Below are 56,344 nucleotides of genomic sequence, written 5' to 3' on the forward strand. Positions count from 1 at the left end.
GTGCCGGGGACCGGCGCGGGGGTGGGGGCCGTGCCGAAGTTGACGGCGCACACCAGGTCGCCGCGTTCGAAGGCCAGGACGCCGGGCGAGGCGTCCAGCCAGCGCAGGGTTCCCTCGCCCAGCTGGGGCAGGGTGCCGCGCAGTTGGAGGCCGTCGCGGTACAGGTGCCAGAAGGAGCGGGTGTCGGCGAGGGCGCGGTCGGTGGCGTACTCGGCGAAGTACTCCGGCTGCGGCAGCCACGGCTTGGCGCTCTCCACGCCCGGGGTGAAGCCGAACGGCGAGGCCTGGCCCGACCAGGGCAGCGGGACCCGGCAGCCGTCGCGGATCCGGGCCCGGCTGCCGGTGCGGCGGAAGATCGGGTCGGTGAGCACGTCGTCGGGCAGGTCCACGACCTCCGGCAGCCCCAGCTCCTCGCCCTGATAGATGTACGCGGCACCGGGCAGGGCCAGCAGGAGCAGCGCGGCGGCTCGGGCACGGGCGGCGCCGAGGCCGCTGCCCTCGGTGGCGGGTTCGCCGTAGCGGGTGACGGTGCGGACCTGGTCGTGGTTGTTGAGGACCCAGGTGACGGTGGAGCCGGTCCCGGCGATGTCCTGCATGGCCTCCGAGATGACCTTCCGGAAGGCATCCGCGTCCCAGGAGGCGCTCAGCAGGTCGAAGAAGAAGGCCTGGTGCAGTTCGTCGGAGCGGACGTACTGCGCGTGCTCGCGGGCGGTCGGCACGGACACCTCGCCGACGAGGAGGCGTTCGCCGCCGTCGCGCTCGGTGTACTCCTCGCATATGGAGCGCCAGCGGCGCCACACGTCGTGCACCTCGGGCTGGTTCCAGGCGAGCGGGTTGACCGAGTCGCGGGTGCGGGCGTCGGCCTCCGGGTCGTCGGAGTCGGGCAGCTCGGGGTGCTTGTAGAGGCCGGCGGCGACGTCGATGCGGAAGCCGTCGACGCCCCGGTCCAGCCAGAAGCGCAGCACCCGGTCGAACTCGGCCGCGACCTCCGGCTCGCGCCAGTTCCAGTCGGGCTGCTCGGGTGTGAACATGTGCAGGTACCACTGGCCGGGGCGTCCGTCCGCCTCGGTCACCCGGCTCCACGCCGGCCCGCCGAACATGGCGTGCCAGTTGTTGGGCGGCTCGGAGCCGTCGGGGCCGCGGCCGTCGGCGAAGTGGAAGCGGGCCCGGGCCGGGCTGCCGGGAGCCGCTGCGAGCGCCTCACGGAACCAGGGGTGCTCGCTGGAGCAGTGGTTCGGGACGATGTCGAGCAGCACCTTGATGCCCAGCCGGCGCGCGGCCCCGACCAGCTGGTCGAACTCGTCGAGGTCACCGAAGAGCGGGTCGACGTCGCAGTAGTCGGCCACGTCGTAGCCGTGGTCGTGCTGCGGCGAGGGATAGAAGGGGCTCAGCCAGATCCCGTCGACGCCGAGCTTCTTGAGGTACGGCAGTCCGGCCCGGACGCCGGCGAGGTCGCCGATGCCGTCGCCGGTGCTGTCGAGGAAGCTGCGGACGTACACCTGATAGATCACTGCGTCACGCCACCAGTGGTGCCTGTTCAACCCATCGACCTGTCTCTGAGGAGGGCAGCGGTTATGCATGCATGTTAAGTAGGCGTGTCGAGAGGGTGTCAATGAAATGGCAGAAGCTACCGAGCGGTTGAGGTGGCTGAATCCGGACATACCGGTGCGATAGTCAGTGATTCGAGACGTCCGCGTTACCTAACAAGTAAGTAGGAGCTCGATGGGCGAGCGACGCGGGGGCGGCTAGCGGCGCGAGATGGCGGCGAGCTCGCGCGCCAGCCGGCGCATGGCGGCGGCGGGCGTCTGGTGCCCGGCCATCGCGTCGTGCACGACCGCCTGCACGACGAGGCTGACCTGGTCGTAGCGCGGGCTCTTGGGGCGCGGCTCGGCCGCGAGGACGCTCGTCCGCAGCGTCGGCAGGTAGGGGAACCTGCGGATGAGCGCGGGGTCCTGGTAGAGATCGGCCCGCACGGGCGGCAGCGCGCCGCGGGTGAGTACCTGGCGCTGGACGCGCTCACTGGTGAGGTACGCGATCAGGCGGGCCGCCGAGTCCGGGTGCCGCGCGTGCGCGCTGACGGCCAGGTTGGAGCCGCCGAGGACGCTGGTCCCCGGACCGTCGGGCCCGGGCAGGGGGACCGCGCCGACCTTCCCGGCGATCTTCGAACCGGGGGCGGAGGCGCCGACGTAGGCGTAGGGCCAGTTCCGCAGGAAGAGCAGCCGGCCGTCCTGGAAGGCCTGTTTGGACTCTTCTTCCTTGTAGGTCAGCGCTTCCCTGGGGATCCAGCCGTCGCGCACTCCGCGCGCCAGGAATCCGATGCCCTCGCGAGCCGCCGCCGAATCGACGGTGACGCGCTCGCCCTCGTCGCCGAGGATCGAGCCGCCCGCCGAGTAGACGGCCTCGGCGGCGTTCACCGTGAGGCCCTCGTAGGGCAGGAACTGTCCGGCGTAGCCGTCGAGGCCGTGCTTCGGAGCGATGGTCCTCGCGTACCGCTCCAGCTCCGCCCAGGTGCGCGGCGGCGCCACGCCCTCCTCGGCCAGGACGTCCTTGCGGTACAGGAGCAGGCCGGCGTTGGTGACGTACGGGACGGCGTAGAGCTGCCCGTCGTAGGTCGCCGTGTCCACGACCGGCTGGAGGAAGGTCTGCAGGGGGAAACGGTCCCGGGGCAGCGGTCTGATCCAGCCCGCCGCCGCGAACTCCGAGGTCCAGTTGACGTCGATGTTGAGCACGTCGAACCGGCTGCGGTCGCCGTCGCGCAGGTCGGTGACCATCTGGGCCTGGGTCTCGTCGGCCGAGTCCGGCAGCTCGACGAGGGTGACCTTCTCGCCGGGGTGAGTACGATTCCAGCCTTCGAGCAGGGGGCCGAGGTAGCCGGTGAGGTCTCCGGCGGTGGCCAGGGTGAGGGGGCCGCGGTCGCTCCCGGAGGGCTCGCCCGCCCGGGCTCCGGCGGCGACGTAGCCGGTCAGGACCACGACGAGAACGAGGAGGCCCCTACCCGCGGCATGGATCCACCGCATAGGTTCCTCCCTGTACACCGGCGCTGGGCACCCTTGCCCGGAATCAGAGGCCATGTATACCTGTTAGGTATGGGCGATACTAGGGCCTGGAGCACATTGGACCAGACAGGAGGACTGCACGCGTGCGCCTGCCCCTCCTGGCTCTCCTCGCCCGCGGACCCGCCCACGGCTACGAGCTCAAGCAGGACCTTGAGCAACTGCTGGGCTCCGCGTACCCTCAGCCGAACGTCGGCCAGATCTATGTGACCCTCGGCCGCCTCGAGAAGTCGGGACTGATCGAGGGCGAGGACGTAACGCAGTCCAGCCGGCCCAACAAAAAGGTCTACCACCTCACCGACGCCGGGCGGGAGGCGCTGCGCGCCTGGTTCGAGGAGCCCGAGGACGAGCCGCGGGTACGGGACGAGTTCTTCATGAAGCTGGCGCTCGCTCCGCAGACCGGCCTCGCCGAGCAGATCACGCTGATCAACCAGCAGCGGCGCCAGTACCTGAACACCATGCGGCAGATGTCGAAGCTGGCCGCCGCCGAAGACCGCGACAACCGCATCGCCCATCTGCTGATCGAGGGCGCGATGCTGCACCTGCAGGCCGACCTCGACTGGCTGGAACGGTGCCAGGAAGAGCTGGAGGAGCTGGAGTGAGCGACAACCGTCCCGCTCCTGTGCTGCGCGCCGAGGGGCTGGTGAAGACCCACCACGGCGAGGGTGCCCCGGCGCACGCCGTGCGCGGGGTCGACCTGTGCGTACGGCAGGGCGAGTTCGTGGCGATCACCGGCCCGTCCGGCGCCGGCAAGTCGACGCTGCTGCATCTGCTCGGCGGGCTCCAGCGGCCCGACGCGGGCCACCTGTGGCTCGACGGCGAGTCCACCGACACATACAGCGAGGCCCGGTGGGCGGTGGAGCGCAGGAAGCGGATCGGGATCGTCTTCCAGTTCTTCAACCTCGTCTCCAACCTGTCCGTCGCCGACAACGTGGAGCTGCCCGCCCTGCTCGCCGGGACCCCGCCCAAGCAGGCGCGCGCCGAGCGCGAGGCGCTGCTGGCCGAGCTGGGACTGACGGGCAAGGAACGCAGCATGCCGGGCGAGCTGTCCGGCGGCGAGCAGCAGCGCGTCGCGCTGGCCCGGGCCCTGGTCAACCACCCGCCGCTGCTGCTGGCCGACGAGCCGGCCGGCAGCCTCGACAGCAAGGGCACCCGCGAGGTGATGCGGCTGCTGTCCCGCTTCCACCAGCGCGGCCAGACGATCGTGCTGGTCACGCACGACGCCCGGCTGGCCAGCGCCGCGGACCGGGTGATCAGCTTCTTCGACGGCCGGATCGCCGACGACGCGGCACTCGACGGCGGTACCACCCCGCCGCGCCGGGCCGGCATATCCGGTGTGCTGGAACTCAAGGACTGACATGCGGGTCCACGACCACCGCCCGGCGTCCGGGCCGAGGGGCTGAGGCCCGTGCGAGCCACCCTGCGCTGGGCGCACTCCGATCTGCGCACGCACCGCGGCGAGGCCCTGTTCCTCGTCCTGGCCACCGCGGGCATCGTGGCCTCGCTGCTGCTGGCCACGGCCCTGTTCGGCTACGCGACCAACCCCTGGCAGCGTGTGTTCACGCAGTCGCACGGCGCCCACGTGTGGCTGCACACCGACAAGGCGGCCGACACCGGGAAGCTGGCCGATCTGGCCGGCGTGGACTCCGTCACCGGGCCCTACCCGACCGCCGCCGCCACCGTCTCCGCACGCGGCAGCCGCGCCGCCGTGGAGCTGCGCGGCACCCCGGAACGGCCCTCCGGCGACCGTCCGCCGATCGTCTCCGGTCACTGGCTGGACCCCTCGACCCCGAACGGCGTGGTCCTGGAGAGCCGCCTCGCCCGCGCCCTGCTGACCGAGCCCGGCGACACCCTCACCGTGCCCGGCACCGCCCGCGAGCTGACCGTCGTGGGCCTCGCCGACAGCGCCGAGCCGCGCTACCGGCCCGGTGAGCAGCCGGGCCTGGTGTGGGCACTGCCGTCGGCGGTGCCGGACCCCGGCGGCCAGGTGATCGGGCTGCGGCTGACGGATCCGGGCGACACCTCCTACGTCATCCAGCGCGCCGTGACCGTACTGGGCTCCGGGGCGATCGGCGAGGTCTCCACCTGGCAGCAGGCACGCGCCGAGGCGCAGGGCGACAACCGGCTGCTCGGCCAGGTACTGGGCCTGTTCGGGCTGGGCGCGCTGGTCGCGGCCGGGTTCGCCGTGCACGGGGCGATCGGCACCCGCATCCGCGGCCACCTGCGGGACCTCTCCGTCCTGAAGGCCATCGGCTTCACCCCCGGCCAGGTGGTCCGGATCTTCCTGCTCCAGCACCTCGCCTACGCCCTGCTCGGTGCCCTGGCCGCCGCCGGTCTCGCCGAGGCCCTGGGAAGCCGGATCCCGGGGCGGCTCGGCGACGCGGTCGGGGTGTGGCAGGGGCTGCCCGGGCACACCGTGGCGCTGCTCGTGGTCCCGGCCGCCGCGGTGCTGTTCATCGGCGCGACCACCGGGCTCGCCGCCTGGCGGGCCGGACGCGTGCCGCCGGTGCCGGTGCCGCGCCCCGCCGCGCCCTCGGGCGGACGGCTGTCCGGCGTGGCGCGCCGGGCCCTCGGCGTGCGGATGCCGCCCGCGCTGGTGCTGGGCTGGCACAAGGCATTCACCCGCCGCCCCCGGTCCCTGGCCACCGTCGCCCGCCTCACGCTGCCGCTGCTGCTGATCGTCGTGGCGATGAGCGCCTGGACCACCCTCGACCGCTTCCACAGCGAGCCCGAGCGGATCGGCCTGCCCACCACGCTCAGCGTCCGCGCCGGCGACTCCGGCCTGAGCGAACAGCAGACCCGTTCCCTCCTGGAACGCGACCCCGAGGTCGCCGCCGCCTATCCCGGCGTCGAGACGGCGGCCCTGGGAGCGAGCCAGACGGCGACGATCGCGCTGCGCGGCCTCGGCACCCACCAGGACCCCTACCCGTACACCCTCGCCGAGGGCCGCCCCGCCGGCGGCGCCGACGAGGCCGTGGCCGGGCAGGGGTTCCTCGACCTGCTGAACGTGCGCGTCGGCGACTGGGTCCGGATGACCGTCGGCGACCAGCCGCAGGTCCTGCACATCGTGGGCCGCAGCATCGAGCCGGAGAACGCCGGCCGGGTCATCTCGACGTCCCTGGACACCCTCCGCGAGAACGACCCGGATCTCCGCCCGACGGTCTACGAACTCCGTCTGGCCCCCGGCGCGGACCCGCGCGAGGTCGCCGACCGGCTCGCGAAGGCCGGCAGCGGCCATCTCGACGTGCACACGGTGACCAACCCGGCCGACGGGCTCTCGCCGCTGCGCGCGGTCGTCGCCGGGCTGATCGCCGTGCTCGCCCTCATCGGGCTCATCGAGCTGCTGACCGCGATCGGCGGCACCGTCCGCGAGAGCGAGCGGGACCTGCTGGCCCTGAAGGCCATCGGGCTGTCCCCACGGCAGATCACGGCGATCACCGTCACGGCCACCGGCCTCACGGCCTTGGCGGCCGTCCTCGCCGCCACCGCCCTGGGCCTGCCGCTCGCCCGGTGGCTGATCGACGCCCAGGGCCGGTCCAGCGGCATCGGCGCGGGTATCGCCACGGGCCCTTCCGCGATCCTGATGGTGCTGCTCGGGGCGGCAGCGGTGCTCTGCGCCGCCGCGCTGGCCGCCGTCCCCGCGGCCCGGGCGGCCCGAAGGCGCCTCGCGGACACCCTGAGCGCGGTGGCCTGACGCCGGTACCGCCCGGAGGTCAGCCTCCGTACGGGTACTGCGGGTTGTACGGCGGCTGCGGGTGCGGGGCGTAGGGGTGCTGGCCACTCGGCGCGTAGGGATGACCGTACGGGTTCCCCTGCGGCAGGGGGTACAGCGATCCCGCCGGGGGCATCGGCGGGACCGGCCCGGGCACGGGAGGGTGAGTCGCGGGATGGGCGTTCAGCCGGATTCCGTACCGCCGCTTCAACCGCCGCATCTCCAGCAGCGCGATGGCGGTGACCGTCACCGGCGCGCCCAGGATGAAGACGATGCCGAGGGTGAGGCTGAGCCCGTGCAGATCACCGGTCACCAGGTCCGGGACGGCCACCAGCCAGCTGGTCACCATGGCGAGCAGCGGCGGCAGACAGCGGTGGACGGCGGCCGTGCCGAAGAAGTTGCCCGAAACCCGCACGGCTCCGGCGGCAGTGAAGGCCAGCAGCCACAGCATCGTCATGCCGAACCCGATGATCACGGCGACGTTCGCGGACGCGTTCACCGTGCGCACCAGCAGCAGCACGGCGGCCACGCAGCCGACGAACAGCACCAGCAGCGCGAGGGACCTGAGCAGCGGCGTCCGCAGCTGCCGCACCGTGCCGCCACGCCGCCACACCCAGAGCATCGCCCCGACGGTGAGCGGGGTGAGGAAGAGCAGGACGACCGAGGCCGTCATCGCGTTCTCCAGCAGCTCCGTGAGGTCGAAACCGCCCTCGACGAAGGTGTAGACACCGAGCGAGGTGACCGCCCCGGCGATGACACGGGCCCGCTTCAGTCGCTCCACTGACGGGTCGAGCGGCTGCGGGATCCAGGCGGGGTGGAACACCGCCCGCGCCACGTCCTGAGGCTTGAGCAGGGACCGGCCCGTCAGCGTGCCGCCGGTCCAACTTCCGCGTGTGCGTGCCACTTTGCGCTCCCCCGAGCACTCGCCGTGATGATCGCCCGGGAGTCTACGGGAAGCGGACGGCGCGCTGCCGCCCGCCTCCCTCGGCGCCCGTCCGACGCCCGTCCGGCGCCCGTGACTACCGGCCGCGCAGCTCCCGGTACGTGGCGACCAGCGCCTTGGTGGAGGCGTCCAGGCCCTCCACCTCGGCGCCCTCGGTCAGCGCGGGCTCGACGCGCCTGGCGAGCACCTTGCCGAGCTCGACGCCCCACTGGTCGAAGGAGTCGATGTTCCACACCGCGCCCTGCACGAACACCTTGTGCTCGTAGAGGGCGACCAGCTGACCGAGGACGGAGGGCGTCAGCTCGGGCGCGAGGATCGTGGTCGTCGGGTGGTTGCCCTGGAACGTCTTGTGCGGCACCAGTTCCTCGGGCACGCCCTCGGCCCGCACCTCCTCGGGCGTCTTGCCGAACGCGAGCGCCTGCGTCTGCGCGAAGAAGTTGGCCATCAGCAGGTCGTGCTGCGCCTTCAGTTCGTCGCTCAGCTCGGCGACCGGCCGCGCGAAGCCGATGAAGTCCGCCGGGATGAGTTTGGTGCCCTGGTGGATCAACTGGTAGTAGGCGTGCTGCCCGTTGGTGCCCGGCGTGCCCCACACCACCGGCCCGGTCTGCCACTCCACCGGCTTACCTTCGCGGTCCACCGACTTGCCGTTGGACTCCATGTCGAGCTGCTGGAGGTAGGCGGTGAACTTGGACAGGTAGTGGCTGTAGGGCAGCACCGCATGCGACTGGGCGTCGTGGAAGTTGCCGTACCAGATGCCCAGCAGGCCCAGCAGCAGCGGCACGTTGGACTCGGCGGGCGCGGTCCTGAAGTGCTCGTCGACGATGCGGAAACCGTCGAGCATCTCCCGGAAGCGGTCCGGGCCGATGGCGATCATCAGGGACAGGCCGATCGCGGAGTCGTACGAGTAGCGGCCGCCGACCCAGTCCCAGAACTCGAACATGTTGTCGACGTCGATGCCGAAGTCGGCGACCTTCTCCGCGTTCGTCGACAGCGCGACGAAATGCTTGGCGACCGCCGCCTCTCCCCCACTCTCGACTTCGCTCGAGCGGGAGGTGCCCCCAGCGAGGGCGTCCAGCAGCCAGGAACGCGCGGACGTGGCGTTGGTGACCGTCTCGATGGTGGTGAAGGTCTTGGAGGCGATGACGAACAGCGTCTCCGCCGGGTCCAGGTCCCGGACCGCCTCGTGCAGGTCGGCGCCGTCCACGTTCGACACGAAACGCACCGTCAGCGAGCGGTCGGTGAAGGCCCGCAGGGCTTCGTACGCCATCGCGGGGCCGAGGTCGGAGCCGCCGATGCCGACGTTGACGATGTTCCGGATCCGCTTGCCGGTGTGGCCGGTCCACTCGCCCGAACGCACCCGGTCCGCGAAGGCGGCCATCTTGTCGAGCACGGCGTGCACGTCCGGCACCACGTTCTCACCGTCGACCTCGATCACCGCGTCCCGCGGGGCGCGCAGCGCGGTGTGCAGCACGGCCCGGTCCTCGGTGGTGTTGATCTTCTCGCCGCGGAACATGGCGTCCCGGAGCCCGAAGACGTCGGTGGCGGCGGCCAGTTCGCGCAGCAGCCGCAGAGTGTCGTCGGTGACGAGGTGCTTGGAGTAGTCGACGTACAGGTCGCCGACCCGGAGGGTGTACGCGGAGCCGCGGCCGGAGTCGGCGGCGAACAGCTCGCGCAGCCGGACTTCACCCAGCTCCTCACGGTGCTTGGCCAGTGCCGTCCACTCGGGCGTCTGATTGAGCCTGGTACGGCCGTCTGCGTTCATCTGGGACTTCAGCCTTCTTCCTTGCCTGCCTGTGCTGCTGCGTAGCTGCCCCGCTGCCGGTCCAACCTAATTGATCAGCGGTTGCCGTGGGCTGTCGTGGCGCCGTCGTCCGGTGCAACAACAGGTACGTCCGATCGGCGCGCGGGTATCAGCGCGGTGACGGACAAGAGGAAGAAGGCGGCCGCGAGCAGCGCCGGGGTGTTCTCCCCCCAGGCGCCTGCGACGGCTCCGCCCAGCAGCGCGCCCAGGGGTGCGCCCGCGACCGCGAGCGTCCGGAACGCGGAGCTCACGCGGCCCAGCAGCTCGGCGGGGCTGCGCTGCTGCATCAGCGTCGTGGTGTTGACGTTCCACACCATCCCCATGAACCCGAAGAGGGCCAGGGCGGCCACCAGCGCGACCATGCTGTGCACCGAGCCCATGACGAGGAGGGCGCCCGTCTGCGCCGTCCCGGCGACGAGCACCAGGCGCATCCGTCCGAAGCGGGCGACCAGCCGACCGCCCACCGCTCCCCCGGCCAGGCTGCCGACCGTGTACGCGGTCGTCGCGACCGCGTATCCGGTGTTGCCCGCATCGAGCCTGCCGGTCACCAGGATCACGAGGGTGGCGATGAGGGCGCCCATGCCGATGTTGCACAGGGCGGTGGCGGTGCACAGTCCGCGCAGGGCCTTGTCGCGGGTCAGGACGCGCAGTCCCTCGGCGATCTCCCGTCGCAGGGTGCTGCCCGCCGGCCGCGGCTCACGGTCCGGCACCGCGGCCGGCAGTGTGGCGATGAGCGCGGCTGCCACCAGGAAGGTCACCGCGTCCGCCGCGAACGGCATCGCCACCCCGGCAGCCAGCAGCAACGGCACGACCGGTCCGCCCAGCAGGCCGCCGGCGATGCGCTGGCCGGTCAGCAGCCGGGCGTTGGCACTGCCCAGCGCGTCCCGGTCGACCAGGGAGGGCAGCAGCGCGGTGGCCGCGTTGTCGAAGAGCGTCTGGAGGGTGGTCAGCACGAAGGCCAGCACGATCAGCAGGGCGATCGAGGCGTGGCCGAGGGCGACGGCCACCGCGAAGGCGGCGACCAGCAGCCCGCGCAGGGCGTCCACCATCCACATGGCCCGCCGCTGGTCGACCCGGTCGGCGACGGCCCCGCCGAGCAGGCCGAAGACGATCCACGGCAGATAACCGCAGGCCGTGACGGAGGCGATGAGCAGCGGATCGTCGGTCAGTGTGACGGCCAGCAGGGGCAGTGCCGCCGTCCGCAGGGCGTCACCGAAGCTGGACAGGACGGCGGCGCTCCACAACCGCCCGAACCCCCCGCGCCACGCGGGCGCGCGGACACTCCCCACCCCGACCGTCGCCACCGCTCCCCCTCATGGTTCGTCCGATGCACAAACCGTAGAGGGCACCACTGACAATCGGTCCGCGAGAGCAGTTCCGGCCGGGCACCTGTGGGTGCCCGGCCGGTCTCGACTTCTAGATCTCGCCCCGCAGTTTGGCGAGCGCCTCGGCGAGGATCGCCTCGCCGTCCGCGTCGCTGCGCCGCTCGCGCACGTACGCCAGGTGCGTCTTGTAGGGCTCGGTGCGCGGCGGGTCCGGGGGGTTGTCCCGGTCCTGGCCTGCCGGAAAGCCGCAGCGGGGACAGTCCCAGGTATCGGGCACCTGCGCGTCGCTGGCGAAGCTCGGCTGGGTCTCGTGTCCGTTGGAGCACCAGAAGGAGATGCGCAGCCGCGGCGCGGACTCGCCGCGCTCGGCCTCGCCCATCGGCCCCGCCCCGACCCGGCTTCCCCGGATCGCGTTGCCACTTGCCACGGTCGTAACTCCCTGCGTGATGGTGCCGCGAAGCGATTCGGCGTTCCGCTTCGCTGCGAGCGCCTCAGTCTACGTAAGGCCCAACGCGCGTCCAGTGATTGGAGTTACAACCCTCACACCTAGACGCAAGCCCCATGATAGGCCGCGCTCAGCTGCGCGTACCGAACATGGGGCCTTACGTACGAGTTCCGTGCGGATTGCGGCCCGGTCAGTTGTTCACCTTCATCAGAATGCCGAGCACGACAATGCACGCGAACCACGCCAGACCGATCACGACGGTGATCCGGTCGAGGTTGCGCTCGGCGACCGAGGAGCCGCCGACGGAGGACTGCATGCCGCCGCCGAACATGTCGGAGAGGCCGCCGCCCTTCCCCTTGTGCATCAGCACCAGCAGCATCAGCAGCAGGCTGAAGACGATCAGGGCGATCGAGAACCCCAAAACCACGGCTGGACCAACTTCCTCGGATTCGGATGGACGACGCGGGGCCCAGCACAGAGCTGGACCCCGCAAGGGTACGACGGATCGCCGCTAGCGCATACTCACTGGTCGCGGAAGCGCACGATCTTGACGAACTCGTCGGCGTCCAGCGAGGCGCCGCCGACCAGGGCGCCGTCGATGTCGGCCTGGGCCATGATCTCCGCGACGTTGCCCGCCTTGACCGAGCCGCCGTACTGGATGCGGACCTTCTCGGCCAGGTCCTGCGAGTACAGCTCGGCGATCTTGCCGCGGATCGCCGCGCAGACCTCCTGGGCGTCCTCGGCGCCGCAGACCTTGCCGGTGCCGATGGCCCAGACGGGCTCGTAGGCGATCACGACGGTCTCGGCATGCTCGGCGGGAAGGTCCTTCAGACCGCCCTCGACCTGGGCGAGGGTGTGGGAGACGTGGTTGCCCGCCTCGCGGACCTCCAGTTCCTCGCCGACGCACAGGATCGGGGTCAGGCCGTGCTTGTAGGCGGCCTTGACCTTGGCGTTCACCAGCTCGTCGGTCTCGGCGTGGTACTGCCGGCGCTCGCTGTGGCCGACGGCGACGTACGTGCACTTCAGCTTGGCCAGCATGGAGCCGGAGATCTCACCGGTGTAGGCACCGCTGTCGTGCGCCGAGACGTCCTGGGCGCCGTACTTGATCTTGAGCTTGTCGCCGTCGACCAGGGTCTGCACGGAGCGCAGGGCGGTGAAGGGCGGCAGGACGGCGACCTCGACGGCCTCGTAGTCCTTGTCGGCCAGGGCGAAGGCGAGCTTCTGGACGTGCGCGATGGCCTCGAGGTGGTTGAGGTTCATCTTCCAGTTGCCCGCCATCAGCGGCGTGCGCGTGCTCATAAAGGGTCAGTCCTCCAGTGCGGCGAGGCCGGGGAGCGTCTTGCCCTCGAGGTATTCGAGGGAGGCGCCACCACCGGTCGAGATGTGGCCGAATGCGTTCTCGTCGAAGCCCAGGATGCGGACGGCCGCGGCGGAGTCGCCACCGCCGACCACCGTGAAGGCCTGGGAGTCGAGGAGGGCCTGGGCGACCGCCTTGGTGCCCTCGGCGAAATCGGGGTGCTCGAAGACGCCCATGGGGCCGTTCCAGAAGACGGTGGCGGCGTCGACGATCTTCGATGCGTACAGCTTGCGGGACTCCGGGCCGATGTCCAGGCCCATCTGCCCGGCCGGCATGGCGTCCGCGGCTACGGTGCTGGGACGGGCAGGGGCCTTGGTCTTGAGGTCCGGGAACTCCGGCGCGACCACGACGTCCACCGGCAGGACCAGCTCGACGCCGTTCTTCTCGGCGCGCTCGATGTACTCCCGGACGACCGGGAGCTGGTCCTCCTGGACCAGGGACGAGCCGATCTCGTGGCCCTTGGCCTTGAGGAAGGTGAAGACCATGCCGCCGCCGATGAGCAGCCGGTCGGCTTTGCCGAGCAGCTGGTCGATGACGGCGAGCTTGTCGGACACCTTGGCGCCGCCCAGGACGACGGCGTAGGGCCGCTTGACGTCGTCGGTGAGCTTCTTCAGGACGCCGACCTCGGTGGCGATGAGGTAACCGGCGTAGTGCGGCAGGCGGGCCGGGAGGTCGAAGACCGAGGCGTGCTTGCGGTGCACGGCGCCGAAGCCGTCGCCGACGTAGACGTCCGCGAGGGCGGCGAGCTGGTCGGCGAAGGCGCCGCGCTCGGCGTCGTCCTTGCTCGTCTCGCCGGCGTTGAAGCGCAGGTTCTCCACGACCGCGACCTGGCCGTCGGCGAGGCCGGCGACGGTGGTCCGGGCGGAGTCGCCGACCGTGTCGGTCGCGAAGGCCACGTCCGACCCGAGGAGTTCACCGAGCCGCGCGGCGGCCGGGGCGAGGGAGAAGGCCGGGTCCGGGGCGCCCTTGGGGCGGCCCAGGTGGGAGGCGACGACGACCCGGGCGCCCGCGTCGGCGAGAGCCTTGACCGTGGGCAGCACGGCGCGGATACGGCCGTCGTCGGTGATGCGCGTGCCGTCCAGCGGCACGTTCAGATCGGCGCGGACGAAGACCCGCTTGCCCGCGACCCCTTCGGTGAGGAGTTCGTCGATCGTCTTCATGAAGGGACTCCTGAAAGAGCTCGTGATCGCTCGTAAGCGCTCGTGATCGAACAGCTCTGATCTGTACGTGAGTCAGGGCTCGGACGGCGCGTCCTCGCGCCGCCCGAGCCCTGCTCTCACATGGACGTGCCTGCTGGGTTGATCAGAGCTGGTTGCCGACGAAGACCGTAAGGTCCACGAGGCGGTTGGAGTAGCCCCACTCGTTGTCGTACCAGCCGATGACCTTCACGCTCTTGCCTTCCTGGACCATGGTCAGGGAGGAGTCGAAGGTGCAGGACGCCGGGGCGTTCACGATGTCGGAGGAGACGATCGGGTCCTCGGTGTACTCGAGGATGCCCTTGAGCTCGCCCTCCGCGGCCTTCTGGAAGGCGGCGTTGACCTCTTCCTTGGTGACCTCGCGGGACAGCTCGAGAACCAGGTCGGTGACCGAGCCGGTCGGGACCGGGACGCGCATGGCGATGCCGTCCAGCTTGCCCTTGAGCTGCGGCAGGACCAGCGCGGTGGCCTTGGCGGCACCCGTGGTGGTCGGAATGATGTTCTCGGCGGCGGCACGCGCGCGACGCAGGTCCTTGTGCGGGAAGTCCAGGATGCGCTGGTCGTTGGTGTACGCGTGCACCGTCGTCATCAGGCCCTTGACGATGCCGAAGTTCTCGTCGAGGACCTTCGCCATCGGCGCCACACAGTTGGTGGTGCAGGAGGCGTTGGAGATGACGTGGTGGTTCGCCGGGTCGTACTTGTCCTGATTGACGCCCATCACGATGGTGACGTCCTCGTCCTTGGCCGGAGCCGAGATGAGGACCTTCTTCGCGCCACCGGCGATGTGCTTCTCGGCGTCGGCCTTCTTGGTGAAGATGCCGGTCGACTCGATGACGATGTCGACGCCCAGCTCGCCCCACGGAATGTCGGCGGGGTTGCGCTCGGCCAGGACCTTGATCGTCTTGCCGTCGACGGTGATCGTGTCGGCGGTGTGGGTGACCTCCTGCTTGAGGCGGCCCAGGATCGTGTCGTACTTCAGCAGGTGAGCGGTGGTCGCGGTGTCACCCAGGTCGTTGACAGCCACGATCTCGATGTCTGCACCCTGCTCCAGGAGCGCGCGGAAGTAGTTACGACCGATGCGGCCGAAGCCGTTGATGCCTACGCGGATCGTCACGAACCGATCTCCTCGTTGGTACGCCGGCCATGAAGTGCCGGCGAGCTCTGTTTGGGATGTCCCCGACCGCCTACGACCCTACCTCCCTGGAGCTCCGGTGGTGACATCCAGATGCCCCATACACGGCAGGGCGGTCCGTACCCGCCAGTAGGGGTACGGACCGCCCACCGCCGAGAGCAGGGTCACTCGAACTGGCTACCCATGGTGTGTCCCGTTGACCTGGGACATCACCCGTCGAGGGAGGCGAGCGCCTTCCTCATCAGTGCCGTCCGGGCGGCAGGTGTGGTGACGTGCTCCAGGCCGAAGCCCAGCAGCACGGTGTCGTCCGTGGTGACCGCGCCGTACGTCTGGAACAGGGCGCCGGTGCGGGCCCAGTCCTTGAGGACGGCCGGGCTGCCCTCGGGCGGTCCGGCGACCTTCCAGGCGCCGAGCGAGGTCTCGAACCCCTCGGTCTCCTTGGCCGTGCCGCCCACGACGAGCGAGGCGTCGTCGGCGAGGACGCCGTGCCCGCCGCTGCCCGGGTCGGTGACGTAGCTGATCGAGATCTCGACCGTCTTGCCGGCGTAGGCGCTCAGGTCGAAGTCGACCTGCTGCCAGCCGTTGGAAGAGCCGGTGAGGCTGTTCCACGTGCCGGTGGTGCCGGTCGCGGTGCAGCCGTCGTCCGCCACGGTCAGGTAGTGCTTCAGCCAGGGATGTTCGTTGACGTAGAACCCGCCCTCGCACTCCGTCGGCACCGCGCTCTTGGTGGCGCCGCCCGCTTCGGGAAGGGTCGTCCAGTCGTCGGCGCCCGTGGTGCGGGCCTCGACGATGGCGTGGTCGTAACCGGCCTCGGTGTCCCAGAGCAGCTGGGTGCGCAGGGCCGGCCTCTCGGCCGCGGGGGTACCCGTGAGGTCCACGGTGCGGGTGAGGCGCTTGTAGGCGTCGTCGGTGTGGACGGCGGCGGCCATCGCGGAGCCCGCGAACGGGCCGTACGGATTGACCGTGCCGGCGAACTGCCCGGCGCCCTTGCTCGCGAACTGCGGGAACTCGCCGGTCCCCAGTTCGTCGGAGGTGACGCTGTAGGTGCCGGCCTTGTCCAGCGGGTTGCCGGGGGCCGCGCCCAGCGGGCCGGTGACGCCGCCCAGCTCGCCGGAGCCGGTGAAGCCGGTGGCCCCGGGGGTGGCGGTGCGGGTGTACGCGCCCAGGTAGTACTGGCTGAAGTCGTTCGACAGCGCGCCGCCGCCGAGATCGACGTTGCCGCCGGCCTGCTCGCCGGCCTCGATCAGCCGGCCGCCCTCGTTGAGGAAGGCCCGCAGCTGGAGCTGGGTGGCGACGCCCGGGACGCTCGCGCCCGTGTAGTGGACGACGGTGTCGAAGTGGCTCAGCACGCCGAGCGCGTCCGGCGCGCCCTGCTGGGCGACGTCCCAGACGATCGCCTTGCGGCCGCTCGCCTTGAGCGCGTCCACGTAGGTCTGCGCCTGCGTGGCGGCCGCGCCCTCCTCGGCGACGACGAGGGTGTTCGCCCGGGGCCGCTCGGCGACGGTGTAGGTGAAGCGCTGGCTGGAGAGCTTCTTGCCGTTCTTCGCCTCGCCGGTGAACCACACCTCGACCTTGTCGCCCGGCTCGCCGTCCTTGACCTTCGCCCGGTACTCGTCGAAGTAGAGGTTGTCCTCGCCGCCGTAGGTCTCGCCGCCCTTCCAGGGCTTGAGCGCCATGTCCAGGGTGCGGCCGCCGTTGACGCGGTACTTGAGCTCCTTGTCGCGCACCGACTTCCGGGCGACGACGGAGACCTCCTGGTCGGCGCCGCGGGAGTACGACGTGCCGAACGCGGCCGGGGTGAAGTCGGCGGCGCTCAGGCCGACCGACGAGGACGGCCGGTCGGGGTGTGCGGCGGACTCGGCGACGGAGAGCGCGAACGGGACGTTCTTGGCGAACTCCTGCTGGATCAGCTTCTCGTCGTCCGGGAAGGTGAATACCGACTGGCAGTCGGACGCCTTCCACTCGTCGTTCGGGTCGAGGTCCGAGGCGGTCTGGCAGGTCGACATCTCGGGGGTGAACATCGCCAGGCCGTTGACGTTCGCCGCGTGACCGTCGGCCTCACCGTTGGTGGTGTACAGCTCGGAGGAGAGTTGCGGGTGGTAGCCCGGGATCGCGGAGTTCTCCGGCGTGCCGGCGAGCGCCTCGTACAGGACGTCGTCGGGAGTGTGCGTGGCCACCTGCCAGCCGACCCCGTAGAGGAGGAGTTCGGCGGCGGAGTGGTAGTTGATGCCGTACGTGAAGCCGATCCGCTTCTGGAAGGCGTCCAGGGCCTGGGTCTCCGGCTCGGAGTTCGGGCCCGCGCCGCGGTAGGTCTGGCTGGTGGGGTTGGGGGACGAGCCCTCGTCGTCGTAGCCCCACTTGTAGGCGAAGTTGCGGTTGAGGTCGACGCCGTCGCCGGTGGTGATGGTGCCGTCGCCGTTGACGTCCCGCAGGTTCTTGCGCCACTGGCGGTTGGCGGGGTCGGCGAAGGTGAAGTCGTAGCCGTCGGGGTTGGCCGACAGCAGGAACCACAGTTCGGTGGAGTCGACGACCTTCTTGACGCGTCGGTCCTTCTTGTAGTTGTCCAGGTAGTGGTGCATCAGGCGCCGGGTCATCTCCGGCGTGATCCACTCGCGCGCGTGCTGGTTGGACATGTAGAGGACGGAGGGCCTGGAGCCGTCCTTCGTCCTCTTCGCGCCCTTGGTGAGCTTCAGCGCGAGGATGTCCTGGCCCTTGACGGTCTTTCCGATGGAGACGACCTTGGTGAGGTCCGGGTTCTCCTGGGCGGTGCGCAGGAGTTCCTCCCGCAGGCCCCCCTTGCCGCTGTACGGGCGGAACACGCCCTCGGCGGCGTCCTCGACGCGGGCCTCGGCCCGGGTGGACAGTTCGTGCTCGGTGAGGCCGACGCCCTGCTTCTCCAGCTTCTTCGCCTGCTGGTCCGTCAGGTAGACCTCGACGGTGGCGGTGCCCTTCTCGGGCACCCGCTCGCTCAGTTCGTGGCCGTCCTGGCCGGCCGCCAGCAGCAGGGGTACCTGCTTCTGGGTGACCTCGGCGCGGAAGACCTTGACTTCGTCCGGGTCGGACGGGGTGGAACTCCCCGGTTGTGCCTGGGCGATGGGTGCGAAGCTCGCTCCGCCGATCAGGAGCGCGCCGACAGCGAGGATCGATCTCGCTCTTCGTCTCATGAACCCCCCTTGCGTGGGTCCGCCACAGCAGCGAACAGATGCCAGGCTCATGACAGACCATGATCGAGTCAAGGGTGCCTCAGCGACACGCAAAAGCCGGTGCCTGTCACCCAAGTGGGCGCCGGCACCGGCTTCTTGACGTCGTGTGGGATCAGCCGACCAGATTGTCGGCCAGTTCGTCGCTGAGGTTGGCTTCCGTGCCCGGGATGCCGAGGTCGGAGGCGCGCTTGTCGGCCATGGCCAGCAGGCGACGGATCCGGCCGGCGACCGCGTCCTTGGTCAGCGGCGGGTCGGCGAGCGCGCCCAGCTCCTCCAGGGAGGCCTGCTTGTGCTCCATGCGCAGCCGGCCGGCCGCGGCGAGGTGCTCGGGCACGTCGTCGGCGAGGATCTCCAGGGCGCGCTGCACCCGGGCACCGGCGGCGACGGCCGCGCGGGCCGAGCGGCGCAGGTTGGCGTCGTCGAAGTTGGCGAGCCGGTTGGCCGTGGCGCGCACCTCGCGGCGCATCCGGCGCTCCTCCCAGGCAAGCACCGACTCGTGCGCGCCGAGGCGGGTCAGCAGGGCACCGATCGCGTCACCGTCGCGGACGACGACCCGGTCCACGCCGCGCACCTCGCGGGCCTTCGCGGCGATCGACAGCCGGCGGGCGGCGCCGACCAGGGCGAGCGCCGCCTCGGGGCCCGGGCAGGTCACCTCCAGGGAGGAGGAGCGGCCGGGCTCGGTGAGCGAGCCGTGCGCCAGGAACGCGCCACGCCAGGCGGCCTCGGCGTCGCAGGTGGCCCCCGAGACCACCTGCGGGGGCAGGCCGCGGATCGGGCGGCCCCGCCCGTCGACCAGGCCGGTCTGGCGGGCGAGCTGGTCGCCGCCCGCCACCACGCGCACCACGTAGCGCGAGCCTCTTCGCAGCCCGCCCGGAGCCATCACGATCAGCTCGGAGCTGTGGCCGAAGATCTCCAGGATGTCCCGCTTGAGACGGCGGGCCGCCATCGCGGTGTCCAGCTCCGCCTCGATCACGATCCGACCGCTCACCAGGTGAAGGCCGCCGGCGAACCGCAGAATGGCGGAGACCTCCGCCTTTCTGCAGCAGGTCCGGGTGACGGGGAGCCGGGAGATCTCATCCTTCACCGCTGCCGTCATCGCCATGGGCCGATCCTTCCATGCATCCGAAAAATACGGTCGTACGCGGCGGCCAACAGCTCCGGGTCGTGCCTCGGGGTTCCGTCGGGTCTGGCCACCGGCGCCAGCTCGACCGCGGCCCCGAACCGCTTGGCGGCATCGGTCAGGGAGTCACGGTCGGGCACGGCGGCCTCGTCGGCCAGCACCACGTCCAGGGCGAGTTTAGGGGCGTGTCGTCCCAAAACCTCCAAATGACGCTGCGGGGAGAAGCCCTCGGTTTCTCCGGGCTGCGGCGCGAGGTTCAGGGAGAGTACCCGGCGGGCCTTCGTCTGCGTGAGTGCGTCCAGCAGCTCGGGCACCAGCAGGTGCGGGATGACCGAGGAGAACCAGGATCCGGGGCCGAGGACCACCCAGTCCGCGTCCAGGACGGCCTCGACCGCCTCGGGCACGGCCGGCGGGTCGTTCGGCACGAGGTGCACGGACTGCACCTCACCCGGGGTGAGGGCGACGGTCGCCTGGCCGCGGACCGTGCCGACCTCCTCCGGGCGCTCCGGGTCGTGCCCCTTGACCAGGGCCTGCAGCTCCAGCGGCACGGCGGACATGGGCAGCACGCGGCCCTGGGCGCCGAGCAGGCGTCCGACCAGGTCGAGGGCCTGCACGTGGTCGCCGAGCTGCTCCCAGAGGGCGACGATCAGCAGGTTGCCGACCGCGTGTTCGTGCAGATCGCCCTGGGACTGGAAGCGGTGCTGGATGACCCGGGCCCAGGTCTGGCCCCAGTCGTCGTCACCGCACAGGGCGGCCAGCGCCTTGCGCAGGTCGCCGGGCGGCAGCACGCCCAGCTCGTCGCGCAGCCGGCCGCTGGAGCCGCCGTCGTCGGCCACGGTGACGACGGCGGTGAGGTCGCCGGTGATCCGGCGCAGCGCGGCGAGCGAGGCGGACAGGCCCATGCCGCCGCCGAGGGCGACGACCTTGGGCTGGGTCCCCCGGCGGCGCGGCTTGCCGCCCCGGGCCTCGGCGGGCCGGCCACCCTTGCCGCCGGACGCGCCCTTCCCGCCGTTGCCTTCGGGCACCACCCGGCGCAGCCGGCTCAGCCGCGGTGTACGTGGTGTCATTCGCGTCCCATGTCCCGGTGTACGACCACCGTCTCCACGCCCTCGGCGGCGAGCCGGACGGCGAGCTTCTCCGACATGGCGACCGAGCGGTGCTTGCCGCCCGTGCAGCCCACGGCGATGGTCACGTAGCGCTTGCCCTCGCGGCGGTAGCCGGTTGCGACGAGCTGGAGGAGCTCCGTGTAGCGGTCCAGGAACTCCTTGGCGCCGGGCTGGTTGAAGACGTACCCGGACACCTCGTCGTTGAGGCCGGTGTACGGGCGCAGCTCCGGGACCCAGTGCGGGTTCGGCAGGAAGCGGCAGTCGACGACGAGGTCGGCGTCGACCGGCAGGCCGTACTTGTAGCCGAACGACATGACCGTGGCCCGCAGCTCCGGCTCCTCCTCGCCGGCGAACTGGGCGTCCATCTTGGCGCGCAGCTCGTGCACGTTGAGGCTGGAGGTGTCGATCACCAGGTCGGCGTCGCCGCGCAGCTCGCGCAGCAGCTCGCGCTCGGCGGCGATGCCGTCGACGATACGGCCGTCGCCCTGCAGGGGGTGCGGGCGGCGCACCGACTCGAAGCGGCGGACCAGGGCCTCGTCGGAGGACTCCAGGAAGACGATCCGCCGTGTGACGTTCTTCGCCTCCAGGTCGGCGAGGGACTCGCGGAGGTTGTCGAAGAAGCGGCGGCCGCGGACGTCGACGACGACGGCGATCCGCGCCACATTGCCCTGGGAGCGGGCGCCGAGCTCCACCATGGTGGGGATCAGCGCGGGCGGCAGGTTGTCCACGACGAACCAGCCGAGGTCCTCCAGGCACTTCGCGGCCGTCGAGCGGCCCGCCCCGGACATGCCGGAGATGATCACCAGCTCGGGGATGGCCGCGTCCGGGACCTGGGCCTTGTCGTTGGGCGTGCCCGTACTCACCTGTGCTCCGTCTCCGGCTTGCTCTTGTTGCCCGTGGTGCTCGTTCACATTCATGTCTCCTGCCCCCGTCGTTCGTCCGGGGTGCCCGTTGCCACGGGCTCCCCACTGGAACCCATGGTGCCCGGTTCCTCTTCCATGATCTCTCCAGTCGCCGTGTTGACGGCGGGTGCGGCCGGGGCCGAGCGGGCGAGGGCCACCGCGATCGTCTCGGCCGTCTTGCGGCCTATGCCGGGGACCTCGCAGATCTGGTCGATCGTGGCGGATCGCAGTTTCTTCAACGAACCGAAGTGCTTCAGAAGTGCCTGCTTGCGCGTCTCCCCGAGGCCGGGGACGTCGTCCAGGGGGCTGGAGCGGAAGCGCTTGGACCGCTTCGCGCGCTGGTAGGTGATCGCGAACCTGTGGGCCTCGTCACGGACGCGCTGGAGCAGGTACAGGCCTTCGCTGGTGCGGGGCAGGATCACCGGGTCGTCGTCGCCGGGCAGCCAGACCTCTTCCAGGCGCTTGGCGAGGCCGCACACGGCGATGTCGTCGATGCCCAGCTCGTCCAGGGCGCGCCGGGCGGCCGCGACCTGCGGGGCGCCGCCGTCGACGACCACGAGCTGGGGCGGGTAGGCGAACTTCTTGGGACGGCCGTCGTCCTCGGTGGGGCCGGTCGCGACGATCTCGCCGTTCCTGTCCATCTCGGGGGTCTCGGCGCTCTCGGGGGTCTCGGCGTCCTCGCCGTCGGTCCACTCCCCCGTCTTCTCCTTCTCGGCGAGATAGCGGCGGAAGCGGCGGGTGATCACCTCGTGCATGGAGCGGACGTCGTCCTGCCCGGCGAAACCCTTGATCTGGAAGCGGCGGTACTCGCTCTTGCGGGCGAGGCCGTCCTCGAAGACGACCATGGAGGCCACGACGTCGTCACCCTGGAGGTGGGAGATGTCGTAGCACTCGACCCTGAGCGGGGCGCTGTCCAGGTCGAGGGCGTCGGCGATCTCCTCCAGTGCGCGCGAGCGCGTGGTCAGGTCGGAGGCGCGCTTGGTCTTGTGCAGCACGAGCGCCTGCTGGGCGTTGCGCTCCACGGTCTCCATGAGGGCCTTCTTGTCGCCGCGCTGCGGGATGCGCAGGGAGACGCCGGAGCCGCGCCGCCCGGCGAGCCACTCCTGGACCGGCTCGACGGGATCGGGCAGGGCCGGGACCAGGACCTCCTTGGGGACGGCGTCGCCCGTCTCCTCCCCGTACAGCTGCTGCAGGGCGTGCTCGACGAGAGCGCCGGTGGTGATCTCCTCCACCTTGTCGGTGACCCAGCCGCGCTGGCCCCGGACGCGTCCGCCGCGCACGTGGAAGATCTGGACGGCCGCCTCCAGCTCGTCCTCGGCGACCGCGATCAGGTCGGCGTCGGTCGCGTCGGCGAGCACGACCGCGTTCTTCTCCATGGCCTTCTTCAGGGCCCCGATGTCGTCGCGCAGCCGGGCCGCCCGCTCGTACTCCATCTCGTCGGCCGCTTCCGCCATCTGCTTCTCCAGACGGCGGATGTAGGTGTTCGTCCGGCCGGTCATGAAGTCGCAGAATTCCTCGGCCAGTTCGCGGTGCTCCTCGGCGGAGACCCGGTCCACGCAGGGGGCCGAGCACTTGCCGATGTAGCCGAGGAGGCAGGGGCGGCCGGTACGGGCCGCGTTCTTGAACACGCCGGCCGAGCAGGTGCGCACCGGGAAGACGCGCAGCAGCAGGTCGACGGTGTCGCGGATCGCCCACGCGTGCGCGTACGGCCCGAAGTAGCGGACGCCCTTCTTCTTGTGACCGCGCATCACCTGCACGCGTGGGTACTCCTCGTTCATCGTCACCGCGAGATACGGGTAGCTCTTGTCGTCGCGGTACTTGACGTTGAACCGGGGGTCGTACTCCTTGATCCACGAGTACTCCAGCTGGAGTGCCTCGACCTCCGTGGACACCACCGTCCACTCCACGGACGCCGCCGTGGTGACCATGGAGCGGGTGCGCGGGTGCAGGCCCGCCAGGTCCTGGAAGTAGTTCGCCAGGCGCTGGCGCAGGCTTTTCGCCTTTCCGACGTAGATCACCCGGCGGTGCTCGTCACGGAACCTGTAGACCCCCGGCGAGTCGGGGATCTCACCCGGTTTGGGGCGGTAGCTGGAGGGGTCGGCCATGTCTCACACCCTACTGGCGAGCACCGACAGTCCGGCGCGGCCGCGGGACACGATCACGGCCCGGCCGGGAGGCAGTTTCCAACGGCATGTCCCGCCCCGGGGTTACGGCCCCCCGGGAGCGGGAATGTGGCTCACCCACGGGACATGGCGACGTCCGGCGGGCGGGGCCCGTCCCGGGTGCAGGCACAGGTTGTCGGTGCGGACCGTCGTTCCCGCTGGGGGCGGGCGGGCCACGGGTCGGAGGGCTGCGCACATGAAGCGGATGCGGATCGAGAAAACCCGGCGGGCGGTTCGTGCCCGCAGGTACACGGACGAGCCGTTGGCGCTGCGCGACGCCCTGGACCCGCGCGATCCCGACATCGCGCGGGCCAAGCGCCTGGCCCTGAGGGATCAGGGCGGAAGCGACCGCTCCTAGAAGCACACGTCGACTGCGAACGCCCGGGGCGTGCGCCCCGGGCGTTCGCATGTCCGGACGGAACCGGCCGGGATGCGCGTACGTCACTGTCCGGCATCAGGTGTTGTCGGGACCAGGTCAACACGCTTCAATGCGGGGGAACTCGGGGCCTTGAACGACGGCGTACGGATGTGAAGAGCTGCCCTGTGTCTCTTCGACGGCCCCGCGCGAACGGTCTGACCAGCCGTTGCCGACTCAGAGAGAGGCCCCTGCATGCCGCACGCCACACAGCACGCGGACGTCGCCACCGCGGAACTGGACTCGGCCCTGCGAGGCGGCCCCTTCCACGTCGCCCTGCGGGCCGCGATCGCCGCCCGCGGACTGCCCCTGCAGCGCGTGCAGCACCATCTGTCCCGCCACGGCGTGAAGGTCGGCGTCACGAGCCTGAGTTACTGGCAGCAGGGGGCCCGGCGTCCGCAGCGCCCCGAGTCGCTGCGGGCCGTGCGCGCGCTGGAGGAGATCCTGGAGCTTCCGGAGGAGTCGCTGATCCGGCTGCTCGCCGAGTCCGGGGAGAGCCCGTCCGGGCTGCGGTCCGCCGCCCGCTCCTACCGCTCCCTCGTCGAGGCCTCCGGGGTCCTGGACCAGCTGCTGGCCGAGCTGGACTGCCCGCCGGACGGGGGCCTGCACACCCTCGCCCACCACGAACGGCTGCGGATCGGCGCGCGGCGCGAGCTGGCCGAGCGCGAGTCGCACCACATCGTGCGCGCCCACCGGGACGGCATCGACCGCTTCGTGGCCGTCCACCACGGCGACCGGGGAGCCACGCCGGAGCTGATGCGGGTGCACGCCCTGGAGAACTGCCGTACCGGACGCGTCCGTTGGCACCGCGACACGGGAGTGCTCGCGGCCGAGCTGCTCTTCGACACCCGCCTGCGCGCCGGGGACACCTTCCTGTTCCGCTACGGCGTCGAGGACGGCACGGCGGGTGCGTCGCGCGAGTACGTGCGGGGCTTCGACTCCCCCGGCGGCCAGTACGCCCTCCAGGTGCGCTTCGACGCGGCGGCCGTGCCGGTGCGCTGCCATCGCTTCGCCCAGCACTCTGCGGCGGCGCCACGCAGCGGCTGCCAGGACCTTGCGCTGAGCGGACGGCACCGGTCGGTGCATCTGGTCGAGCCGCGGCTGCGGGCGGGGTTCCTGGGGATCGGCTGGGACTGGGAGTAGGGACTCGCCGGGCGGCGGCACGCCGGGCCGCCGCTCACGGCAGACGTAAACGTTTGCGCAATCGTTTACGTCCGCCACGGGATGCGATACGTTCCCGCCTGAACCTGATCGAGGAGGCGGGAGCGGCATGGCGACCATGGCCGACGTCGCGCGGAGCGCCGGTGTCTCCGTGGCGACGGTCTCGCATGTGCTGAACGGCACCCGGCCGGTGCTGCCGCACACCCGCCAGGCGGTCCTGGACGCCGTGGAGGAGCTCGGCTACACCACGAACACGCTGGCCCGTTCCCTGGTGACGGCCCGCACCCGTTCCATCGGGCTGGCGGTGTCGGCGATCAGCAACCCGTACTTCACGGAGATCCTGCAGGGCGTGGAGGCCGCCGCGCTGGAGGCCGGCTACAGCCTGCTGATCGCCGATCCGCACGACGACCCGGGGCACGAGCGCAAGGTCGTCCAGCTGCTGCACGAGCGCCGGGTGGACGGCATGATCGTCGCGCCCTCCGCCGATCCGCGCGAGCTACTCGCCTACCTGGAGCGGCACGACGTGCCGGCCGTGTTCCTGGACCGGCTGGTGGACGCGCCGGGGGCGGACGGCGGTCCGCGTTTCGACCAGGTGTGCGCCGACAACGCCGAACCGATGTCCCGGCTGGTCACCCATCTCGCCGGGCTCGGTCACCGGCGGATCGGGCTGGTGGCGGGACGGCCGGGGCTCAGCACCACGAGCGAGCGGATCACCGGCTACCGCAGCGGCCTGGCCTTCGCCGGGCTGGCCTACGACGAGCGGCTGCTGGTGCACGGCGACTCGGAGTCGGCCGGCGCCGAGCAGGCCACCGAGGCCCTGCTGTCGCTGGGTGTGCCGCCCACCGCGCTCGTCACCGGCAACAACGCCACGACCATCGGAGTGCTGCGCGCCCTGACCGCACACGGCCTGTCCGTGCCGGGCGACATCGCGCTGTGCTGCTTCGACGACTTCGCGTGGGCGGATCTGTTCTCGCCCCGGCTCACCGCGATCGCGCAGCCCGGCAGGGACATCGGCGCGCGGGCCGTCCGCGTGCTCCTTGAGCGCCTCGCCGAGCCGGACCGGGCCGCCCAAACCGTTCGTCTGCCCTGCACCTTCGTCCACCGCGCATCGTGCGGTTGCCCCAGCCCGTCCGAGGAAGGAACCCCGTCGTGATCGTCGTCGCCGGTGAGGCACTGATCGACCTGGTACCGCAGGGCACGGGTGCCCTGGGAGCGCTGCAGCCGGCGCTCGGCGGCGGCCCGTTCAACACGGCCGTGGCGCTGGGCCGCCTCGGCTCCCCCGCGGCCTTCTGCTCGCGGGTGTCGGCGGACGCCTTCGGGGAGGCCCTGCTGGACCGGCTGCGGGAGACCGGGGTCGACGTGACCTCGGTGCAGCGCGGCCCCGAGCCCACGACCCTCGCCGTCGCCACGGTCGGCGCGGACGGCTCGGCGGCGTACTCCTTCTACGTCGACGGGACGGCGGACCGGCTGTTCGCGGCGCCCTCCGCGCTGCCGTCCGGTACCCGGGCGATCTCCTTCGGTACCTGCTCGCTGGTGCTGGAGCCGGGGGCGAGCGCGTACGAGGAGCTGATGCGCCGGGCGGCCGCGCAGGGCCTGTTCACCGCGCTGGACCCGAACATCAGGGCCGGCCTGATCCCGGACGCGGACGCCTACCGGGCGCGGTTCAAGAGCTGGCTGCCGTCGGTGTCGCTGCTGAAACTGTCCGAGGAGGACGCCGCGTGGCTGGGCGGCACGCCCCGGGAGTGGCTGTCGGCCGGTCCGGCGGCGGTCGTGATCACCCGGGGCGGCGACGGGCTGACCGCCTTCACCGCCGACGGCGGCGAGTACGCGGTGCCGGGCGAACGCGTCGAGGTCGTGGACACGATCGGTGCGGGCGACACGGTCAACGCGGCCCTGCTGCACGGGCTCGCGGCACGCGACGCCCTCGGCACTCGCGCGCTCGCCGAACTGGGGTCCGCGGGCTGGACGGAACTGCTGGGCTTCGCGGCCCGCGCGGCGGCGGTGACCTGCTCGCGGGCCGGCGCGGAGCCGCCGTACGCGCACGAGCTGAAGGGCTGACACCGGCGGGGTCCCGTGGTGGGCCGGGGGTGCTTCAGCCGGTCTCCCCCAGCGTGACCGCCCGCAGTGCGCCCGGGCGGCGGCCGTGGAGGCGGTCCAGGGCGGCGGCCGTGGCCTCGTCCGCGGGCAGATGGACGACGAGCTGCTGCCCCTCGTCGGGGAGCGCGAGCGTCTCGTGCAGGAGCCGCAGGGAACCGGCCTCGGGGTGCTCGATGTGCTGGGATCCCGTCCGCCGCGGTGTCATGGCCAGGTCGGCGAAACGGTCGGCGAAGTCCGCGCCCGCCGTCACCGTGAGTTCGTCGGCCAGCTCGGCGAGGTAGGGGTCCCTCAGAGGGACCCCGTGCCGGAGCCGGGCGACGAGGTCGTCCGCCACCCGGTCCCAGTCACGGTAGGCGCTGCGTGCCCGTTCGTCGGTGAACAGGTACCGGAGGAGGTTGGGGCGCTCGTCGTCGAGCAGGCCGAGGGGGCGGACCAGCCGCTCGTACCCGGCCGTGTGGGCGAGGACGTCACCGATCCAGTTGACCACCAGGGCGGGAGCCGGCTCCAGATGGTCCAGCACCGCCCGTACGGTGGGGCGCGCCGAGTGGCTGAGCGAGGGGGCCGCGGCGCAGACCAGCGGATCGCCGCCGTCCGCCTCCTTGGTGAGGCGGCGCAGCAGGATCCGGTCGTTGAGGGAGAGGTTGAGGGCGTCTGCGAGAGCGCCGAGCACCTGGGCGGAGGGGTTGCGGTCGCGGCCCTGTTCCAGCCTGGTGAGGTACTCGACGCTGACGCCGGCGAGCGTGGCCAGCTCGGCACGCCTCAGGCCCGGGGTGCGGCGCCGGGGGCCCGCGGGCAGACCCGCCTCGGCCGGGGTGACGGCTTCACGCCAGGTGCGCAGATACGTGCCCAACTCGTTGTCGCTCACCCGCCGAACGTACAGCGCCCCCGGGTGCGGAGGGTGGCCCCGTCACTACCAGGCTCCGGCCGGTCTCCCTGCCGCGCCGCGCGGACGTGAAGGTGGAGGGCATGACGAATGACACCGCTCTCACCGCCCTGCCGCTGGCCGCCGGTCAGTGGGCCCTCGACCCGTTCCACTCCTCCGTCAACTTCACCGTCCGGCACCTGGGCATCTCCAAGGTGCGGGGCCGCTTCGAGCGGCTGGAGGCCGGACTGTCCGTCGGGGAGCGGCTCGAGGACGTGCGGGTCTCCGCGACCGTCGACCTGGCCTCGATCGACACTGGTAACACCGACCGGGACGCGCACGTCCGCGCCTCCGACCTGCTCGATGTGGAGAAGCGTCCGACGATGACGTACCGCTCGACGCGCGTGTCGGGCGAGGGCGAGGACTGGGCGATGGAGGGCGAGCTGACGATCGGCGACGTGACCCGCCCGGTGACCTTCGCCGTGGAGTTCGGCGGGCTCGTCGACGTGCCCATGGACGGCAGCCGGCACGCCGGGTTCGAGGCGACGGGCGAGATCCGGCGCAGCGACTTCGGGCTGAACTTCGCCCCCGGTGTGCTCGGCGACGTGATCAAGATCCAGCTCGACATGCAGTTCGTGGAGCCGAAGGCCGCCTGACCGCATACGAAAACGCGCCGTGCCCCCACAGGCCGTGGCCTGTGGGGGCACGGCGCGTTCGGCAGCAGGGACCTACCTCAGCCCTTGCTGGTCCGGGTCGTCTTCTTCGCGGCGGCCTTGGTGGTCTTGGTCGCCGTCTTCTTGGCGGCCGTGCTGTCGACCGTCTTGGTGGCGGTCTTGCGGGCCGACGCCGTCTTGGCGGCGACCGTCTTGCGAGCCGCCGTCTTGCGGGCGGCCGTCTTGCGGGCGGCCGTCTTGCGGGGCGCCTTCACCGAGGACGCGTCGCTGACGCGGTCGGCGCCGAGGACCTCCCGCAGGAACTTGCCGGTGTGGCTGGCCGGGACCCCGGCCACCTGCTCGGGCGTGCCCTCGGCGACGACCAGGCCACCGCCGGCGCCTCCTTCGGGGCCCATGTCGACGATCCAGTCGGCCGTCTTGATCACGTCGAGGTTGTGCTCGATGACGATGACCGTGTTGCCCTTGTCGACCAGCCCGGACAGGACTGTCAGCAGCTTGCTGATGTCCTCGAAGTGCAGACCGGTGGTCGGCTCGTCCAGGACGTAGACCGTGCGGCCGGTGGAGCGCTTCTGCAGTTCGCTGGCGAGCTTCACACGCTGCGCCTCGCCGCCGGACAGGGTGGTCGCGGCCTGGCCGAGGCGGACGTAGCCGAGGCCGACGTCCTTGAGCGTGTTGAGGTGCCGGGCGATCGCGGGGACCGCCTCGAAGAAGGCGGTGGCCTCCTCGATCGGCATGTTCAGGACCTCGGCGATGGACTTGCCCTTGTAGTGGACCTCCAGGGTCTCCCGGTTGTACCGGGCACCGTGGCAGACCTCGCACGGGACGTAGACGTCCGGGAGGAAGTTCATCTCGATCTTGATGGTGCCGTCGCCCGCGCAGTTCTCGCAGCGGCCGCCCTTGACGTTGAAGGAGAAGCGGCCGGGCAGGTAGCCGCGGACCTTCGCCTCGGTGGTCTCGGCGAACAGCTTGCGGATGTGGTCGAAGACGCCGGTGTACGTGGCCGGGTTGGAGCGCGGGGTGCGGCCGATGGGCGACTGGTCCACGTGCACGACCTTGTCGACGAGGTCGTCGCCGTCCACGCGCGTGTGCCGCCCGGGCACGCTCCGTGCGCCGTTCAGCTCGCGGGCCAGGTGCGTGTAGAGGATGTCGTTGACCAGCGTCGACTTGCCGGAGCCGGACACGCCGGTGACGGCGGTGAACACGCCCAGGGGGAACGAGACGTCGATGTCCTGGAGGTTGTTCTCCCGAGCGCCGTGCACCGTGAGCTGCCGGGAGGGGTCCAGCGGCCGTCGGATGTCGGGCAGCGGGATGGCCTTCTTGCCGGACAGGTACTGACCGGTCTGCGACTCGGCGTTGGCGAGGAGATCCTTCAGGGAGCCGCTGTGCACGACCTTGCCGCCGTGCTCACCGGCGCCGGGGCCGATGTCGACGATCCAGTCAGCAACCTTGATCGTGTCCTCGTCGTGCTCCACGACGATGAGCGTGTTGCCCATGTCCCGCAGCCGGACCAGGGTCTCGATCAGCCGGTGGTTGTCGCGCTGGTGCAGACCGATGGACGGCTCGTCGAGGACGTACAGGACGCCGACGAGGCCGGAGCCGATCTGGGTGGCCAGACGGATGCGCTGGGCCTCGCCGCCGGACAGGGTGCCGGCCGCGCGGTTCAGCGAGAGGTAGTCCAGGCCGACGTCGACCAGGAACCGCAGCCGCTCGTTGACCTCCTTCAGCACGCGCTCGGCGATCTTCTTGTCGCGGGCGGTGAGCTTCAGCTCGCCCAGGAAGTCCGCGCAGTCGCTGATCGACATCGCGGAGACCTCGGCGATGGACTTGCCCATGATCGTGACCGCGAGGACGATCGGCTTCAGGCGCGTGCCCCCACACGTGGGGCAGGGCACCTCGCGCATGTAGCCCTCGAAGCGCTCGCGGCTGGAGTCGCTCTCGGCCTCGCTGTGCCGGCGCTTGACGAACGGGACGGCGCCCTCGAAGGCCGTGGTGTACCGGCGCTCACGGCCGTAGCGGTTGCGGTAGCGGACCTCGACCTGGGTCTTGTGGCCGTGGAGCAGGGCCTTCTTGGCGCGCTGCGGCAGGCCGCCGAAGGGGATGTCCGTGCGGAAGCCCAGCGCGTCGGCGAGGGCGCCGATCAGGCGGCCGAAGTAGTCCTTGGTGTGGCCGTGCGACCAGGGGTGGATGGCACCCTCGTCGAGGCTCTTGTCCGGGTCGGGGACGATCAGCTCCGGGTCGACCTCCATGCGCGTGCCGATGCCGGTGCAGTCCGGGCAGGCGCCGAAGGGCGAGTTGAAGGAGAAGGAGCGGGGCTCGAGCTCCTCGAAGGACAGGTCGTCGTACGGGCAGTACAGGTGCTCCGAGAACATGCGCTCGCGCTCGGGGTCGTCCTCGGGGAGGTCGACGAAATCGAGCACGACCATGCCGCCGGACAGACCGAGGGCGGTCTCGACGGAGTCGGTGAGGCGGCGCTTGGCGCCGTCCTTGACCGTGAGGCGGTCGACGACCACCTCGATGGTGTGCTTCTCCTGCTTCTTCAGCGTGGGCGGGTTCGACAGCTGGATCGTCTCGCCGTCCACCCGCGCGCGGGAGTAGCCCTTGGTCTGGAGCTCGGCGAAGAGATCGACGAACTCGCCCTTGCGCTCGCGCACCAGCGGCGCCAGCACCTGGAAGCGGCTGCCCTCCGGCAGCTCCAGGACCTTGTCGACGATGGCCTGCGGCGACTGGCGCGTGATGGGGCGGCCGCACTCGGGGCAGTGCGGCTTGCCGATGCGCGCGAAGAGCAGACGCAGGTAGTCGTAGACCTCGGTGATGGTGCCGACCGTGGAGCGCGGGTTGCGCGAGGTCGACTTCTGGTCGATGGAGACGGCCGGGGAGAGGCCCTCGATGAAGTCGACGTCCGGCTTGTCCATCTGGCCGAGGAACTGCCGGGCGTACGAGGAGAGGGACTCCACGTAGCGGCGCTGTCCCTCCGCGAAGATGGTGTCGAAGGCCAGCGAGGACTTGCCCGACCCCGACAGGCCCGTGAAGACGATGAGCGAGTCGCGCGGGAGGTCGAGCGAGACGTTCTTGAGGTTGTGCTCGCGCGCTCCACGAACGATGAGACGGTCGGCCACGCCGGTCCGCACCTTTCTTGAGAGAAGTGACAGGGGCGGGGCCCCCGTCTTTCTCAGACTAGGGGGAGCCACTGACAACGCCGGTTGGGTTCACGGGTTGTCAACAAACCCCGGCTCTCCAGCATGCCCGACGCCACGTCCGACCTTATAGCACGTGCTTTCGAATTACGGCACTGCTTCACCACCTTCACCCGAAGGAGTGGCGGAGTTAGGGTCAGCACCATGATTGATCACGCTCATGACCTGGCGTCTGTACGTGACGCGACGGAACGGCTGCTGACCGCAGTCGGCAAACTGGACAACGCGTCTGTGACCCACCCGTCACGGCTGCCCGGCTGGAGCCGCGGCCACGTCCTGGCCCACCTCGCCCGCAACGCGGACGCCCTCGTGAACGTGCTCCAGGGGCGCCCGATGTACGTCTCCGGGGACGCCCGGGACGCCGACATCGAGCGGGACGCCCCGCGCGGCCTCGACGTCCAGCTCGCCGACCTGCGCGAGAGCGCGGCACGCTTCCAGGAGGCGGGGGACGCCCCGGCCGACTGGGCGCGCACGGTGGAGCTGCGCAACGGGGTCACGGACTCCGCGTCCCGGGTGCCGTTCCGGCGGTGGGTCGAGGTGGAGCTGCACCACGTGGACCTGGGGATCGGCTACGAGCTGGAGGATCTTCCGGCGGACTTCACCGAGCGGGAGATCGACTTCCTCGCCGACCGGTTCGCCGGGCACCCCGACGTACCGCCCACACGGCTCACCGACGGCACGCGCGCGTGGCGTACGGGACGGCATGTGGAAGGCGGACCGGAGGTGACCGTCACGGGCTCCCCGGCGGACCTGCTGGGCTGGCTCGCCGGCCGCCGCACCGGCGCCGCTCTCACGGTGGACGGGGACCCGCTGCCGGCACTGCCCCCGCTGTAGGACCGCCGCCCCGGCCGCGGGACCGGGGCCGCTCCCCGCTATAGGCTGGCGAGCATGACGTACAGCGGAGAGGTGACGGTCGGCGGACCGGCCGATGTGCACGAGCTCAAGGACCTGATGATCAGCAAGATCGCGGTGGGTCCGATGAACAACAACGCCTATCTGCTGCGCTGCCGGGCCACGGACGAGCAGTTGCTGATCGACGCGGCGAACGAGGCGGAGACCCTGCTCGGCATGATCGGTCGCGACGGCATCGCGTCCGTCGTCACCACCCACCGGCACGGCGACCACTGGCAGGCGCTCGCCGAGGTCGTGGCGGCCACCGGCGCCCGCACCTACGCGGGCCGGGAGGACGTCGAGGGCATCCCCGTGCGGACCGCCGTGCCGGTCGACGACGGCGACACCATCCGGGTGGGGCGCGTGGAACTCACCGCGCGCCACCTGGTCGGACACACACCCGGCTCGATCGCCCTCGTCTACGACGACCCGCACGGGCATCCCCATGTGTTCACCGGGGACTGCCTGTTCCCAGGGGGTCCTGGTCGGACAACACGTCCGGAAGAGTTCAACTCCCTGATGGACGGCCTGGAGACCAAGCTGTTCGACGTCCTGCCCGACGAGACGTGGATCTACCCCGGCCACGGCAACGACACCACCATCGGCACGGAGCGGCCCCACCTCGCGGAGTGGCGCGCACGAGGCTGGTGATTTACGTGCCGCCAGCCACCCGGCCGCGGGTCCTTATTCCAGCCCCGGGATCACAAAGCCACGGTCAACGCCGACGCCTGCGGTTCCTGGGCCGAACTTTGCGGTCTCCGGCTGAACTCTTAGGCCTGCAGTACGGGCAGAGGCGACGCTCGTCGAGGCTCTCTGGGTTCGTGTGCCCGCAGCCAGCGCACTCGAGCGGATCATCCCCGGTGAGGCCCTGATCCCCCGATGGGTCCCACTCGGCAGAAGATCCGTCCAGCCGGTAGTCGATGGGGTCGTCATTCTCGTCGTGGTAGTAGTTCGGCGCCCTGGACGGTGTACCCCCGGGCAGATCCCGCTTTTCGTACCAGTCCCTGATGTTCACGCGTTCAGCATCTGCCACAACTGCCAGACAACGGAAGATCCGCGCAGCCACCCAGCTGCAGGCTTCCGCCACTGCGCGCAGCAGCGTCGGCTTGCCCCTGCCCATGTATCAGGGTGGGGTCTCCGCACTTTCCGCACCCGCCTACGCGCACACGCAACAGCTCGGCGAGGCCGCTCTACAGCAAGGTGTCACCCGCGCCGTCGGGCGCGGAGTCCAGCGAGAAGCGGGGCTTCCTGTCCGCCTTGCTCTGTGGCCAGCGAACCCCCGCGGCGGCGAGGTCGTCCAGTGTGGCGATGCCGCTGGCGAGGATGGACTCCAGGGTCTCGGCCTGCTGGGATTCGAGCCCGGTCAGGCGGGTCAGGACGGAGAGCAGGTCGAGGAACTCGCCCGTCCAGTCCGGATCCCACGCCGTGGCGTTGACGTCGTCGAGCGGCGAGCTGCGGCGCCCGCCGGGCTCCTTCTTGCGGTAGTCGAACCACGACTTGATGACATTGTGGCCGCCGACCTCGTAGTCCCACACCTGGCGTGGGACCGGCCCGAACTCGCCGTCGCCCATGACGATGGTCTGGCGATCTTCGTCGTAGGCCAGGGTCTCCGGCAGCGCCGTGAGGGGCTTCTGGCTCAGCGGGCGCTGAGGGTCGCCCACCGGCAGCCTCACGTCAGTCAGGCCCGGCGCAAGGTTGGGGGTTCCGTCGGGGTGGAGGAACGGGAGGGTCCTACCGCCCTCGGAGCCCTTGAAGTGATCGAAGTCCGGGATCAGGGCGGAGAACACCACGCCCGGGCCGGACCGAATGCTCTTCCGGTGCTGCTCGACGACGAAGACCTGACCAGGTATGCGTGCGGCCCACAGGTCGCGGCGGGGCCTGTCCATCACGCGGGGGTCGGCGATCACCCATTGCCTGTCGAAGGACCGGTAACCGACGCGGGTAACGGCGGGTGAGGTTGCGGTCTCCTGGATCAAGGGCTTCCCGGGCGTGGAGCAGGTGTCGTCAACGGGCAGGCGCGGTTTGGTCTTCTTAAGGCTGGCGTCGTTACCCTCTTTGAAGAGTTGCGCCTTCTGTTCGCGGTCGTCTTCGCCAATGAGATGGGACCATCGGCGCTCCAGGACGCCGCCGCTGGGCGCGTACACCCAGGTGCGGGTGGGGAAGACGCCTGGCGAGTACCAGGGCAGGAGGTCGTCGAGGGCCGGGTAGGTGTCCCACTGGCTGGTGCTGGCGGGGGTGAGGGGGGCCGTCCAGTCGGTGCGGCAGTCGCGCCAGCCGTCGTCATCGAGCCCGGTGGCGGCCAGGGCGGCGAACTTGTCAGCACGGCGCCCGGTCAGGGCGCGGTGGCGGATACGGGCCGGTGTGGTGTTGTCAGCGCCGACGCGGCGCACGAAAATACTGATGGCGAGGGGCTGGCGTACGCCGGGGAAGATCCGGGTCGGGATGTTCGGGGTCTGGCCTTCCGGCGTGCAGTCGATGATCCATCCCTCAGAGGCGTAGCGGCGCAGGTAGGCGCGCATGCCTTCGAAGGCGGGGCCGGTGAGGTATCCGGAGGTGGTGATGAAGGCGATGACGCCGAGGTTGCCGTCGGCGGTGGATTCCCAGACCTTCCAGGTGGCCCAGCGCCAGAAGAAGACGTACAGGTACTTCAGCTGAGCCTTGAACCTGCTCATCCCGGGGATGACCCAGTCGTCCAGGATGGCCTTCTTGCCCTTCTTGGTCTTAAGCTCCAGGCCGCCGTTCTCGACCCAGCCGCCGGCGCCGTTGGCAAGTTCGGCGTAGGGCGGGTTGCCTATTACGACGGTGACGTTCGCTCGAGCCTTGATCTCGTTGGCCTTGCGGCGGGAGGCCGCTATGAGCTGGAGAGCGGACCTGAGCTGCGTCTCGGCCGCGTTGGGGTCATCGAGGGTGTCGGTGACGAATAACTTGAGGCCGCCGTCTGGTGGGACGGCCTGGTAGCTGTTCAGCTGCTCGGCGGCCCGCAACTCGGCCACCGCGAACGGGCCCATCTGCAGCTCGAACCCGGCGACGCGTTCAGCGGCCCGGGTGACCGCACCGGAGACGGCTCCCGGCCCGTCGTGGGCGGCGACGTTCGCCGCGATCCGCTCGAGTACCGCGTGCAGGTAGGTTCCCGTCCCCATGGCCGGGTCGACCGTGAAGACCCCGGGGTCGGCGAAACCACGCTGCTTGCCGAGGCGGGTGACGAGGACATCGTCGGTGAGCCTGACCATCTGCTCGACGACCTCGATCGGCGTGTAGTACGACCCCGGACCGCTTGCGCAGCTCGGGGTCGTACGCGTCGAGGAAGTGCTCGTACAGGTGCAGGTAGGTGTCGCGGCCACCGCGGCGGATACGGGCCCAGTCGACGGCGTCGACCGTGCGGGCCAGCAGGTCGAGGGTGACTCGAAAATCCCGTGCCACGTCGTCGGTGAGGAGTTGCAGCGCCCGCCCCATCAGGGAGTGGTCGGCGCGGAGCTTCTCACCGATCGTGTGCAGGGACTCGCCGAAGACGGTGATGCCCTCTGTGCGGGCCAGCAGCAGGGCGAACGTTACGGTCTGCGCGTACCCGTCGGCGAATGTCGCCTCGTCCGCGTGGGGGAACAGCATCGCCCGCCACTCGGCAGCCAGCCCGAGGAAGGGCTGCAGGCGCTCATCGGCGCCGCCCCGCACGACCGTGTGCTCGGCCGCCAACTGGTCCAGCACCTCCCCGCGCAACAGCCGCGTCATCCGGGCGATGGCCGTCACCAGGCCGCCGAGGCTGGTGATCGGCGCCGGCTTCCAGACCAGGAAGTCCGTCAGCAGCGCCTCGAACTCCGGTGGGGCGGTCACCTTCCCGTCGTAGAGGTCACCCGTGAAGTGCACCGTGCGCCGGTGCTCGCCGTCCTGGTACAGCCGCCACTCGGTGCCGTTGGTGTACAGCAGGTTCGGCAGGTCCTGCTGCCGTTCCCACTGCACCTTGTCGTGTCCGCGCAGGGCTGCTGGGGCGACGGCCTTGCCGGGTGCCTTGACCTCGATGTATCCGGTGATCACCCCGTCGATGCTGACCCCGTAGTCCGGCCGCACACGCCGCTCGGTATCCCGCACCTCATCGTGGAAGACGGCATGCACCCCGAGCTCAGGCCCAGCCGTCCGTAGCAGCTGCTCCAGCGGCGTGCGTATCGCTGCCTCCGGCCCCCCCCGGCCCGGCCAGCTTCTTCGCACACTCCGCGCCGAACTCCTTGACGGCTCCGGCAAGCCAACGTGGCACCTCTCCCATAACGCCCCCCAATCAAACAGGAATTGATCATGTCAGATCAGAGGCTCATCGTTAATAAGTCGTCAGAAAGATTGGATGGCCCGGTCGACGTCGGCGAGCATGGCGCGGGTCTGCGGAGGGCGGGCCGCGACGTCGGAAACCCAAGGCGCACCAGCGGGCCGCGCTGGCAGGATCACCGCATGCTCATCACACCGCGCCCCGGCCCAGACCGGAAGAACATCCGGCAGGCCCTCAGCGGCGTCCACACCACGGCGATGAACCTGCAACGGCCGTACGGCAGCGCCTTCGAAGGGCTGCTGACGTATTTGGACTGGGCCACGGAGTCCCGCGCGGCCCCACCGGTTTCCTGGGCGACACGACGGCCTCGGCGGGCGCATCCTCCTCGGCCAGCGCCTGAGCACCTCCTCCGCCTCCGTCAGAGCCGCAAGCACTCGCTCCAGCTCGGCTTCGAGATCCTCCACCCGCACCGCCGCGGCTTTCCCGCGCTTCCAGCACCGCCCGCATCGACGGCATCCGGACCGAGACTTCCGTGCCAACCCCCATTTCACGCCTGACCAGCGGAAACCGCACATGAGGTTCGGAAAGAGAACGACCTCTCAGATCATGATGTGGCCGCTTCTGTGGCCCACGCACGTTGTTCTTCGGCGAGGCGTGCTTCGTCTTCGGCGGTGTCGGTGCCGGCGGCGCGGTTGCCGTAGCCGCGGTGGACGACGAGGAGCTGGTTCTTGTCCCCGTACTTGTCGCGGTAGGCGATCACCGCGGGGCCGGCTCCGCTGGAGTGGGCGGGGAACTGCTTGTCGGTGCTCCAGCCGCCGTTGGTGGTGTAGGTGGCCCACCAGAGTTTCTGGTCGTTGCCGCCGTGGCCGCGGTGGATGCAGTACAGCTTGCTGTCGAACACGGCCAGGCCCGGCCCTTCCAAACTGTGATGGGCGTCCAGTTGGCGCTCGGTACCCCATCCGGCGCTGGCGCTGTAGCTGATGTGCTGCAGGGCGGTGGTGTTGTTGCCGCGGTACACGCAGTGGAGCCTGCCGTCGTAGACGGCCAGGGCCGGGTTCGCCGAGGTACCGACGTTCAGCCTGACGTCGCGGGTCCAGCCCGTGGATGGGGTCCAGGTGGTGTGCCACAGGTGCGCCGAGTCACTGCCCCGGTGGACGCAGTGAAGTTCGTTGCCGAACACCGCCAGGGCTGGGCCCACGGAGCTGGAGTGGGCGCCGAGAGGGGTGTCGGCGCTCCACCTTCCCGCGGCCGGGTCAAAGGTGGTGTGCCACAGGTCCTTGTCGTTGCCGCTGCCCCGGTGCACGCAGTGGAGCCGCCCCTCGAAGGAGGCCAGCGCCGGTCCGCCTTCGCTTGAATGGGCCCCGAACAACGTGTCCTCGCTCCATCCCTTGTCGGGGTCATAGACCGTCCACCAAAGCCTGGAGTCGGACGGCGAGCCGCGGTGGGCGCAGTACAGCTTGCCCTGATGCTCGGCCAGCGCCGGGTTCGAGGCACTGTGGTGAGCGGTGAACTTCTCGTCCTTGCTCCACTCCTCCCGGGCCTCGTAGACCGTCCACCACAGGTTGGTGTCCTCGTTGGGCTTCAGACTGATCGGGATGAGCATGCCCGGAGCGATCCAGGGGGAGACCAGCTTGCAGCCGTAAGTGCTGCCGACCTCCTTGATCCACAACGCCTTGATCTTGCAGTACGCCTCAACGATCTTGTTCATCGGCGACGGCAGCGCCTCACCCGCCACGTCACCGATCAGTTCCGCGATGTCGCCCGCCAACGCTGCCGCCTCGGCGTTGAGGTGGATCTCAAAGCCCCACCAGAACGTCTTGGCCGAGACGTCATAGCCCCGCGCGCCGAGCTCCGTGCGGGCCGCCTCCGCCCTGGCAACTTCCTCCGGTGACGGGGGTGTCGCCCGGCTGCCGTCCTCAAGGACGCCGCTCTCTTGCGCTGCTTGTTCTTCTGTCGCCACCCTGCGCTCCTGCATGCTGTCGCAGCAGAGCCACAGCCCGAACCTGTCCCGGCCCATCGCAGGCGGTCCGAGCCCTGCCCGCTGCTCGCCTGAATCGGTTCACACAGATCGACACTGTGAGTGTTGATTTGCTCTCAAAGGGTAGCGATATCCAGCTCCATACAAGGCTGAATCCCCCCCATGACTACCTCAAAGTGATCTGCGTGGCCTGACGCAGATGCCCACTCCTTGCCACAGGCGCCGAGCAGCCAGGAGCCAAAGTTCTTGACCTGGCGGTATCCGGAGTCTCGGGCGGTGCCGTTGCCTGCATGATGCCCAGCTGACAGATCGTTCAGAACGAACGTGCGGAGCTGGGGCCGGACTCGTGCCTCACTGTCTGCCGCCGGGACCCCGTTGGCGCAGCCTGGGGGCGGAGCGAGATAAACCCTCCTCAGACGTGTGTCAGTCCTCTAGGTGACAGATGCCGCTAGTGCCCTTTTTCTTGCCAAAAGATAGGAAATATGGTGTTGACGCACACGTCTCCTCACCAGTCCGCATCCAGCGCTCTCGCTTCGCCGAGGGCGCTGCATGCGCGTGAAGAACAGGGGAATCGCTTTGGCTGCAGAGCAGAACATCGAGCAGGAGATCGGCCGGCTGACGCTCGGGGATGCGATCACATCCGTATCCCCCCTGCCGTATCCGGTGCCGGATCCGGACCAGGAGTGGAACCTGCCGAACGGTTTCGCGCGGGTCTACTACGGCGAGGGTTCACGCGGAATCAGCCGGCCGGTCATCATGGCCGACGGGTTCAACCTGGGCAAGAGCGACCTGACCGTGCTCTACGCGGGTCTCGACCGGGACTACCCGCTGATCACCAAGCTGCGCAAGCAGGGCAGGACCGTCATCCTGCTCGGCTTCCAGGAGCGCACCGCCTCCATCGTCGCCAACGCCGAGGCCGCGAAGGCAGCCATCCGGCGCACCGTCGATGAGCGGTTGGACAGCAGCCAGCTGGCCGTCGGCGGCTTCAGCATGGGCGGCCTCATCACCCGCTACGCCCTGGCCGACCTCGAGTCCGAGCACGAGGCCCACGAGACCGCGTTGTACTTCTCCTACGACACCCCGCACCGCGGCGGTGTAATCCCCATCGGGATCCAGGCGTTCGCCCACTTCATCCCCACCCTGCCGGGTCAGGAGAACGCCTTCGCCAAGCAGATCAACAGCCCGGCCTCGCGGCAGATGCTGTACCGGCACTACAACAACGCGGACGGCACCAACCGGCAGGACCCGATGCGCACCGATTTCCTGCAGAGGCTGGAAGAGGTCGGCAGCTGGCCTCAGGGTCCTCTCAAGATCGCTGTCGCCAACGGCACCGGCAACGGTACGGGCATCGACGTCCCGCCGGGCCAGATGGCCCTGAAGTCAACCGGCACCACCGTCTTCCCCGGCACCACCTTCTACACCCAGGCCACTGGGAACGGCGTCACGGTCGCCGAACTGAAGCGGCTGCTGCCGGCGGCCTCGAAGACCGTCAAGACCGACGACTTCCCCGAGTTCGACGGCGCCCCCGGCGGCACCCTCGACTCCTACGGGATCATCGCCAAGGCCCTGAAGGAAATGGGCGGCACGATCGACCTGCGGCACCCCACTGTCTGCTTCGTCCCCTCGGTCAGCGCCGTCGCCATCCGCGACATCGGCAACCAGGACGACCTCTACGTCAAGATCAACGGGCTCGCCCCGGAGGAAAGCGAACTGGATGAGTTCGTGTGCTCCTCCACCACCACCGCCCACACGGAGATCACCGCCGAACTGTGCGAGTGGATCATGGAGCGGCTCCCCAAATGATCGCGCTGCCACTCCCCGGACCGAAGGGCCCGTGACACGTTGAGGGCGCCCGACCGTCCACGATGACGCGCCCCCATCCGGGCCCGACTGGGCGAGACGGTCACGTGCGCAGCCGCCGGTACAACGTCTGCGTTCACCGTCGCCGTGCTCTGACCTCGTCGCACCAGGCCGGACCGTGCCACGCCGGCCTCGGCATCTCGGTTTGGGAAACGGTCGCGGTTACCGTTCCCCAGACTGACGGCCGCGATCGTCAGCCGCCGGGCTCGCCCGCCGCCTGGGCGTACGCACCGAGCTCGGCGCGAAGGGCGCCCTGCCCAGCAACGAGATGCTGACCGGCCGCCGCGGCGTGCTACGCCGGTGGGAGGCCACCCGCGTGTGACCCGCTGACACGCGCTGTGATCGGCGGTGGCCAGCTCAGACTGGGTACGCGCCGCAGTGAGAGGGCCGGGTCCAATCTCTGGGGGCACACCTGCCATCGTGGCGGGTTGACGCGATTAGCTCAGTTTGGCAGGGGAGTGGTGCGTGCTGTCGCAGGCCGTGCGCTCCACCTCGGTCGGCTCACGGGTTCCGGCGTCGGTGGAGACCCGGGTGATGGAGCCGTGCTCGCCGGTACTGGTGGAGGGGCTGTCGGTCATGGTGGTGACTGCTTCGGCGGCCGTGGCGTGGACCGGCAGGACTGCGTCGACGCCGGTGAGGGTGAGCATCCGCATCAGGCGGTCGGGGACGTTGGCGAGTCCGAGTGCACCGCCCGCCGCCTGGGCGGTGTGCCAGAGGCCGATGAGGGCGCTCAGACCGGCGGAGTCGCAGAAGCCGACGTGTGACAGGTCCAGGATCAGGCGCGGGCATCCGCGCTCGAGGATCTTGGAGGCTTCGCGGCGCAGGGTGTCCGCGGTGTGCAGGTCCACGTCGCCGGCGACGGTGGCGATCGCGAGGTCGGGGCGTGGGTGCTGGACGGTCAGGTGCAGCGTGTTGGTCACGTCGGTCATCACTCCTGGCCGAAGTGTTCGGGCGCGGCGGCGGTGTGGGTGGTGGCAGCGGCGCTGCCGTGGGGTGTGGTGTGAGGGTGGGGGACGGACAGGGCCAGCAGAGCCACGTCGTCGCCGGCTCCGTCGGGCAGCGAGGCCAGCAGGGTGATGCTGTCCTCGACCAGGGAGGTGGCGGTGACGGGCCCGGTGCGCTGGTGGAGGAAGCCGGTCAGGCCGTCGTCCCCGAGCATGGCGCCCTCGGCGGTGCGGGCTTCGATCAGCCCGTCGGTGTAGAGGAACAGGCTTTCCCCGGCCGTCAGGGCAAACGTGGTCTGGGCGAAGGGCGCCTGCGGGAAGGCGCCGACCAGCATGCCGCCCTTGGGGCGTACGGCCCGCACCCAGATGGCGCCGCTGTCATCGGGGCGAAGGTGGTAGGCCGGCGGGTGGCCGCCGGTGGCGACGGTGACGGTGAAACCGCCGTCCTCCCGGGGCTCCAGGAGACCGAAGAGGACGGTGCAGAAGCGGCGGCCGGCGGTGACGTCGGTGAGCAGCATGGTGTTGAGCGCGCTCAGCACGGTGACCGGGTCGGCGTTGATCTGGGTCGCGGTGCGCAGGGTATGGCGGGCCAGGGCGGTGACGGTCGCCGCCTCCGGGCCCTTGCCGCACACGTCACCGAGGAAGAACGCCCACCGGTCACCGTCGAGGGGAAAGACGTCGTAGAAGTCACCGCCCACATCGTGGGCGGAGGCGGTGCGGTAGTGGCAGGCCAGTTCCAGGCCCGGCACCACAGGAAGAGCCGGGGGCAGCAGGGTGCGCTGCAGGGTGGAGGCGAACGCGGCGATGGCGGCCTTGTCCCGCTCCGCCTTCTCCCGCGCCTCCCGTTCCGCCTCGGCGTGTCGCTGCTCCGCCTCCCGGCGTGCCTGCTCGTCGCGCAGGGCGCGCAGCGCCGACAGCCGCAGCTCCATCTCGTCCAGCACGATTGCGGCGAGGTCGGCAAGGGTGGCGGTGTCCTCCTCGGTGATCGAGCGCGGCCGGGTGTCGAGGACGTTGACCGTGCCCAGCCGGTGCCCGTCGGGGGTGGTGATCGGTGCGGCGGCGTAGAAGCGCACCCCCATCTCCCCTGCGACCAGCGGATTGCCCGCCGCGACGGGGTCCTTGAGCGTGTCGGGGATGACCATCGCGTCATCGCGCAGGATCGCCGAGCCGCACAGGCCCGGATCACGGCCGATCTCCGCGACACCCTCCAGGCCGTGGGCGGCCTTGAACCAGATGCGGTCGGTGTCCACGATCGTGACGGTGGCCACCGGCACGTCGAAAAGCCGGGCGGCCATCGACGCCACCCGGTCGAACGCCCCGTCGGGCGGAGTGTCAAGGATGTCGTAGCGGCGCACCGCCGCGATACGGGCCGCCTCCACATCGGGGTCAGGGACCAGCTCGGGGCGGCGCCCGGGAGCCGGGCCGGTGGCCGATGCCTGCTGCATCATCGGCTTTCCTCTCCGTGGATGGGCTGCCGCCATGAACGACACGAGCCGGCGCAGCCTAAATCGACCAGACGCCCGAACGCCAATGCCGCCGTCTGCCGGGCACCGGACGCGGCCTCCTGCCCGGTGATGCGGTCACTCTCGGCAGCAGAAACGGGAGATCCAGCAACCGCCGCCCTCGGCCCGATCGGCCCTCCTGGCTCTGGGGCCGGAACAACTCATACCGGCGTTGGACCGTGCTGATGCTCTTGGCTGGACAGAGCGTCCGGCCGACGACGGCGGCCCTGCCCCTAGGCCGCGTGGAAGGAAGAACTCGCGGAGCCGTCCGGTAGCGGGGAAGCGTCAGCGACCCCAGCCCAGCCCTTGCGGAGCGGGTACATCATGGGCGAACAACGAGTGCGGCAGGCCACAGGAACCGCCAGAGCAGACTCTTCCTGCACCTCGTGCACGTGGACACACACGGCCACATCGCCGGCGAACCGGCGGCGACACCGGCCGCCCGCCGCGTCTGACCGAAGCTGGAGGCCGGAGCGTTTCCCCGCTGCTCCAAGGGGGGGCGACCGTCGAACAGGCGTAGCACGCCCCTGACCCACACGTTCGTCACCCTCCCGAGTGGCCCAGCACCGATACCCTCTCCCGGTGCGCCAGCTCGTCCGTAACCGGCTCCCGCGCCGCAGCCGACGGCGAGACCGCAGTCGCCTTCCGGCGGCGAGCAAGCAGGAGCTGCGCAACACGACGGCCTCGGCGGGCGCATCCTCCTCGGCCAGCGCCTCCAGATACTGCTCCAGTCCGATCACCCGGCGTCTGAGCACCTCCTCCGCCTCCGTCAGAGCCGCACGCACTCGCTCCAGCTCGGCTTCGAGATCCTCCACCCGCACCGCCGCGGCTTTCTGCCGCGCTTCCAGCACCGCCCGCATCGACGGCATCCGCCACCCCCACGACATCTCGGTCAGCAACGGACCGAGACTTCCGTGCCAACCCCCATTTCACGCCTGACCAGCGGAAACCGCACATGAGGTTCGGAAAGAGAACGACCTCTAAGAGGTCCGATCCGCGATGACATCCACGAGGCGTTCCTCAAGCTTGGCTGCTCGCTGATCTGCTGACGACGCCTGCGAACCGCATTCCGTTAGGCGCTCTTAGCCACTGCCGGGGCGAGAGCTGCCCCGGCCTGAGATCGCCCACCACGCTTTCCATATCCAGTCACCCTTTCGCCCACGCTTCCGCGGCTGGCTCCGGGCGTTATCGAGGTTTATCAGCGCCGCGCTTTCGTGGTGACGGTCGCCGAGTTCGCGGAAGAGGGTGGCGGCTTGTGTGAGAACCTCGATCGCCTCCTCAAACCGGCACACCTGTCGTAGGGCGGGCCCGAGGTTTGTCAGCGCTCGGCCTTCGCCGTGGCGATCGCCGAGTTCGGAGAAGAGGCTGGCAGCTCGGGTGAGGACCTCGATCGCTTCCTCGAACCGGCACACTTCCTGCAAGGCGACGCCGAGGACATTCAGCGTGTCGGCTTCGCGGTGGTGGTCGCCGAACTCCCGGCAAATGGCCAGGTCCTGGGTGAGGATTTCGATCGCTTCATCGAACCGGTCCATCTGCAGCAGAAAGCGGCCGAGCCCGTTCAGTGCATCCTCTTCGCTCTGGCGGTCTCCGAGTTCGCGGAAGATTGCCAGGGCGCTGGTGAAAAGGGGGATCGCCTCCTCAACCCGGTCCACACTGGACATGATGAGGGCGAGGCCGGTCAGGGCCACGCCCTGACCGTGGAGGTCACCAAGCTCTCGGCAGATGGCCAGGTCCTGGGTGAGGGCGTCGATCGCCTCCTCAAACCGATCCACATTGGTCAGCGCCCCTCCGAGGTTGGTCAGCGCTCGGCCTTCGTGGTGGCGGTCGCCGAGTTCGGAGAAGAGGGTGGCGGCTTGTGTGAGAACCTCGATCGCCTCTTCAGCCCGGCCCGCTTCCCGCAGGGCGATGCCAAGGTTGTTCAGCATGGCACCTTCGCCGCTCCGACTACCGAGCTCTCGGCATACCGCCAAAGCGCTGGTGGTGACGGTGATCCAGTCGTTGAAGGACCGTCGGTAGTCGAGGAACTGTGCGAGGGAAGAGGCGAGTGCGATTCCCGTTCCGGGGTGGCCAACGGCGGGCGCTGTGATAGCGGTGGCGATGAGGCTGCGCCGTTCGTCCTCAAGCCAGGCCAGGGCGGCGGCGCGGTCGGGAAATCGGGGTGAGCGGCTACTGCGAAGGGTTGTCAGGTGAGTGTCGGCAGCCTGGGTGGTGATCTCGTAGTGGTGGAACAGGTGCGTCCGGGCAGCATCGCGTTTATCGGCGTCGGCATGTGTACGTCCGTGCTCGTCGGCATAGAGACGGACCAGGTCGTGCAGGCGCCAGCGGCCCCAGGAGTGTCCGGGCTCGACAAGGTGGGCGCGGGCAAGGTTTTGCAGAAGCTCCTCCGCATCCTGCCAATCCGCTGTGGCGAGGCAGGCGGTGGCTTCGGTGGAGATCTCGGGGCCAGGGTTGAGCGGCAGCAGTCGAAACAGGCGGGCGTGCTGGCTATCGAGGCGCTGATAGGAAAGGTCGAAGGCGGCGCGCACGGCGCGGTCTTCGCGGCGCAACCGGTTCAGCCGGGTGTGCTCTGCTTTTAGGGCGTTGGCCAGGGAGGCCACGGGGCGTCCGGGGGTGTCAGCGAGCAGGGCGGCAGCGATGCGCAACGCCAGAGGCAGTCCCGCACATAGCCGGGCGATGTCCGCGGCATCCGCGGGAGCGTCCTGGATGCGAGTGTCGGCGGGCCCGCGGGTCTGGTGCAGGGCTTGGCCGAGCAGCTGGATTGAGGCCCGCTCGTCGAGGATGTCTAGGTCGTGTAGGCGAGCGTCGATGTCGAGGATGTGGCGGGATGTGAGCAGGGCTGCGGTCGTGCCGTCGGTGGGCAGCAGCAAGCGAGCCTGCTCGGCGCTGGAGGCATTGTCGATGACGACCAGGATGCGCTGGTTGTTCTGGGCGAAGGTAGCAAGCACACTGCGGTAGAGCCGGGCGCGGCCCTGCAGATCGATGGGGATGTGCTCGCCAGGCATCCCGAGAGCGCGCAGCAGGCCGTCCAAGGCTCCCTCGGCGGAGAGACAGCGCTCAGGGTCATAGCCGAACAAATCAACGAACAGCACGCCACCGGGAAACCAGCCCGGTTCCCGTAGCGCCCTAGTCGCGGTCTGCACGACAAGCTCGGTCTTCCCGACCCCGGCCAGCCCGGCCACCGCCGCCACCAGAACCGCACGCTGCCGCCCCCCGCCCGGCGCGAGCCCTTGAAGAAGTTCGCTCACCTCGGTATCGCGGCCAGTGAAGGTGGGCGAAGCGGCGGGCAGGCCAGACAGTGCGGGAGTGACCTTCGACGGCAGCTGGACGGTGATGTCACGGCCCTGGATCACCGCGTGGAAGAAGACTCCGCCGCTGATTGTGTTGGATACGTTCCCCTCATCTCCGACCATGCGACTCAGCCGTGCATCGACCGTGTCTCGCCGTCGGGTGCGGTCGGAGGAGGCGAAGAGGTGGTGAAGGACAAGCCAGAGTAGTCCCGGCCCTGCAGCACAGGTCCGTGCTGGGTGCCGCCGGTGACATTGTTGTGGACGCCACCGTCACCAGTACGCACCCGCTTTGCTTGCTCATGCCATTGCTGCAGGCTGGGCAAGAACTCTGGATCCATTGCGGCGCGCACTGCCAAAGCGGTGCTCAGCGCCTGCGCACGCGCGATATCTCCGGGCGCCTCCCGAAGCCGGACCAGTTCCGTCTCCCCAGAGCTGACGGCTGGAGACTGTACGGAAGGATTTGCGCCACGGGTGAACGGGCGGCGTACCAGCGTCGTCAGCCCGGCCCATGCCTGCCGTCCGAGCTCACCGCCAGCGCCCCCAGCCAGCGCCGCGAGCAACGCCACCGAAATCGGATCCATGCTGTACCACCCTCAGTATCGCCTGCTTCACCTGAGTGGACACGCTACGAGAGCGCGCGGTTGCAGAGGGCGTCGACCCGGAGATTCCGTCCGGGTCTGGCAGCTTTAGGCTTGCGCGCTGCCGCAGTAGGTCAACGCAACGGATTACTGACTGACGACGGCCTGGTCCTCGAAGATCAAGTGAGACGACGTCTAACCCGCCCGGGAGGGGCCACTTCCGGGGCACGTGAATGGCCGGGCACCGCACAGGTACCCGGCCATCGTTCCCGTATCAGCCCTCGCTGCCCGAGGACGGCACGCTCGCGAAGATCGAGCAGCGGTGGCTGTCGGACGCCGTCGACGCGCCGGTGCTCAAGTGACCGTCCACAAGGAGGAGCTGGGCTCCGGCGCACACGAAGGGGCGGACGACTACGTGCCGTCGCCGCGACGGCTGGACCGGGAGCGCTACAAGCGGGCCCGCGCCCGGCGCGCGACGGCGATCGGCGCGCTCTCGACCCTCGTCACCGCGGTCGTCCTCTACCTGGTCGTCGTCAACGCCCCGGGCTGGCCGCGCACCAAGGAGACCTTCTTCGACCGGGGGTACGCGCGCGAGGCGTTCCCGAAGGTCCTCGAAGGCCTGTGGCTGAACGTCCGGCTGCTGTTGATCTGCGGGGCCGCGGTGCTCGTGCTCGGCATGCTGATCGCCGTCGCCCGCACGCTGCGCGGACCGGTGTTCTTCCCGCTGCGCTTCCTGGCCGCCGCGTACACCGACTTCTTCCGGGGCTGCCGCTCATCATCAACCTGATGATCGTGGTCCTCGGCGTCCCGGCGCTGCGGCTCCAAGGGGTGAGCGTCGACCCGGTGCTGCTCGGCGGCACCGCCCTCACCCTCACGTACTCGGCGTACGTCGCCGAGGTGTTCCGCGCCGGCATCGAGTCCGTGCACCCCTCGCAGCGCGCCGCGGCCCGCTCGCTGGGACTGAACAACCGTCAGGCGCTGCGGTACGTGGTGCTGCCCCAGGCGGTGCGCCGCCAGGTGCCGCCGCTCCTGAACGACCTGGTGTCGCTGCAGAAGGACACCGGGCTGGTCTCGATCGGCGGTGCGGTGGACGCCGTACGGGCCGCCGACATCATCGTGGGCCGCAGCCTCAACTACACCCCCTACATCGTCGCCGGGCTGGTCTTCGTCGCGCTGACCATCCCCATGACCCGCTTCACGGACTGGGTGACGGCCCGGATGGACCGCCGGCAGGCCCATGGAGGAGCCGTATGAGCCAGACGCCCGTGCTGCGCATGGAGTCCGTCCGCAAGACCTTCGGCGGCTCGGTCGTCCTGCGGGACGTCGACCTGGAAGTCGCCCCGCACACGGTCACCGCGTTGATCGGCGCCTCCGGCTCCGGCAAGTCCACACTGCTGCGCTGTGCCAACCTGCTGGAGGAGATCGACGACGGGGCGATCTGGCTGGACGACGAGGAGATCACCGACCCGCGCGCCGACCAGGACGCCGTGCGCCGCCGGATCGGCGTGGTCTTCCAGGCGTACAACCTGTTCCCGCACATGACCGTGTCGGAGAACATCACGCTCGCCCCGCGGCGCGTGCACGGTGTCGCCCGTGCCGAGGCCGAGGCGCGCGCGTGTGAGCTGCTGGAGCGGCTGGGGCTCGGCGGGAAGGCGGACGCGTACCCGGACCGGCTGAGCGGCGGACAGCAGCAGCGCGTCGCGATCGTCCGCGCCCTGGCCGTACGGCCCCGGCTGCTGCTGCTCGACGAGATCACCGCCGCTCTCGATCCCGAGCTCGTGGGCGAGGTGCTCACCGTCGTCCGCGGCCTGAAGGACGAGGGCATGACCATGGTGCTGGCCACCCACGAGATGGGCTTCGCCCGCGAGGTCGCCGACCAGGTGTGCTTCCTGGAGGGCGGCGTGGTGCTGGAGCGCGGCACCGCCGAGCAGGTCTTCGGGGATCCGCAACAGGAGCGCACGCGGCGCTTCCTGCGGCGGATCGTGGAGGCGGGGCGGCTGTAGGAGGCCGGGTGTTGCCGGGCGGCGTGGGGTCGGGCTGTGCGAAGCCGGGCTGTGCAGGGCGACGCCGGGGCTCACCGGCAACGGCTCACGCGTCGGCCTGGCCCGACCCCGCCAGCGCCGCGACACGCTCCACGCCGAACACATACCCCTGCACCCCGCAGCCCGCGATGACCCCGTCGGCGCGCAGCGAGACGTAGGAGTGGTGCCGGAACGACTCGCGCTGGTGGATGTTGGAGATGTGCACCTCCAGCACCGGCATGCCGTCACACGTGTTGAGGGCGTCCAGGATGGCGACGGAGGTGTGCGAGTACGCACCGGGGTTGATCACGATGCCGCAGTGGTTCAGCCGCGCCTCGTGGATCCAGTCGACCAGCTCGCCCTCGTGGTTGGACTGGCGGAAGTCGACCGTGCCCCCGTGCGCGGCCGCCGCCTTGGCGCACAGGGCCTCGACGTCGGCGAGGGTGTCGGAGCCGTAGATCTCCGGCTGGCGCTGGCCGAGCAGGTTCAGGTTGGGGCCGTTGAGGATCATGATCGGGGCGTGGGCCAGGGTGCGGGGCACGGTTCCTCCGGTCCGTTCGGGGGCGGGCGGCCCGGGGCGGACCGCTGCTCACTGCCGGTTTATCACGGTGCGCCGGCGGCTCGTCGGGCCGTAGCCTCCCGGCATGACGAGCCTGACCAGCCCGACCTATCCGCCGAAGCCGTCCCCCGGTGACCGCGTCGCCGTGATCTCGCCCTCCTCCGGTCTGCCGGGGCTCTTCCCGCTCCCCTACGAGCTGGGCCTGGAGCGGCTGCGCAAGGAGTACGGGCTGGAGCCGGTCGAGTATCCGGCGACCCGCACGATGGGCTCCACGCCCCGGGAGCGGGCCGCCGACATCCACGCCGCCTTCGCCGACCCGAGGATCAAGGCCGTCATCGCGTCGATCGGCGGGGACGACCAGATCACCGTGCTGCCGTACCTGGACCGGGAGTTGATCCGGGCCAACCCGAAGCCCTTCTTCGGGATGAGCGACAACACGAACCTGCTCGCCTTCCTGCGCACGTGCGGCATCGTCGGCTTCCACGGCGGGAGCGTGATGAGCGAACTGGGCCGCCCCGGCGCCATGCACCCGCAGACGGCCGAGTCCCTGCGCGCGGCCCTGTTCACCCCGGGTCCGTACGAGTTGAGGCCCGCCGAGCGGTGGCGTGACATCGACCGGGACTGGGCGGACCCGGCGACCTTCGACGCGGTGCCGGAGACCCGGCCCGGGTCCGGCTGGACCTGGGTGAACCCCGACCGGGTGGTCGAGGGCCGCAGTTGGGGCGGCTGCCTGGAGATCGTCGCCTGGCTGCTGATGGCCGACCGGGAGATCGCGCGCGACCTGTCCGAGTACGACGGCGGCGTCCTGCTCCTGGAGACCTCCGAGGACATGCCGAGCGCCACGGAGGTCTTCCACATCCTGCGGAACATGGGCGAGCGGGGGCTGCTGGGGCGCTTCCCCGCCCTGCTGATGGGGCGGCCGAAGACATGGTCCTTCGAACGGCCCAACACTCCCGAGCAGGCTGCCCGTTACGCCGCCGACCAGCGCGAGGCCGTACTGCGCGCCATGCGGACCTATGCGCCCGACAGCACGATCGTCTTCGACGTGGACTTCGGGCACACCGATCCGCAACTGGTGATCCCGTACGGCGGCACCGTACGCGTGGACGGGCCCGCCCGGCGCATCACGGTCACGTACTGAGGGCCCCCAACCCCTCCGCGCGCCCCCGTAACCGCCGATCACGGTGGGTAGTTGACGCGGCATGCACGACGTACGCACCGTAAGGGCACCCTCCATGCCGCGCCTCGCGGCCGCCTCACTGGCCGGCACGGCCATCGAGTTCTACGACTTCTTCGTCTACGGCACCGCGGCGGCCCTGATCCTGGGGCCGTTGTTCTTCCCGACCTTCTCCCCGGTGGCCGGGACACTGGCCGCGTTCGCCACCTTCGGTGTGGGCTTCGTGGCCCGGCCGCTCGGATCGGTGCTGTTCGGGCACATCGGGGACCGGCGCGGGCGGCGGCCGGTCCTCGTCGCCTCCCTGCTGCTGACCGGGGCGGCCACGGTCGCGGTCGGCTGTGTGCCGACGTACGAGTCGATCGGCGTGGCCGCTCCCCTGCTGCTCCTTCTGCTGCGCTTCCTCCAGGGGCTGGGACTCGGCGGGGAGTGGGGCGGGGCGGTGCTGCTGGCCGTGGAGCACGCGCCGGCCGAACGGCGCGTGCTGTGGTCGAGCTTCCCGCAGGTCGGGCCCGCACTGGGGTTCCTGCTCGCCAACGGTGTGGTGCTGGGGCTGTCCTCGACGCTCACGGAGGCGCAGTTCGCCGCGTGGGGGTGGCGGGTGCCGTTCTGGGCCGCGGGGGTGCTGGCCGTCGCGGGGCTGTGGCTGCGGTCGTCGCTCACCGAGAGCCCCAGCTTCCTCCAGATCGACGACCACGCGCGCGTGCCGCTCGCCGAGGTCGTCCGCGACCACTGGCGGCTCCTCCTGCTGACCGGCGGCGGCCTCGCGATCGGCTACGCGATCTTCTACGCCGTGACGACCTGGTCCCTCGCCTACGGGACGGAGCGGCTCGGGGTGAGCCGCTCCGTCATGCTGACCTGCATCATGGGCGCGGTGCTCGTGAAGGGGGCGCTCACCCCGCTGGTGGCGCTGCTCGGGGACCGATTCGGCCGGCGACCCTTGTGCCTGATCGGGTGCGCGGCCGCGGCCCTGTGGATGTTCCCGATGATCGCGCTCCTCTCCACGGGGGCGCCGCTGCCGATGTTCCTCGGCTTCCTCGGGGCGATGCTCGCGTTCATCACGATGTTCGCCGTGATCGCCGCGTACCTGCCGGAGCTGTACGAGCCGCGGGTGCGCTGCACCGGCGCCGCCGTCGGCTACAACCTCGGCGGGGTCGTCGGAGGCGCGCTCACCCCGATCGTGGCGACTGCCCTGGCCGAGCAGGGCGGCCGGGTGCCGTGGGGTGTGGCCGCGTATCTCACGGCGATCGCGCTGTTCAGCCTGGGGTGCTTCGCGTTGCTGCCGGAGACGCGTCCGGTGCGGGTGGGGGCGGCGGCGGAGGCCGCTGCGGGATGAGCCGGGGTGGATGAGCCGGGGTGGCGGTAGCACGGCGCCGTGTCGTGCAGTGCAGTGCCGCTTCCGGCGCGCGCAAACGCTTACGTGAGCGTTCGCGCGCGCCTACGGGTTGATCGCCAGCTCCAGATACGCCGCGAACAGCACCAGGTGGACCCCGCCCTGGAGCGGCGTGGCCCGGCCCGGCACCACGGTCAGCGAGGCGACCACCACCGTCAGGGCGAGCAGCACCATGTGGGTGGCGCCGAGCCCGAGGACGAGGGGGCCGGAGAGCCACAGGGAGGCGAGTGCGACGGCCGGGATGGTGAGGCCGATGCTGGCCATGGCCGAACCGAGGGCCAGGTTCAGACTGGTCTGCACACGGTCGCGGCGGGCGGAGCGCAGCGCGGCGATGGTCTCCGGGAGCAATACCAGCAGCGCGATGATCACGCCGACGACTGCCTGGTGGAGCCCGGCGGCCTCCACCCCGGACTCGATGGTGGGTGAGACCCCCTTGGCCAGGCCGACCACCCCGACCAGGGCCAGGCCCAGCAGGGCCAGGCTGATCCGGGCGGTGGCGGCGGTCGGAGCCTCGGCATGCTCCTCAGCGGTGATCACCTCTCCATGCCGGGTGATCGGCAGGAAGTAGTCCCGGTGCCGCACGGTCTGCGTGGCGACGAACAGGCCGTAAAGGATCAGCGAGGACAGTGCCGCGAAGGTCAGCTGGACGGTGGAGAACTCCGACCCCGGCTTGCTGGTGGTGAACGTCGGCAGGACCAGGCTGAGCGTGGCCAGGGTCGCGACGGTGGCGAGTGCGGCGCCGGTGCCCTCCGGATTGAAGACGGCCGTGCCGTGCCGCAGTGAGGCGACGAGGAGGCACAGGCCGACGATGCCGTTGCAGGTGATCATCACCGCCGCGAAGACCGTGTCCCGGGCCAGGGTCGCGCTCTTGTCCCCGCCGTCGGCCATCAGGGTGACGATCAGGGCGACCTCGATGATCGTGACGGCGACGGCGAGCACGAGGGAGCCGAACGGTTCTCCGACCCGATGAGCCACCACTTCGGCGTGGTGCACGGCGGCCAGGACGGCTCCCGCGAGGACCAGGGTCACCAGGGCGACGACGGCGACCGGAAGATCCCGTCCCCAGGTCAGGACCAGCAGCAGGGCCGCGAGCAGGGGCACCAGGGTCGTCCACTGTGCCGCGAGCCGCCTGATCCTAGCGATCATGCAGAGATGGTCGCAGACCCGCAGGGGCCCCGCATTCCGTCCGTGCCGGGCCCCGGGGGCACCCTTGTCGGGCTACTTGAGGTCACGCATGTCCAGGACGTCGCAGTTGGTGTACACCCGCTCGCCGATGCTGAGCGCGTTGAGCCGCTCGGCCAGCTTGGTCGTCTCGGGGTCGTCGTTGTTGCGCATGGCCTCGTCGAACGATTCGAACTCGACCAGCGCCAGATAGCGGTGGGGCTTGTCCCGGTCCTTCAGCAGCGTGCTGTGGGTGGGGCCACCCGCGCGGCCGGTGTTGCGCTGCCCCGCCTCATCGAGCACCTGCTGCATCTCTTCCAGACGCTCGGTCTCGAACTCGATGATCTGCACGAACTTCATGGCACCTCCAGCCGGCCGCGGCGTCCCCGGGCCGGGAAACGCGCTCAGGAAACAAGCAAGCACCGGGACCGGTGGTCGGCAATTCGCCGAGCACCGATCCCGGTGATGGTTGTTCCTACGCTCGACGCCGTCAGACGTCGATGCTGTCCTTCGGAGCGCCACCGCTCTCGCTCTGCGCCGCCTCGGCCGCCGCCTGCTTCTTGGAAGCGCGCAGGCTGGTGATCGTGGTGACGATCAGCACGGAGCAGATCACGCCGAGCGAGACCGGAATGCTGATCTCGGGGACGTGCACCCCGGACTCGTGCAGCGCGTGCAGCACCAGCTTGACGCCGATGAAGCCCAGGATGATCGACAGGCCGTAGGAGAGGTGGACCAACTTCTTCAGCAGGCCGCCGATGAGGAAGTACAGCTGACGCAGGCCCATCAGGGCGAACGCGTTGGCCGTGAAGACGATGTACGGGTCCTGCGTCAGGCCGAAGATCGCCGGGATGGAGTCGAGGGCGAACAGCACGTCGGTGGTGCCGATCGCGAGCATCACGACCAGCATCGGGGTCATGACCCGCTTGCCGTTCTCCTCGATCCACAGCTTGGTGCCGTGGTACCGGTCCGCCACGCCGAAGCGGCGCTCGGCGGCCTTGAGGAGCTTGTTCTCCTCGAACTCCTCGTCCTCCTCGTCGGCCCGGGCCTCCTGGATGAGCTTCCAGGCGGTGTAGATGAGGAAGGCGCCGAAGATGTAGAAGACCCAGGCGAAGCTGGCGAGGATCGCCGCGCCGGCGGCGATGAAGATCGCTCGCAGGACCAGGGCGATGAGCACGCCGATCAGCAGCACACGCTGCTGGTACTGCGACGGCACCGCGAACTTCGCCATGATCAGGACGAAGACGAAGAGGTTGTCGACGCTGAGCGACTTCTCGGTGATGAAGCCCGCGAAGAACTCACCGGCCGGCTGGCCACCGCCGAACAGGAGCAGACCGAGCCCGAACAGCGCGGCCAGCACGATCCAGACGACCGTCCAGATCCCGGCTTCCTTGATCGACACGTCGTGCGGCTTACGGCCGATGAAGAAGTCGACCGCGATGAGGGCGGCAAGGCCCACGATCGTCAGGACCCATAGGGTCACGGAAACATCCACTGCGCCTCCGGCAGTCGTAACGGCAAATGTCAGCGTCGTCGCTGCCGGAGGTCTCTTCCACCCAATGATGGGCCGACGCCCCGGGATCTGGCCTGATCCGTATTGACGGGCACGTCGCAGCAGACAGGGAGTACTCCCCTCCGTGCCGTCAACAGTACCGAATCACCAAGAACAGGTAAAGCGCTTGGCAAAAGAAGGGCCAAAATCCCTGGTCAGCGGGCTTTACATGAACTTGGTGCGGGCTGCCGCGACCTGGGCGAGCACCTGCTGGAGGACCTGGCTGCCGGGCGGCACGAGCGACGGCTCGTACGTCCAGGCATGACCGACCCACGGGTCGGCGAGGTGATCGTCGGCCACCGGTGTCAGTCGCAGCAGCGAACGCCACAGCGGATCGAGCAGGGGCCCGTAGCCGGAGGACTCCTCCCGGTCGGCCACCATCATCAGGTGGACGCCGAAGGCGGGACCTTCGTCGGCCAGGTAGCGCAGCTGGTTCACGGCCCGGTCGTCGAAACCGTGCGGGAAGTCGTTGACGATCAGGAGCTGCTGCGAGGTGTCGAACCCGGGCGGGAGCGAGTCGGCGGCGCCGCCGCGGACCGCCATCTGCACCAGGTCGACTCGCTGGGTGAGCCGGCCGAGCACGTCCGCCACCCCGGCGGCGCCGAGGGCGGGCGGGGCCGCGAGCACCCCGCTCTGCACCAGGGGCGCCAGCGGCCGGGCCGCGGAGCCGGCCGGGTCGATGACGTGGACGGTGAACTCGCCCGCCGGGTAGACGGCCAGCAGCCGGGCCGCGTGCGCGACCGCCGTCTCCATGGCGAGACGACGCATGGTGTGCGGGTCGGTGAACGAACCGTCGGACGCCCCGGCCGCCCCGCTGTCGATCCACAGGCCCCGCTCCAGCGGCAGCCGGACCAGCATCGGGATGCGGATCCGGTCGGCCTCCGGGAGATGGAGATCGCCCAGGCGCAGGGCCATGGGGATCTCCATCGGCACCCGGTAGGCGTGCCACGCCGGGTTGTCCCAGCGGGCGAACGCCGGAGGCAGGGCCGGTTCCACGACGTCGGCCTCGGCCGCGAGCTGGGTGAGGTCCCGGTCGAGGGCCTCGCGGGCCTGGGTGACGAGCTGGGTGTGCCGGGCCCGGGCCGCCTCGCGGGCGGCGTCTCCCTGTCCGCCGATCCGGCTGCGCGGGTCGGAGAGGACCTGCTCCAGCTCCTTGTCCATGCGCGACTCGGCGAAGTCGACGGCGCTGCGGTAGGCGGCGGTGGTGCGGGCCAGGTCCTCGAACATGCCCCACACCTGGTTGTAGAGCCGCTCCTCCATGGACCAGCCGGTCGCGTCGCCCGCGACGGGCTGGGCGGGCTGCCCGGGTGCGGCCGGGGGCGCGGTGGGCGGAGG

The 56,344-nt window shown here is 70.3% G+C and carries 43 protein-coding genes and 3 pseudogenes; 16 read left to right on the top strand and 30 right to left on the bottom strand.

The genetic code is table 11. From position 1 onward, the window contains the following. Together K4G64_RS11295 and K4G64_RS11300 are read right to left on the bottom strand one after the other, a co-directional pair. Window positions 1–1,580, bottom strand: a 1,580-nt coding sequence (locus K4G64_RS11295; RefSeq protein WP_221755893.1) for a glycoside hydrolase family 13 protein, incomplete at its 3' end; no start/stop codon positions are given. Window positions 1,581–1,745: 165 nt separating this feature from the next. Further along, window positions 1,746–3,017 (bottom strand): ABC transporter substrate-binding protein, encoded by a 1,272-nt coding sequence (locus tag K4G64_RS11300; RefSeq protein ID WP_221755894.1) that lies wholly within the window; start codon window positions 3,015–3,017, stop codon window positions 1,746–1,748. Between the two features lie 122 nt (window positions 3,018–3,139). On the opposite strand from K4G64_RS11300, the gene K4G64_RS11305 reads away from it, so the two are divergent. Genes K4G64_RS11305 through K4G64_RS11315 form a run of 3 tightly spaced genes read left to right on the top strand, consistent with a single transcriptional unit; the run spans window position 3,140 to window position 6,747 of the window. Continuing rightward, the gene (locus K4G64_RS11305) at window positions 3,140–3,655 is read left to right on the top strand and encodes a PadR family transcriptional regulator (RefSeq protein WP_031107410.1); all 516 of its coding nucleotides are present in this window, start codon (window positions 3,140–3,142) and stop codon (window positions 3,653–3,655) included. Then, entirely contained in the window at window positions 3,652–4,410 is a 759-nt protein-coding gene (locus K4G64_RS11310) for an ABC transporter ATP-binding protein (RefSeq protein WP_221755895.1), read from the top strand. Before K4G64_RS11305 ends, K4G64_RS11310 begins: the two co-directional genes overlap by 4 nt. Before the next feature lie 51 nt (window positions 4,411–4,461). Continuing rightward, window positions 4,462–6,747, top strand: coding sequence for an FtsX-like permease family protein (locus tag K4G64_RS11315; protein ID WP_221755896.1), 2,286 nt, complete (start codon window positions 4,462–4,464; stop codon window positions 6,745–6,747). Between the two features lie 19 nt (window positions 6,748–6,766). Here K4G64_RS11315 and K4G64_RS11320 read toward each other — a convergent pair whose 3' ends face one another. The 13 genes from K4G64_RS11320 to uvrC all read right to left on the bottom strand — a co-directional run bounded on the left by K4G64_RS11320 (window position 6,767) and on the right by uvrC (window position 23,400). Further along, window positions 6,767–7,669: a hypothetical protein gene (locus K4G64_RS11320; protein ID WP_221755897.1), complete on the bottom strand. Its 903-nt coding sequence runs from the start codon at window positions 7,667–7,669 to the stop codon at window positions 6,767–6,769. 115 nt (window positions 7,670–7,784) lie between these two features. Then, a complete protein-coding gene (gene pgi / locus K4G64_RS11325; RefSeq protein ID WP_221755898.1) occupies window positions 7,785–9,470 on the bottom strand; it encodes a glucose-6-phosphate isomerase in 1,686 nt (561 codons plus the stop codon). Between the two features lie 74 nt (window positions 9,471–9,544). Then, complete coding sequence (locus tag K4G64_RS11330) at window positions 9,545–10,813, bottom strand: MFS transporter (RefSeq protein WP_221755899.1); 1,269 nt, start codon at window positions 10,811–10,813, stop codon at window positions 9,545–9,547. 112 nt (window positions 10,814–10,925) lie between these two features. Continuing rightward, window positions 10,926–11,261, bottom strand: a complete 336-nt coding sequence (locus K4G64_RS11335) for an RNA polymerase-binding protein RbpA (protein WP_003957010.1) — start codon at window positions 11,259–11,261, stop codon at window positions 10,926–10,928. Between the two features lie 208 nt (window positions 11,262–11,469). Then, window positions 11,470–11,706, bottom strand: a complete 237-nt coding sequence (gene secG / locus K4G64_RS11340) for a preprotein translocase subunit SecG (protein WP_190897893.1) — start codon at window positions 11,704–11,706, stop codon at window positions 11,470–11,472. 95 nt (window positions 11,707–11,801) lie between these two features. After that, window positions 11,802–12,578 (bottom strand): triose-phosphate isomerase, encoded by a 777-nt coding sequence (tpiA, locus tag K4G64_RS11345; RefSeq protein ID WP_221755900.1) that lies wholly within the window; start codon window positions 12,576–12,578, stop codon window positions 11,802–11,804. Between the two features lie 6 nt (window positions 12,579–12,584). Next, on the bottom strand, window positions 12,585–13,796 hold the full coding sequence (gene pgk, locus K4G64_RS11350; RefSeq protein ID WP_221755901.1) for a phosphoglycerate kinase: 1,212 nt from the start codon (window positions 13,794–13,796) through the stop codon (window positions 12,585–12,587). A 142-nt stretch (window positions 13,797–13,938) separates the two neighbouring features. Beyond that, window positions 13,939–14,946: a type I glyceraldehyde-3-phosphate dehydrogenase gene (gap, locus tag K4G64_RS11355; RefSeq protein WP_031108480.1), complete on the bottom strand. Its 1,008-nt coding sequence runs from the start codon at window positions 14,944–14,946 to the stop codon at window positions 13,939–13,941. Between the two features lie 227 nt (window positions 14,947–15,173). Further along, a complete protein-coding gene (locus K4G64_RS11360; protein ID WP_221755902.1) occupies window positions 15,174–18,128 on the bottom strand; it encodes a M14 family metallopeptidase in 2,955 nt (984 codons plus the stop codon). A 151-nt stretch (window positions 18,129–18,279) separates the two neighbouring features. Continuing rightward, window positions 18,280–19,269, bottom strand: coding sequence for a DNA-binding protein WhiA (gene whiA, locus K4G64_RS11365; RefSeq protein WP_031143855.1), 990 nt, complete (start codon window positions 19,267–19,269; stop codon window positions 18,280–18,282). Then, window positions 19,260–20,354 carry a uridine diphosphate-N-acetylglucosamine-binding protein YvcK gene (gene yvcK / locus K4G64_RS11370; RefSeq protein ID WP_221755903.1) on the bottom strand — a complete coding sequence of 365 codons (1,095 nt, stop codon included), beginning with the start codon at window positions 20,352–20,354 and terminating at the stop codon, window positions 19,260–19,262. Before yvcK ends, whiA begins: the two co-directional genes overlap by 10 nt. Then, window positions 20,351–21,310 (bottom strand): RNase adapter RapZ, encoded by a 960-nt coding sequence (gene rapZ / locus K4G64_RS11375; RefSeq protein ID WP_221755904.1) that lies wholly within the window; start codon window positions 21,308–21,310, stop codon window positions 20,351–20,353. The genes yvcK and rapZ overlap by 4 nt, the downstream gene beginning before the upstream one ends. Then, window positions 21,307–23,400 (bottom strand): excinuclease ABC subunit UvrC, encoded by a 2,094-nt coding sequence (gene uvrC / locus K4G64_RS11380; protein ID WP_221755905.1) that lies wholly within the window; start codon window positions 23,398–23,400, stop codon window positions 21,307–21,309. Before uvrC ends, rapZ begins: the two co-directional genes overlap by 4 nt. Before the next feature lie 262 nt (window positions 23,401–23,662). Here uvrC and K4G64_RS11385 point away from each other — a divergent pair, with 262 nt between their 5' ends. The 4 genes from K4G64_RS11385 (at window position 23,663) to K4G64_RS11400 (ending at window position 27,091) form a co-directional block, all read left to right on the top strand. Continuing rightward, window positions 23,663–23,815 carry a hypothetical protein gene (locus K4G64_RS11385; protein ID WP_221755928.1) on the top strand — a complete coding sequence of 51 codons (153 nt, stop codon included), beginning with the start codon at window positions 23,663–23,665 and terminating at the stop codon, window positions 23,813–23,815. Window positions 23,816–24,067: 252 nt separating this feature from the next. After that, window positions 24,068–25,015 (top strand): hypothetical protein, encoded by a 948-nt coding sequence (locus tag K4G64_RS11390; protein ID WP_221755906.1) that lies wholly within the window; start codon window positions 24,068–24,070, stop codon window positions 25,013–25,015. A gap of 127 nt (window positions 25,016–25,142) precedes the next feature. Continuing rightward, the gene (locus K4G64_RS11395) at window positions 25,143–26,186 is read left to right on the top strand and encodes a LacI family DNA-binding transcriptional regulator (protein WP_221755907.1); all 1,044 of its coding nucleotides are present in this window, start codon (window positions 25,143–25,145) and stop codon (window positions 26,184–26,186) included. After that, window positions 26,183–27,091 (top strand): carbohydrate kinase, encoded by a 909-nt coding sequence (locus tag K4G64_RS11400; RefSeq protein WP_221755908.1) that lies wholly within the window; start codon window positions 26,183–26,185, stop codon window positions 27,089–27,091. The genes K4G64_RS11395 and K4G64_RS11400 overlap by 4 nt, the downstream gene beginning before the upstream one ends. Before the next feature lie 34 nt (window positions 27,092–27,125). Here the strand turns inward: K4G64_RS11400 and K4G64_RS11405 are convergent, their stop codons facing one another. Continuing rightward, the gene (locus K4G64_RS11405; RefSeq protein ID WP_221755909.1) at window positions 27,126–27,995 is read right to left on the bottom strand and encodes a helix-turn-helix domain-containing protein; all 870 of its coding nucleotides are present in this window, start codon (window positions 27,993–27,995) and stop codon (window positions 27,126–27,128) included. 101 nt (window positions 27,996–28,096) lie between these two features. On the opposite strand from K4G64_RS11405, the gene K4G64_RS11410 reads away from it, so the two are divergent. Beyond that, on the top strand, window positions 28,097–28,648 hold the full coding sequence (locus tag K4G64_RS11410; RefSeq protein ID WP_221755910.1) for a YceI family protein: 552 nt from the start codon (window positions 28,097–28,099) through the stop codon (window positions 28,646–28,648). A gap of 77 nt (window positions 28,649–28,725) precedes the next feature. Here the strand turns inward: K4G64_RS11410 and uvrA are convergent, their stop codons facing one another. Then, entirely contained in the window at window positions 28,726–31,782 is a 3,057-nt protein-coding gene (uvrA, locus tag K4G64_RS11415; RefSeq protein ID WP_221755911.1) for an excinuclease ABC subunit UvrA, read from the bottom strand. 222 nt (window positions 31,783–32,004) lie between these two features. Here uvrA and K4G64_RS11420 point away from each other — a divergent pair, with 222 nt between their 5' ends. Both K4G64_RS11420 and K4G64_RS11425 read left to right on the top strand, forming a co-directional pair. Next, the gene (locus K4G64_RS11420) at window positions 32,005–32,694 is read left to right on the top strand and encodes a maleylpyruvate isomerase family mycothiol-dependent enzyme (RefSeq protein ID WP_221755912.1); all 690 of its coding nucleotides are present in this window, start codon (window positions 32,005–32,007) and stop codon (window positions 32,692–32,694) included. A 54-nt stretch (window positions 32,695–32,748) separates the two neighbouring features. Then, window positions 32,749–33,402: an MBL fold metallo-hydrolase gene (locus tag K4G64_RS11425; RefSeq protein ID WP_221755913.1), complete on the top strand. Its 654-nt coding sequence runs from the start codon at window positions 32,749–32,751 to the stop codon at window positions 33,400–33,402. 539 nt (window positions 33,403–33,941) lie between these two features. On the opposite strand, the gene K4G64_RS11430 is transcribed toward K4G64_RS11425, so the two are convergent. The 3 genes from K4G64_RS11430 to K4G64_RS11435 form a co-directional block, all read right to left on the bottom strand. After that, window positions 33,942–35,891: a type ISP restriction/modification enzyme gene (locus K4G64_RS11430; RefSeq protein WP_308122332.1), complete on the bottom strand. Its 1,950-nt coding sequence runs from the start codon at window positions 35,889–35,891 to the stop codon at window positions 33,942–33,944. Next, window positions 35,785–36,834, bottom strand: coding sequence for a hypothetical protein (locus K4G64_RS41025; protein ID WP_308122330.1), 1,050 nt, complete (start codon window positions 36,832–36,834; stop codon window positions 35,785–35,787). The genes K4G64_RS11430 and K4G64_RS41025 overlap by 107 nt, the downstream gene beginning before the upstream one ends. Window positions 36,835–37,607: 773 nt before the next feature. Then, on the bottom strand, window positions 37,608–38,963 hold the full coding sequence (locus K4G64_RS11435) for a hypothetical protein (RefSeq protein WP_221755915.1): 1,356 nt from the start codon (window positions 38,961–38,963) through the stop codon (window positions 37,608–37,610). Window positions 38,964–39,557: 594 nt separating this feature from the next. Here K4G64_RS11435 and K4G64_RS11440 point away from each other — a divergent pair. Next, a complete protein-coding gene (locus K4G64_RS11440) occupies window positions 39,558–40,784 on the top strand; it encodes a hypothetical protein (RefSeq protein WP_221755916.1) in 1,227 nt (408 codons plus the stop codon). 494 nt (window positions 40,785–41,278) lie between these two features. Here the strand turns inward: K4G64_RS11440 and K4G64_RS11445 are convergent, their stop codons facing one another. From K4G64_RS11445 to K4G64_RS11460, 5 genes and pseudogenes are all read right to left on the bottom strand, one after another. Then, window positions 41,279–41,770 carry an STAS domain-containing protein gene (locus tag K4G64_RS11445; protein ID WP_221755917.1) on the bottom strand — a complete coding sequence of 164 codons (492 nt, stop codon included), beginning with the start codon at window positions 41,768–41,770 and terminating at the stop codon, window positions 41,279–41,281. Continuing rightward, window positions 41,770–43,233: a PP2C family protein-serine/threonine phosphatase gene (locus K4G64_RS11450; protein ID WP_221755918.1), complete on the bottom strand. Its 1,464-nt coding sequence runs from the start codon at window positions 43,231–43,233 to the stop codon at window positions 41,770–41,772. Before K4G64_RS11450 ends, K4G64_RS11445 begins: the two co-directional genes overlap by 1 nt. Window positions 43,234–43,961: 728 nt before the next feature. Then, window positions 43,962–44,147, bottom strand: a pseudogene (locus tag K4G64_RS41375) (hypothetical protein); the annotation flags it as partial. 222 nt (window positions 44,148–44,369) lie between these two features. Next, window positions 44,370–46,697 carry a tetratricopeptide repeat protein gene (locus K4G64_RS11455; protein ID WP_221755919.1) on the bottom strand — a complete coding sequence of 776 codons (2,328 nt, stop codon included), beginning with the start codon at window positions 46,695–46,697 and terminating at the stop codon, window positions 44,370–44,372. A gap of 5 nt (window positions 46,698–46,702) precedes the next feature. After that, window positions 46,703–47,155, bottom strand: a complete 453-nt coding sequence (locus tag K4G64_RS11460) for a hypothetical protein (protein ID WP_221755920.1) — start codon at window positions 47,153–47,155, stop codon at window positions 46,703–46,705. Between the two features lie 230 nt (window positions 47,156–47,385). Between K4G64_RS11460 and K4G64_RS40070 the strand changes: the two genes are divergently transcribed. The 3 genes and pseudogenes from K4G64_RS40070 (at window position 47,386) to K4G64_RS11470 (ending at window position 49,155) form a co-directional block, all read left to right on the top strand. Further along, window positions 47,386–47,514, top strand: coding sequence for a hypothetical protein (locus tag K4G64_RS40070; RefSeq protein WP_260460337.1), 129 nt, complete (start codon window positions 47,386–47,388; stop codon window positions 47,512–47,514). Further along, window positions 47,511–48,406: pseudogene (locus tag K4G64_RS11465) on the top strand (amino acid ABC transporter permease). The gene K4G64_RS40070 and the pseudogene K4G64_RS11465 overlap by 4 nt, the downstream one beginning before the upstream one ends. After that, window positions 48,403–49,155: an amino acid ABC transporter ATP-binding protein gene (locus K4G64_RS11470; RefSeq protein ID WP_221755921.1), complete on the top strand. Its 753-nt coding sequence runs from the start codon at window positions 48,403–48,405 to the stop codon at window positions 49,153–49,155. Before K4G64_RS11465 ends, K4G64_RS11470 begins: the two are co-directional and overlap by 4 nt. 85 nt (window positions 49,156–49,240) lie before the next feature. Here the strand turns inward: K4G64_RS11470 and aroQ are convergent, their stop codons facing one another. Further along, the gene (aroQ, locus tag K4G64_RS11475; RefSeq protein WP_221755922.1) at window positions 49,241–49,714 is read right to left on the bottom strand and encodes a type II 3-dehydroquinate dehydratase; all 474 of its coding nucleotides are present in this window, start codon (window positions 49,712–49,714) and stop codon (window positions 49,241–49,243) included. 112 nt (window positions 49,715–49,826) lie between these two features. On the opposite strand from aroQ, the gene K4G64_RS11480 reads away from it, so the two are divergent. Further along, window positions 49,827–50,873: a S66 peptidase family protein gene (locus K4G64_RS11480; protein ID WP_221755927.1), complete on the top strand. Its 1,047-nt coding sequence runs from the start codon at window positions 49,827–49,829 to the stop codon at window positions 50,871–50,873. Between the two features lie 94 nt (window positions 50,874–50,967). Continuing rightward, a complete protein-coding gene (locus K4G64_RS11485; protein WP_221755923.1) occupies window positions 50,968–52,242 on the top strand; it encodes an MFS transporter in 1,275 nt (424 codons plus the stop codon). Between the two features lie 102 nt (window positions 52,243–52,344). On the opposite strand, the gene K4G64_RS11490 is transcribed toward K4G64_RS11485, so the two are convergent. From K4G64_RS11490 to K4G64_RS11505, 4 genes and pseudogenes are all read right to left on the bottom strand, one after another. Further along, window positions 52,345–53,445, bottom strand: a complete 1,101-nt coding sequence (locus tag K4G64_RS11490) for a calcium:proton antiporter (protein ID WP_221755924.1) — start codon at window positions 53,443–53,445, stop codon at window positions 52,345–52,347. 72 nt (window positions 53,446–53,517) lie between these two features. Further along, window positions 53,518–53,820: a hypothetical protein gene (locus K4G64_RS11495; RefSeq protein WP_221755925.1), complete on the bottom strand. Its 303-nt coding sequence runs from the start codon at window positions 53,818–53,820 to the stop codon at window positions 53,518–53,520. 130 nt (window positions 53,821–53,950) lie between these two features. Then, window positions 53,951–54,952 (bottom strand): TerC/Alx family metal homeostasis membrane protein, encoded by a 1,002-nt coding sequence (locus K4G64_RS11500; RefSeq protein ID WP_221755926.1) that lies wholly within the window; start codon window positions 54,950–54,952, stop codon window positions 53,951–53,953. A gap of 222 nt (window positions 54,953–55,174) precedes the next feature. Beyond that, window positions 55,175–56,344 (bottom strand): annotated as a pseudogene (locus tag K4G64_RS11505) (export associated protein); the annotation flags it as partial.

This window comes from Streptomyces sp. WAC04114, from assembly GCF_019733245.1.
Taxonomy (GTDB): Bacteria; Actinomycetota; Actinomycetes; order Streptomycetales; family Streptomycetaceae; genus Streptomyces; species Streptomyces massasporeus_A.

Excerpts from the sequence above, each read along its gene's own strand:
- K4G64_RS11300 (WP_221755894.1), bottom strand. The coding sequence starts at position 3,017 with ATGCGGTGGATCCATGCCGCGGGTAGGGGCCTCCTCGTTCTCGTCGTG.
- pgi (WP_221755898.1), bottom strand. The coding sequence starts at position 9,470 with ATGAACGCAGACGGCCGTACCAGGCTCAATCAGACGCCCGAGTGGACG.
- tpiA (WP_221755900.1), bottom strand. The coding sequence starts at position 12,578 with ATGAGCACGCGCACGCCGCTGATGGCGGGCAACTGGAAGATGAACCTC.
- pgk (WP_221755901.1), bottom strand. The coding sequence starts at position 13,796 with ATGAAGACGATCGACGAACTCCTCACCGAAGGGGTCGCGGGCAAGCGG.
- K4G64_RS11360 (WP_221755902.1), bottom strand. The coding sequence starts at position 18,128 with ATGAGACGAAGAGCGAGATCGATCCTCGCTGTCGGCGCGCTCCTGATC.
- whiA (WP_031143855.1), bottom strand. The coding sequence starts at position 19,269 with ATGGCGATGACGGCAGCGGTGAAGGATGAGATCTCCCGGCTCCCCGTC.
- yvcK (WP_221755903.1), bottom strand. The coding sequence starts at position 20,354 with ATGACACCACGTACACCGCGGCTGAGCCGGCTGCGCCGGGTGGTGCCC.
- rapZ (WP_221755904.1), bottom strand. The coding sequence starts at position 21,310 with ATGAATGTGAACGAGCACCACGGGCAACAAGAGCAAGCCGGAGACGGA.
- uvrC (WP_221755905.1), bottom strand. The coding sequence starts at position 23,400 with ATGGCCGACCCCTCCAGCTACCGCCCCAAACCGGGTGAGATCCCCGAC.
- K4G64_RS11385 (WP_221755928.1), top strand. The coding sequence starts at position 23,663 with ATGCGGATCGAGAAAACCCGGCGGGCGGTTCGTGCCCGCAGGTACACG.
- K4G64_RS11390 (WP_221755906.1), top strand. The coding sequence starts at position 24,068 with ATGCCGCACGCCACACAGCACGCGGACGTCGCCACCGCGGAACTGGAC.
- K4G64_RS11395 (WP_221755907.1), top strand. The coding sequence starts at position 25,143 with ATGGCGACCATGGCCGACGTCGCGCGGAGCGCCGGTGTCTCCGTGGCG.
- K4G64_RS11410 (WP_221755910.1), top strand. The coding sequence starts at position 28,097 with ATGACGAATGACACCGCTCTCACCGCCCTGCCGCTGGCCGCCGGTCAG.
- K4G64_RS11420 (WP_221755912.1), top strand. The coding sequence starts at position 32,005 with ATGATTGATCACGCTCATGACCTGGCGTCTGTACGTGACGCGACGGAA.
- K4G64_RS11425 (WP_221755913.1), top strand. The coding sequence starts at position 32,749 with ATGACGTACAGCGGAGAGGTGACGGTCGGCGGACCGGCCGATGTGCAC.
- K4G64_RS11430 (WP_308122332.1), bottom strand. The coding sequence starts at position 35,891 with ATGGGGACGGGAACCTACCTGCACGCGGTACTCGAGCGGATCGCGGCG.
- K4G64_RS11445 (WP_221755917.1), bottom strand. The coding sequence starts at position 41,770 with ATGACCGACGTGACCAACACGCTGCACCTGACCGTCCAGCACCCACGC.
- K4G64_RS11450 (WP_221755918.1), bottom strand. The coding sequence starts at position 43,233 with ATGATGCAGCAGGCATCGGCCACCGGCCCGGCTCCCGGGCGCCGCCCC.
- K4G64_RS11455 (WP_221755919.1), bottom strand. The coding sequence starts at position 46,697 with ATGGTCGGAGATGAGGGGAACGTATCCAACACAATCAGCGGCGGAGTC.
- K4G64_RS11460 (WP_221755920.1), bottom strand. The coding sequence starts at position 47,155 with ATGGATCCGATTTCGGTGGCGTTGCTCGCGGCGCTGGCTGGGGGCGCT.
- K4G64_RS40070 (WP_260460337.1), top strand. The coding sequence starts at position 47,386 with ATGGCCGGGCACCGCACAGGTACCCGGCCATCGTTCCCGTATCAGCCC.
- K4G64_RS11470 (WP_221755921.1), top strand. The coding sequence starts at position 48,403 with ATGAGCCAGACGCCCGTGCTGCGCATGGAGTCCGTCCGCAAGACCTTC.
- K4G64_RS11485 (WP_221755923.1), top strand. The coding sequence starts at position 50,968 with ATGCCGCGCCTCGCGGCCGCCTCACTGGCCGGCACGGCCATCGAGTTC.
- K4G64_RS11490 (WP_221755924.1), bottom strand. The coding sequence starts at position 53,445 with ATGATCGCTAGGATCAGGCGGCTCGCGGCACAGTGGACGACCCTGGTG.
- K4G64_RS11495 (WP_221755925.1), bottom strand. The coding sequence starts at position 53,820 with ATGAAGTTCGTGCAGATCATCGAGTTCGAGACCGAGCGTCTGGAAGAG.